Source organism: Bacillus sp. TH25, from assembly GCF_016650935.1.
Lineage (GTDB): Bacteria > Bacillota > Bacilli > Bacillales > Bacillaceae_G > Bacillus_A > Bacillus_A mycoides.
The window spans coordinates 612,501-662,500 of the sequence record NZ_JAEKEU010000036.1; the positions used below are offsets into that span (position 1 = coordinate 612,501).

The following is a 50,000-nucleotide window of genomic DNA, read 5'->3' on the forward strand; positions in this document are numbered from 1 at the left end:
GTAAGAGTCTTGGAGGTAGAGCACTGATTGAACTAGGGGTCCTCATCGGATTACCGAATTCAGTCAAACTCCGAATGCCAATGACTTATCCTTAGGAGTCAGACTGCGAGTGATAAGATCCGTAGTCAAGAGGGAAACAGCCCAGATCGCCAGCTAAGGTCCCAAAGTGTGTATTAAGTGGAAAAGGATGTGGAGTTGCTTAGACAACTAGGATGTTGGCTCAGAAGCAGCCACCATTTAAAGAGTGCGTAATAGCTCACTAGTCGAGTGACTCTGCGCCGAAAATGTACCGGGGCTAAATACACCACCGAAGCTGCGAATTGATACCAATGGTATCAGTGGTAGGGGAGCGTTCTAAGTGCAGTGAAGTCAGACCGGAAGGACTGGTGGAGCGCTTAGAAGTGAGAATGCCGGTATGAGTAGCGAAAGACGGGTGAGAATCCCGTCCACCGAATGCCTAAGGTTTCCTGAGGAAGGCTCGTCCGCTCAGGGTTAGTCAGGACCTAAGCCGAGGCCGACAGGCGTAGGCGATGGACAACAGGTTGATATTCCTGTACCACCTCTTTATCGTTTGAGCAATGGAGGGACGCAGAAGGATAGAAGAAGCGTGCGATTGGTTGTGCACGTCCAAGCAGTTAGGCTGATAAGTAGGCAAATCCGCTTATCGTGAAGGCTGAGCTGTGATGGGGAAGCTCCTTATGGAGCGAAGTCTTTGATTCCCCGCTGCCAAGAAAAGCTTCTAGCGAGATAAAAGGTGCCTGTACCGCAAACCGACACAGGTAGGCGAGGAGAGAATCCTAAGGTGTGCGAGAGAACTCTGGTTAAGGAACTCGGCAAAATGACCCCGTAACTTCGGGAGAAGGGGTGCTTTCTTAACGGAAAGCCGCAGTGAATAGGCCCAAGCGACTGTTTAGCAAAAACACAGGTCTCTGCGAAGCCGTAAGGCGAAGTATAGGGGCTGACACCTGCCCGGTGCTGGAAGGTTAAGGAGAGGGGTTAGCGTAAGCGAAGCTCTGAACTGAAGCCCCAGTAAACGGCGGCCGTAACTATAACGGTCCTAAGGTAGCGAAATTCCTTGTCGGGTAAGTTCCGACCCGCACGAAAGGTGTAACGATTTGGGCACTGTCTCAACCAGAGACTCGGTGAAATTATAGTACCTGTGAAGATGCAGGTTACCCGCGACAGGACGGAAAGACCCCGTGGAGCTTTACTGTAGCCTGATATTGAATTTTGGTACAGTTTGTACAGGATAGGCGGGAGCCATTGAAACCGGAGCGCTAGCTTCGGTGGAGGCGCTGGTGGGATACCGCCCTGACTGTATTGAAATTCTAACCTACGGGTCTTATCGACCCGGGAGACAGTGTCAGGTGGGCAGTTTGACTGGGGCGGTCGCCTCCTAAAGTGTAACGGAGGCGCCCAAAGGTTCCCTCAGAATGGTTGGAAATCATTCGTAGAGTGCAAAGGCATAAGGGAGCTTGACTGCGAGACCTACAAGTCGAGCAGGGACGAAAGTCGGGCTTAGTGATCCGGTGGTTCCGCATGGAAGGGCCATCGCTCAACGGATAAAAGCTACCCCGGGGATAACAGGCTTATCTCCCCCAAGAGTCCACATCGACGGGGAGGTTTGGCACCTCGATGTCGGCTCATCGCATCCTGGGGCTGTAGTCGGTCCCAAGGGTTGGGCTGTTCGCCCATTAAAGCGGTACGCGAGCTGGGTTCAGAACGTCGTGAGACAGTTCGGTCCCTATCCGTCGTGGGCGCAGGAAATTTGAGAGGAGCTGTCCTTAGTACGAGAGGACCGGGATGGACGCACCGCTGGTGTACCAGTTGTTCTGCCAAGGGCATAGCTGGGTAGCTATGTGCGGAAGGGATAAGTGCTGAAAGCATCTAAGCATGAAGCCCCCCTCAAGATGAGATTTCCCATAGCGTAAGCTAGTAAGATCCCTGAAAGATGATCAGGTTGATAGGTTCGAGGTGGAAGCATGGTGACATGTGGAGCTGACGAATACTAATAGATCGAGGACTTAACCATATAATATGAAGCAAATGTTATCTAGTTTTGAAGGAATATACCTTCATAGTTTGGTGATGATGGCAGAGAGGTCACACCCGTTCCCATACCGAACACGGAAGTTAAGCTCTCTAGCGCCGATGGTAGTTGGGACCTTGTCCCTGTGAGAGTAGGACGTCGCCAAGCAAGATAAAAACACAAGTCTTTTGACTTGTGTTTTTTTGTTTTTAAACGGTGCATGAAAGAAGTAAAGGGAATACATAAGTAATACAAACACGTTGCCCAAGAATAAATCATATTATATAAGAAATTGATGTATATTTTCCAGAGATTTGTTAAGGAATAGAGGTATATAATATGTTCATTTAAAAAGGGAGGAAAGATTATGAAATTACCAAGTGAAATTTGCATCGTTTGTGAGACAAAAAAAGGGGAAGGAATATATGTATATAATAATTTAATATGTTACGAGTGCGAAAGAAATCTGGTGAATACTGAGACAAATGACCCGAAGTATATACATTATTTAAAACAACTGCGAAAATTAGAAGTATCATATTTTTAAATAGGCATTATGCCTATTATTTTTTTTGCCCTAATATCTGTATAATAGATACACAATGAATAATAAGGAAGAGATATATATGAATCAAAATCGTATGCCTTTATATGAGGCGCTAATAGAATTTAAAGAAAGGCGACTACTATCTTTTCATGTTCCGGGTCATAAGAATGGTTTAAACTTCCCTCAGAAAGCTTCAGGGGGGTTTAAGGACATATTATCAATTGATGTAACAGAGTTAACAGGATTAGATGATTTACATAGCCCGTTTGAATGTATAGATGAAGCACAGCAATTATTAGCTGAAGTATATGGCGTGCACAAAAGTTATTTTTTAATTAATGGTTCAACAGTTGGAAATTTAGCAATGATTTTGTCTTGCTGCGGCGAACATGATATTGTCCTCGTACAAAGAAATTGTCATAAATCGATCATTAATGGTTTGAAATTAGCAGGGGCGAATCCGGTCTTTTTAAATCCATGGATTGATGAAGTACATAACGTACCAGTAGGTGTTCGTGATGAAGTTATTAAGGAGGCAATTACAAAGTATCCAAATGCAAAAGCACTTATTTTAACACATCCTAATTACTATGGTATGGGCATTGATTTAGAGGCAAGTATCGCTTACGCACATGCACATAAAATTCCTGTTCTAGTAGATGAAGCCCATGGGGCGCATTTTTGTATAGGGGACCCCTTCCCGAAGTCAGCATTAGTTTATGGTGCGGATATTGTGGTTCATTCCGCACATAAAACATTACCTGCGATGACAATGGGATCTTATTTACATATAAATAGCCGTTTGGTGAGCGAAGAAAAAGTTTCCTCCTATTTAAGTATGCTACAATCTAGTAGCCCATCGTATCCAATTATGGCTTCTCTTGATATAGCACGTTTTGCAATAGCAGTTATAAAGGAAGAGGGTCATGATGAAATCGTTGAGTTTTTACGCCGATTTAAAGAAGGATTGCGATCTATCCCACAAATAGCCATTTTACAATATCCATCGCAAGATGAATTAAAAGTTACGGTGCAAACTCGCTGTCAGTTATCGGGGTATGAATTACAGTCTGTATTTGAAAAAGTCGGTATATATACGGAAATGGCAGATCCATATAACGTCCTACTTATATTACCGTTACAAGTAAATGAGGGGTATATGAAAGCTATAGAGATCATTCGATTAGCTATGCAGCAATATAAGGTAAAAGACAAGACAGCATCAATTAGTTATACTTATAAAGGGGAGATTTCCCCTTTACCGTATACGTATAAACAATTAGAGAGATACGAAACGAAGTTAGTATCTATAGAAGAAGCCGTTGGTATGATAGCTGCAGAAATGGTGATTCCGTATCCACCTGGAATTCCATTGATCATGTATGGAGAGAGAATTACTCAAGAACATACAAAGCAAATTACTCATTTAGAGAAAACAGGGGCTCGTTTTCAAGGTAGTACGAAATATATGAACGTGTATGATATAGAAAGTAGGTTTTAGGATGAAGGGATTATTTGTAACAATTGAAGGGCCAGAAGGTTCGGGTAAAACAACATTAATTAAAAGTTTATTACCATATTTTGAGCAAAAGGAACAAAAGGTAATGGCGACCAGAGAACCGGGTGGTATTGCAATTTCTGAAGATATTAGAACAATTTTACATAAACAAGAGTATACGATGATGGAAGCACGTACAGAGGCGCTCTTATATGCTGCTGCACGTAGACAACATTTAGTGGAAAAAGTTATGCCAGCACTTGAGGAAAACTATCTTGTACTATGTGATCGTTTTATAGATAGCTCTTTAGCATATCAAGGATATGCAAGAGGATTAGGTATGGATAAAGTATTTGAAATTAATCGTTTCGCAACGGAAGATTGTATGCCTAGTTTAACAATCTATTTAGATATTGAGCCAGAGGTAGGTTTAGCACGAATTGGAAAAGATGTAGGACGTGAAGTAAATCGACTAGATATGGAAGATATCTCTTTCCATAAACGTGTGCGTGAAGGGTATTTACAAGTTGTAGAGCGTTTCTCTAATCGCATTGTATTAGTAAATGCTGATCAACCAATGAAAAAACTTATAGAAGAAGTTGTTCAGATTATAGAAGATAAATTGTTATAATAGAAGGAAAGAATGAAATAAGTGAGGTATGCAGTATGATAAATACGTGGGAGCAGCTTTCTGCTATACAGCCCATCGGTGTCAAAATGTTGATGAATAGCATTGCAAAAGAGCGTATATCCCACGCTTACTTGTTAGAGGGAGGGAAAGGGACTGGGAAGTTCGCCACAGCAATTCAAATGGCAAAAAGTTTTCTCTGTTCACAAAGAAATGGTGTAGAGCCTTGTCATGTATGTACGAATTGTCGCCGAATTGATTCAGGTAACTACCCAAACTTACATATTGTAAAACCAGATGGATTATCTATTAAAAAACAGCAAATTCATGATTTACAAGAAGAGTTTTCAAAAACAGGATTAGAAGCAAATAAAAAAGTATATATTATTGAGCATGCAGATCGTATGACAGCAAATGCAGCGAATACGCTCTTAAAGTTTTTAGAAGAACCAAGTAGTGATACAACAGCTATTTTACTTACTGAACAAAGTCATCAGATTTTAAATACAATCTTATCTCGTTGTCAAGTTGTTACGTTTAGGCCGTTGCCTACAGAATCTTTAATTAAGAGGTTAGAGGAAGAAGGTATTACAGTTTCTTTATCTACACTTGCTGCGCAGCTTACAAATAGTTTTGAAGAAGCTTTATTAATGTGTAATGATGAATGGTTTGCACAAGCGAGAGCTTTAGTGATAAAATTATGTGAAGCGCTCGAAAAAGATAAGGCCTCTATTTTTTTTGTACAAGAAAAATGGGGGAAGCACTTTGGAGAGAAAGAACAATTACAGCAAGGCTTAGATATGTTACTCCTTATTTATAAGGATTTATTATATGTTCAACTTGGAGAAGAAGATCGTCTTGTTTTTCATGAGCAGAAAGAGATGTTTGAATCCTTTTCTTATGCTCAGAAGCGCATTGTATCAGCTCTCTTTAATATATTAGAGGCAAAAAATAGAATCAACGCTAATGTAAATGCGCAGCTTGTGTTCGAACAGTTAGTGTTGCGGTTGCAGGAGGGATGACCGTTTTGTATGATGTAGTAGGTGTTCGCTTTAAGAAGGCCGGAAAGGTATATTACTTTGATCCAAATCAGTTCGATATCTCAGAAAATGAGTTTGTAATTGTAGAAACGGTAAGAGGTATTGAGTACGGAAAAGTAGTTATTACCAAAAAGCAAGTTGATGAAAATGACGTTGTATTACCGCTAAAAAAAGTTATTCGTATTGCAAATGAAAATGATCGTACCATTGTTGAAGAGAATAGGCATGCTGCGAAAGAAGCATATCAAGTTTGTCAACAAAAGGTAGGAGAACATAATCTTGATATGAAGCTTGTAGATGTAGAGTATACGTTCGATCGTAATAAGATTATTTTTTACTTTACTGCGGATGGCCGGATTGATTTCCGGGAACTAGTGAAAGACTTAGCTGCAATTTTTAGGACAAGAATTGAGCTGAGACAGATCGGCGTTCGTGACGAAGCAAAAATGCTTGGTGGTATTGGTCCATGTGGTCGTATGCTTTGTTGTTCTACTTTTTTAGGAGATTTTGAACCTGTATCCATTAAAATGGCAAAGGATCAAAATTTATCATTAAATCCTGCAAAAATCTCTGGTTTATGTGGTCGCTTAATGTGTTGCTTAAAATATGAGAATGATGAATATGAGGCAGCAAAGGAACAACTTCCTGATTTAGATCAACGTATACAAACACCGCACGGTACTGGCCGTGTTATCGGATTAAATATTTTAGAAAGATTAATTCAAGTGGAACTAGTAGACAAGGAACGGATAGTAGAATATACGTTAGATGAATTAATGAATAAAGGGGTCGTTTCGAGTCAAACCACAGATTAATGAGGTGGGTGCTTGTGGAGAAAAAGGATATTTTTGCATCGGTTTCTAGTATGGAAGAGCAAATTGGACATTTATACAAACAGTTGGGGGAATTAAAACAACATCTTGCAGAATTATTGGAAGAAAACCAACATATAAAAATGGAAAATGAAAATTTGCGACATCGTTTTGAAGAAGTGCAGAACAAGGAAAAACAAAAAACTCAAAAACGCAAAGAAATGAAGGCGAAGACAGATATTGGTGAAGGCTACGATAATCTAGCGAGACTATATCAAGAAGGTTTTCATATTTGCAATCTACATTATGGAAGTGTACGTAAAGAGGGAGATTGTTTATTCTGTCTGTCATTTTTAAATAAAAAGTGAGATTACCTTTCCAATATAATTGGAAAGGTAATTTTTTATACATGAGAGTAGAATGAAATTTATTTTTACATTAATAGAAGATGAAATAGGGTAGGTTAAGTGTAAGAAAGGGAGCAATATATGAATTTATATGAAGATGAGCGTTTAGATTACTTATTAGCGCAAGATATGAAGATTGTACAAAGTCCATCAGTATTTAATTTTTCTTTGGATGCTGTTTTACTTGCAGATTTTGCTTGGGTGCCAATTCAAAAAGGTAATTTACTTGATTTGTGTACAGGTAACGCAGTTATCCCTCTTTTATTAAGTACAAGGACAAAAGGGAAAATTACAGGTGTAGAAATTCAAGAGCGCTTATATGATATGGGAATAAGAAGCGTTCAATACAATAATTTAGAAGAAAGAATTCATTTAATCCATGGAGATTTGAAAGATATGCCGGAGAAACTTGGACGTCATCAATATGATGTTGTAACATGTAATCCTCCTTATTTTCAAACACCACAAACTTCTGAGAAGAATATGAATGAACATTTAGCGATAGCTCGTCATGAAATTATGTGCACACTAGAAGATGTTGTATACGCAAGTAGCCAGCTAGTGAAACAGGGTGGGAAAGTAGCATTTGTACATCGTCCAGGTCGTTTGCTCGACATCGTCACATTAATGCGTAAATACAAAATTGAACCGAAACGTGTGCGATTTGTTTATCCTAAGGCTGGTAAAGAAGCGAATACATTGTTAATTGAAGGAATTAAGGATGGGAATGCAGATTTAAAAATCTTACCACCTCTTTTTGTATATGAAGAAAACAATGAATATACAAGGGAGCTTCGTTCAATTTTATATGGAGAAGAATAAGCATTGTTTTTATGTGGTGGAGTGTTCTGATGGAAGTTATTATGCTGGATACACGAATCATATAGCAAAACGGATTCAGACTCATAATAGTGGAAAAGGTGCTAGATATACACGCGCTAGACTTCCAGTTGTTTTAAAATATGTAGAGGATCACGAGGATAAACGAACGGCTATGCAAGCTGAGTATCACTTTAAGCAGTTAACGAGGAAAAAAAAAGAAGAATATATGCAAAAAGGAGAACGCTATGTGGCAGCAAAAAAGCTTTCAGCAAAATGAAAAGGGAGTTTTATATTTAGTACCGACTCCAATCGGAAATTTAGAGGATATGACATTTCGTGCAATCCGAATTTTAAAAGAGGCAGACATTATTGCAGCGGAAGATACAAGGCAAACGAAGAAACTTTGTAATTACTTTGAAATTGAAACACCAGTTATGAGTTATCATGAGCATAATAAAGGAGTAAGTGGACGGAAAATTTTAGATAAGTTAGAAGAAGGTAAGACTGTAGCCATTGTGAGCGATGCTGGTATGCCATGTATTTCAGATCCTGGTTATGATATCGTTGTAGAGGCTGTAGCAGAACAATATCATGTTATCCCGCTTCCTGGGGCAAATGCAGCCCTTACAGCATTGATTGCATCAGGACTTGAGACAAAACATTTTTATTTCTATGGTTTCCTGCAAAGAAATAAAAAGGGACGTAAGCTTGAATTAGAAAAACTACGCTATATTCCAACTACAATGATGTTTTATGAGGCGCCACATCGTTTAGATGACACTTTAATCTCTATGCAAGAAGTATTAGGAAATAGGGAAATCGTATTATGTCGTGAGCTAACGAAAAAATTTGAAGAGTTTATTCGTGGAACAATTGAAGAGGCGATTGAGTGGACGAAGCAAAATGAAGTTCGTGGTGAGTTTTGTATTTTAGTAGCAGGTTCAACAGAAGAACCTACTCAAGAAGAACAATGGTGGGAAGTTATTTCAGTATATAATCATATTGAACATTATATAAATGAAAAAGGTATGAATTCAAAAGAAGCGATTAAAACAGTCGCTAAAGACCGAGATTTGTCGAAACGTGATGTATATCAAATCTATCATGTTGATAAAAAATAAGCTTCTCATAATTGAGAAGCTTACTTTGCTGTTTCGATATAATCTTGAAGTTCGTTTAAGACTTGTTCAGCGCCTTCTTTGCTTAAGATAATTTTACCTTCAGCTAAAGATAGGTTACCATCAGATACTTCACCAGTTACTTGGCAAGTCATGTTTGGTTTATATTTCTTTAAGATGATTTTTTCTTCATCAACGTAGATTTCAAGAGCGTCCTTTTCTGCAATACCTAAAGTGCGGCGTAATTCGATTGGAATTACTACACGACCTAATTCATCAACTTTACGAACGATACCAGTAGATTTCATAATTCTTTTCCTCCTAAATAAATAGTTTATAAGTTTCGAGTCTATTTTTTGATTCGTCATTTTTCGACAAAATACCCTATGGACATATGATACCAATCATTTACATTTCCGTCAATTCTTAAATTCTATATTTTTAAAAAAGATTTATAGATTTTTATACTTCTTATATATGATAGAATGTAAGTCATTTCTACAATTGTTTTGTATTATTTTTTGTAATGTTTATACTTTTCGGGAAATATATTGTATATTTTTTTGAATATGAGTAATAGATGATAAAGATATCGAGCATTAACTCGTTTTTATCCCGCTATTTGCGAGCAGTAAGACTCCCACTTCAAAATTTAGCCGGAGCAAAGAAGTTAAGTGGGAGTCGGGCTGCTCGTAAAAGCCCGATTGGTGTGGGCTGATAATCCATGGGGGATGAACCCTCCCCACGGATTAAAGTTTCACTTTATATATGAGTTTTTGATATACTGTTTATAAATACATATGAGGTTATTCGGGAGGTCCAAAACGATGAAAGAGGAAAATAAGTCCTTTTATATTACTACCCCAATTTATTATCCAAGTGGAAAGTTACACATTGGACATGCTTATACGACGGTAGCAGGAGATGCGATGGCACGATATAAGCGTATGCAAGGATACAATGTTCATTATTTAACAGGAACTGATGAGCATGGACAGAAGATCCAAAAGAAAGCAGAAGAACTAAATGTTACACCACAGGCATATGTGGATAACATTGTATCAGGGATTAAAGAACTTTGGGAGAAGATGGATATCTCTTATGATGATTTTATTCGTACAACTGAAGATCGTCATAAAGATGTTGTTGAGAAAATCTTCAAGCAGCTAGTAGATCAAGGCGATATTTATCTTGATGAATATGAAGGTTGGTATTCTGTACAAGATGAAACATTCTATACAGCGCATCAATTAGTAGATCCAATTATGGAAGGTGACAAAGTAGTTGGTGGAAAAAGCCCAGATAGTGGTCACGCTGTAGAACTTGTTCGCGAAGAGTCTTATTTCTTTAGAATGGGTAAATATGTAGACCGACTATTAAAGTTCTATGAAGATAACCCTCATTTCATTCAGCCGGAGTCCCGTAAAAATGAAATGATTAATAACTTCATTAAACCAGGATTAGAAGATTTAGCTGTTTCTCGTACTTCATTTGACTGGGGAGTTCGTGTTCCAGGTAACCCAAAACACGTTATTTACGTATGGGTAGATGCGTTGTCTAATTACATTACTGCATTAGGATATGGAACAGAAAATGAAGAGAAGTATAAAAAATTCTGGCCAGCAGATGTCCATTTAGTTGGGAAAGAAATCGTTCGTTTCCACACAATTTATTGGCCAATTATTTTAATGGCTTTAGATTTACCACTTCCGAAGAAAGTCTTTGCTCATGGCTGGATTTTAATGAAGGATGGAAAAATGAGTAAGTCAAAAGGAAACGTAGTAGATCCAGTTACACTAATTGATCGTTACGGATTAGATGCATTGCGTTACTACTTACTTCGCGAAGTTCCATTTGGATCTGATGGAGTATTCACACCAGAAGGATTTGTTGAACGAATCAACTTTGATTTAGCGAATGATTTAGGTAACTTATTAAATCGTACAGTAGCTATGATTGATAAATACTTTAACGGGGAAATCCCTGCATTTAAAGCAAATGTAACTGAGTTCGATGAAACGTTAGTGACATTTGCCAAAGATACATTGAAAAAAGTAGAAGAGGCAATGGAGAATATGGAATTCTCTGTAGCGCTAAGTTCCATTTGGCAATTAGTTAGCCGTACGAACAAATATATTGATGAAACGCAGCCGTGGGTATTAGCGAAGGATGAGAATGATCGCGAAAAACTTGCGTCTGTAATGGCCCACTTAGCTGAGGTACTTCGTCAAACAGGTATTATGCTTATGCCATTCCTAACAGTAGCACCAAGTAAGATGTTTGCTCAACTTGGACTTACTGAAGAGGCGCATAAATCTTGGGAAAGCCTATCTACAATTGGATGTATTCCAGCTGGAACAAAAGTAGAAAAAGGAAACCCAATCTTCCCTCGTTTGGAAATGGAAGTAGAAGTGGGGTATATTAAAGAACAAATGCAAGGTTCTGCTCCTAAAGTAGAAGAGAAAAAAGCAGAAGAACCAAAGGCAGAAGAAATTACAATTGATGATTTCTTTAAAGTAGAATTACGAGTAGCTGAAGTAATATCCGCTGAACCTGTGAAAAAAGCAGATAAGCTGTTAAAAATTCAGCTTGATTTAGGTACAGAGAAGCGCCAAGTGGTTTCTGGGATTGCTAAATTCTATTCCCCAGAAGAACTAAAAGGTAAAAAGGTTATTTGTGTAACGAATTTAAAACCTGTAAAATTACGTGGTGAATTATCACAAGGTATGATTTTAGCAGGTGAAGAGAATGGCGTATTGTCATTAGCATCAATTGACCAGAATTTACCAAATGGTACAAAAATCAAGTAATTGAGACAAGAAAAGAGATGTTTCACGTGTAACATTGGTGAAGCGTCTTTTTTCTTTTTATATTCCGTTTTTTGCATTAAAATTGAAGTATTGTTATCGTTAAGTTAGAAAGAGTGTAGTTTTTCTATGAGAGAATTGATTTCAATATAAAAGGAGTTATTTATTATGTTGTTTGATACACATTCACATTTAAATGCAGAGCAATTTGAAGAAGATTTACAAGAAGTTATCGCGAGAATGAAAGAAGCGGGAGTTACATATACAGTTGTTGTTGGATTTGATGAAGTAACGATAAAGAAAGCAATTGAATTAGCAGAGGCTTATGATTTTATTTACGCTGCAGTTGGATGGCATCCTGTTGATGCAATCGATATGAAAGAAGAACATTTAGCTTGGTTAGAAGAATTAGCGGCTCATCCTAAAGTAGTTGCAATTGGGGAAATGGGATTAGATTATCACTGGGATAAGTCTCCAAAAGAAATACAGAAGGAAGTATTCCGTAAACAAATTGCATTAGCGAAAAAGGTGAAATTACCGATTATTATACATAACCGCGATGCAACTCAAGATATTGTTGATATCCTAGAGGAAGAGAATGCAGCTGAAGTAGGGGGCATTATGCATTGCTTTAGCGGTAGTGTAGAAGTAGCCCAGCGATGTGTCGATATGAACTTTTTAATTTCATTAGGTGGGCCAGTAACATTTAAAAATGCCAAGAAACCGAAAGAAGTTGCTATGGAGATTCCGTTAGAAAAATTATTGATAGAGACAGATTGCCCGTATTTAACACCACATCCATTTCGAGGGAAACGAAATGAACCTAGTTATGTAAAACTGGTAGCAGAAGAAATTGCGAATTTAAAAGGAATTTCTTATGACGAAGTAGCACAAGTAACAACAAAGAATGCCAAAGCTTTATTTGGTGTTGAATAAAAAAGAATGGGGAGTCCCATTCTTTTTTTTGTTTTTTGAGAAGAGAGATAATAGAAGTGATAAGAACCCACTATTTACTCATAACATAAGTGTAGAAATACTGCGGATAAATTAAGATGGAGACAGAAGTGTTACAATAAGGATAGTGAACAAAGATTTTTCTCTTCTACTTTTTAAAATGTAAGATTGGGAAAATAATAATGGAAAAGTCGTCATTTTTTTGTTTTACTAAGTAGAGATGAAAAGAGTGTGGAGGCAAGCATGAAAATTAAAGAGATTATCGTTGTAGAAGGTAAAGATGATACAGTTGCGATTAAACGTGCTGTTGATGCGGATACAATCGAAACAAACGGTTCAGCAATCGGTGATCACGTTATTGAGCAAGTTAAATTAGCGCAGCAAAAACGAGGCGTTATTATTTTCACAGATCCAGATTATCCTGGAGAGCGTATTCGAAAAATTATTTCTGACAAGGTTCCCGGATGTAAGCATGCTTTTTTAACGAAGGAAGAAGCACTTGCTAAAAGGAAAAAAGGTGTTGGAATCGAACATGCTTCTAATGAGTCGATTCGCCGTGCTTTAGAGAATATACATGAAGAAATGGAAGCTTACACAAGTGAAATTAGTTGGAGTGATCTAGTCGATGCGGGCTTAGTGGGCGGAGAAATGGCAAAGAGTCGCAGAGAAAGAGTGGGTAAGCTATTAAAGATTGGTTATACAAACGCAAAACAGTTACATAAACGTTTACAAATGTTTCAGGTTTCAAAGGAATCATTTGCAGAAGCTTATAAGCAAGTAATACAGGAGGAAAAAAAATGAAGGATATCGCAACACCAAATCGTACGAAAGACATTGTTGAAAAGTATGGATTTTCATTCAAAAAAAGTTTAGGACAAAATTTTTTAATTGATACGAATGTATTAAATCGTATCGTTGATCACGCAGAAATCGGTTCAGAAAGTGGCGCAATTGAAATTGGACCAGGTATCGGTGCGTTAACAGAGCAATTGGCAAAGCGTGCTAAAAAAGTAGTGGCTTTTGAAATTGATCAGAGATTATTACCAATTTTAGACGAGACGTTAGCTCCATATAGCAACGTTACAGTTATAAATAAAGATGTACTAAAAGCAGATGTACATGAAGTGTTTAGTGAGCAATTTGAAGAAGGACAAGATGTAATGGTAGTAGCTAACTTACCATACTATATTACAACGCCAATTTTATTTAAATTGCTTGAAGAAAAATTACCGGTTCGTGGATTTGTTGTTATGATGCAAAAAGAAGTTGGGGATCGTTTAGCTGCTAAACCAGGAACGAAAGAGTATGGTTCTTTATCAATTGCCATTCAGTATTATACAGAGGTAGAAACAGTTATGACTGTACCGCGTACAGTGTTTGTGCCACAACCAAATGTTGATTCTGCGATTATCCGTCTTCTAAAGCGTCCTAAACCAGTTGTAGAAGTGACAGATGAAACTTTCTTCTTTGAAGTAGTACGAGCAAGTTTCGCACAGCGTCGTAAAACTTTAATGAATAATTTATCAAATAATTTAAATGGTTTCCCGAAAGATAAAGAGCTGTTGGATCGAATTTTGACAGAAGTAGGAATTGATCCGAAGCGAAGAGGCGAAACGTTATCTATCGAAGAGTTTGCAACATTAAGTAATGCATTAATTCTTCATAAATTGTCATAAGAATATGAAAGGGACAGTTCAACTTGAGCTGTCCCTTTTGTCACCTTTCCTTTCCTAAATTCATACTTTAAAAACAGGTAAGATGGCCTAACGAGTTTGGAGTTTGGAGGTAGGAGAATGGCTTTACATGTTGGAGAATTAGTTGAACGATATTCTCATAATAGGGATATTCTTTTTCGTATTATAGAAATAAAAGGCGATATGGCAATATTATTTGGAGAGGAAATTAGACTTGTGGCGGATGCACCACTTGCAGATTTAGTTAGTATAGATCAACGAGAACATAAAAATAGAGTGAAGCGTGAAAAAGAAACGATGGAGCGTACTTACCGGTTGTTTCAGCAAGATTACGTGTTGATGAAACAAAGACATGAACATAATTCAACTGGTGGATATACAAGTGAAGTGAATTATTTTCAAATGCCAGGACGTGTATTGCATATAGATGGAGATCCTTTATATTTGCGCAAGTGCTTAGATTTATATAATAAAATAGGCGTTCCTGTTCAAGGTATTCATTGTAAGGAAACGGAGATGCATGAAAAGGTAGTAGACTTAATAGATCATTTTCGCCCAGACATTTTAGTTATTACAGGACATGATGCATATACAAAGTCAAAAGGAGTTATGGGAGATTTAGCAGCATATAGACATTCTAGACATTTTGTACAGGCCGTTCGAGAAGTGCGGAAAAAGTATCCATCATTAGATCAACTCGTTATTTTTGCTGGGGCTTGTCAATCACACTTTGAGGCGTTGATTCGGGCAGGTGCTAATTTTGCTAGTTCACCGTCTAGAATTAATATTCATGCTCTAGATCCTGTATATGTAGTTGGCAAAATTAGTTTCACTTCATTTATGGAAAGAGTAAATGTATGGGACGTTGTGCGTAATACAATTACTGGCGAAAAGGGACTAGGCGGAATTGAAACAAGAGGGATTTTACGAACAGGATTGCCCTTTCAACATTATGACGAATGAGCAAGGTACATACGTATCTTGCTTTTTTATGTGGAAATGATTTAAATGAGTCTGGATAAAAAGCGGCAAGAACGTGCAGACTATACAATGATACTTTTAGAATATAGTATTTCTTCTATCTATTTGAACGCATGATGCTTTTATAATGATATTGTCTGTGAATTGCGGTTAATAATTGGGATAGATATATCGTGTTTTAAGTGTTCAATCTAAATTACAGCGAGGTGTAGCAAAGTATATGTCAAAACGTTTAGATGAAATTAAAAGCGAATTAGATCACCATCTTGGACAGCGACTTATGTTAAAGGCAAATAGTGGGAGAAGAAAAACTGTGGAGCAATCAGGTGTACTTGCAGAAACGTATCGTTCTGTGTTTGTTGTACAATTAGACCAGCAAGAAGATGCATTGCAACGTGTATCTTATAGTTATGCAGATGTTTTAACAGAGACAGTAGAGCTAACATTTTACGATGAATCTCAAAATGAAGTATTTTATAATTAATGTATTTTTTTGTTACATATATTCCCATAAATGAAAAGCTATATTATTTTGCATACTAATTATACCGTAGCAAAATAAGGAGGGACTCTGCATTGAGTAGACGAAGAGGAGTCATGTCAAATCAATTTAAAGAAGAGCTTGCAAAAGAGCTTGGCTTTTATGATGTTGTTCAGAAAGAAGGATGGGGCGGAATTCGTGCGAAAGATGCTGGTAATATGGTGAAACGTGCTATAGAAATTGCAGAACAGCAATTAATGAAACGAAACCAGTAGTTGTAAGATACTTTCTATGCTACGGTAGCCGAGGAGAGATTCCTCGGCTTTTTGCACGCTAAAAGGTGCCATCATTTGACATAAGTAGTTTCATTCTGAATGCTTTTCGATATAATTAGGGAAGTGTCATCGTCTTACTATAAATTTATGGTAAAATAAACGATAAAAGATTGAGTACATAGAGTGGGTGAATAGATTGAAGCTACTAGTGAAAGCACCAGCAAAGATTAATCTGTCGTTAGATGTACTGGGAAAAAGACAAGATGGATATCATGAAGTGAAAATGATTATGACAACAATCGACTTGGCAGATCGTTTAGAGCTAACGGAATTAGCAGAAGACCGTATTGAAATTTTGTCCCATAATCGGTATGTCCCAGACGACCAACGCAATTTAGCTTATCAAGCAGCGAAATTATTAAAAGTGAAGTTTAATGTAAAAAAAGGTGTGTCTATTACTATTGAAAAAACGATTCCAGTAGCCGCTGGATTAGCAGGTGGAAGTAGTGATGCAGCAGCGACATTACGTGGCCTTAATAAGTTATGGAATTTAGGGCTAACAATCGATGAATTAGCAAAGCTTGGCGCAGAAATTGGGTCAGATGTATCGTTCTGTGTATATGGTGGAACTGCTATTGCCACTGGAAGAGGAGAAGAAATTGAACATATAAAGACTCCGCCTTCTTGTTGGGTTATTTTAGCAAAGCCCCACATTGGTGTATCTACTGCTGACGTGTACGGAAATTTAAAATTAAATCGTGTTACCCATCCAAATGTAGATAAAATGGTTGAAGTCATTAACCATGGCGATTATAAAGGAATTTGTGATACTGTTGGTAACGTTTTAGAAGATGTGACGTTTGCGATGCATCCCGAGGTTGCACGTATTAAATCACAGATGAAACGCTTTGGGGCAGATGCCGTATTAATGAGTGGAAGTGGCCCAACTGTATTTGGTCTTGTACACCATGATTCGCGAATGCACCGCATATATAACGGGTTAAAAGGATTTTGCGAGCAAGTATATGCAGTGCGTTTATTAGGAGAGCGAGAAACGCTTGAATAAAGACGTATAATACGTTATGATTTGTTTAGAATATTCGTGATTTGAGGTGAGAGTATGAAAATTAGACGAAGTACAAGATTGGTCGATTTGACGTATTACTTGTTACAAAATCCTCGTCAGCTAGTTTCTCTCACTTTTTTTGCTGAAAGGTATCAATCGGCTAAATCTTCCATTAGTGAAGATTTAGTTATTATTAAGCAAACGTTTGAACAACAAGGTGTCGGCACATTGCAAACGGTACCAGGAGCAGCAGGAGGAGTGAAATATATTCCCTATATAAGTGAAGAAGAGGCAAATCTGATTATTAACGAGCTTTGTAGCTTATTTGAAAACCCAGACCGTATTTTGCCTGGCGGTTACTTATATATGACGGATCTTTTAAGTAATCCTCGCCAGATTAATGGCGCAGGTCGTTTATTTGCTTCTGTTTTTGCTAGGCAACCAATTGATGCGGTTATGACGGTAGCGACAAAAGGAATTCCGCTTGCCTATGCAGTAGCGAACTACTTAGATGTACCGGTAGTAATTGCGAGAAAAGATAATAAGGTAACAGAAGGCCCCACTGTTAGTATTAATTATGTATCAGGTTCCTCTAAGCGAATCCAAACGATGACTTTAGCAAAGCGTAGCCTTCCAGAAGGGTCCAATGTTTTAATTATTGATGACTTTATGAAAGCTGGCGGAACCATTCAAGGTATGATGAGCATGCTAGAAGAGTTTAAAGCTAATGTTGTCGGGATTGGCGTATTAGTAGAGTCTACGGATATTGAAGAAAGACTTATTAATAACTTTGTATCATTAATTCGTCTGTCAGAAGTTGATGTGAAAGAAAAAGCGATTCAAGTGGAAAAGGGGAATTATGCACTTGCACCATTTGATAAAGGGCTTGTAGAGGCTGAGTAAAAAGGTAAAGCAGATAGCTTTACCTTTTTTTATTCCTATTTATAAATTACAAAATAGATGGACAAACTGCCTTTGGTACACTATTTTTAAAGAGTAAAAATAAATAATAAAAGGGTGAAAAGTATGAAAGTTGTTCAAACAAGCAAAGCACCACAGGCAATTGGACCATATTCACAAGGGATTATTGTAAATAATATGTTCTATAGTTCAGGACAAATTCCATTAACGGCAAGTGGAGAACTTGTAACAGGAGATGTAACAGTACAAACAGAGCAAGTATTTGAAAATTTACAAGCGGTATTAGCAGAAGCAGGTGCTTCATTTGATACGGTGGTAAAAACAACAGTATTCTTGAAGGATATGGATGATTTTAATGCTGTTAATGAAGTATACGGTTCTTATTTCTCTACTCATAAACCAGCGCGTTCTTGTGTACAAGTAGCAAAATTACCGAAAGATGTTTCTGTTGAAATCGAAGTAATTGCCCTAGTTAAGTAACTCTTTGTAAGCGATAACCTCTACTAATCCTTATATTCAACTAAAATAAAAATTTTTATCTTAAAAATTTTTAAAAAATTAAAGGGAAAATAGAAAATTTGTGGAATTTATACAAATATATCGCTTATTTAGAAAAGGGTGGTGAACACAAGATGGAAGTGACTGACGTAAGATTACGCCGCGTAAACACAGAAGGCCGCATGAGAGCAATTGCCTCTATTACTCTAGACCATGAATTTGTTGTTCATGATATTCGTGTAATTGATGGTAATAATGGATTATTTGTAGCAATGCCAAGTAAACGTACTCCAGATGGAGAATTCCGTGACATTGCACATCCAATTAATTCTAATACACGCTCTAAAATTCAAGATGCGGTTTTAACAGAGTATCATCGTTTAGGCGAGTTAGAAGAGGTTGAGTTTGAAGAAGCAGGCGCTTCGTAAAATTCGAATGAAAAGGGCTTTTGAAAGAAAGTCTTATAATTTTGTAGCAAACTCCTGTAAGCATTTACAGGAGTTTGTTTTTTTTTTTGAATAATACACGTTTCTAATTATAAAAATTCATATTTTGAAAAAATAAAGATGAAAAACTTCTAATTTTTTCAAAATCATTTAAAATAGTATAGCTTATTCCTTAAAAAAGATACTAAAGAGTAAAACATCTTATAAGAATTATGGTAAAATTTAATAGTTATAATGTGTTTCTTGAAATATATGATGATTTAGGATAATATCGTTAATGGATAAATAGGTTGCGATGGAGGGTCTATATGTCAAACAGATTTGCAGTGATTCTAGCTGCAGGTAAAGGCACACGTATGAAGTCCAAGCTATACAAAGTGCTGCATCCTGTATGTGGAAAACCAATGGTACAACATGTAGTCAATGAAGTATCTCAATTAGGATTGCAGAAACTTGTAACAGTCGTTGGACATGGTGCTGAAAAGGTACAAGAACAGCTAGGAAACGTAAGCGAGTTTGCACTACAAGCAGAACAACTTGGTACAGCTCATGCTGTCGATCAAGCTGCAAGTGTACTTGCAAATGAAGAAGGAACAACTTTAGTTATTTGTGGTGATACACCTCTAATAACTGCTGAAACGATGGAAGCATTGCTTCAGCAACACGAAGAAGCGGGAGCAATGGCGACGGTACTAACAGCGTACATAGAAGAGCCTGCTGGATATGGCCGTATCGTTCGTAATGAGAATGGTCATGTCGAAAAGATTGTTGAGCATAAGGATGCAAATGAAAAAGAATTAGCTATTAAAGAAATCAATACAGGTACGTATTGCTTTGATAATAAAGCTTTATTTGCTTCACTTTCTAAAGTTTCAAATGATAATGTACAGGGCGAGTATTACCTTCCGGACGTTATTGAAATTTTAAAAAATGAAGGTCATATTGTATCAGCTTATCAAACAGAGCACTTCGATGAAACGTTAGGTGTTAACGACAGAGTCGCTCTATCGCAAGCGGAAATTATTATGAAAAATCGTATCAACCGAAAGAACATGGTAAATGGTGTTACAATTATTGATCCAAGTAACACATACATTTCTGCGGATGCAATTATTGGTAGTGATACAGTTCTTCACCCAGGAACGGTTATTGAGGGGAACACTGTAATTGGTTCTGATTGTGAAATTGGACCGCATACAGTAATTCGCGATAGTGAAATTGGAGACCGTACGGTAATTCGTCAATCTACTGTACATGACAGCAAACTTGGTACAGAAGTATCGGTTGGTCCATTTGCACATATTCGCCCAGATTCAGTTATTGGAGATGAAGTGCGCGTTGGAAACTTCGTAGAAATCAAAAAAACTGTTTTTGGTAATAGAAGTAAAGCTTCACACTTAAGTTATATCGGGGATGCACAAGTTGGAGAAGACGTGAATCTTGGTTGTGGTTCAATTACGGTGAACTACGACGGCAAGAATAAATTTAAAACTGTAATTGGTAACGGGGTATTTATTGGATGTAATTCAAACCTTGTTGCTCCTGTAACAGTTGAAGATGGTGCTTATGTGGCAGCAGGCTCTACAATAACAGAGAATGTTCCGTCAAAAGCATTATCGGTAGCACGTGCACGTCAAGTTAACAAAGAAGACTATGTTGATCAATTGCTGAATAAGAAAAAATCATAATGTGGAGGGTTAATCTAGATGTCGACTCAATATCTAAATTCTAATTTGAAAGTATTCTCTTTAAACTCTAATAAGGAACTTGCTGAGCAAATCGCAAAGCATATTGGAGTAGGACTAGGAAAATGTTCTGTTGATCGTTTTAGTGATGGAGAAGTTCAAATTAACATTGAAGAAAGTATCCGTGGTTGCGATGTATTCATTATTCAATCTACAAGCTTCCCAGTAAACGAACATATCATGGAATTACTTATTATGATTGATGCATTAAAACGTGCATCTGCAAAAACAATTAATATTGTTATTCCTTACTATGGTTATGCGCGTCAAGACCGTAAAGCGCGTTCTCGTGAACCAATTACATCGAAACTTGTAGCAAACTTGCTTGAAACAGCAGGTGCAACTCGTGTAATCACTCTAGATTTACATGCTCCGCAAATTCAAGGATTCTTTGATATCCCGATCGACCACTTAATGGGTGTACCGATTCTTTCAGACTACTTTGAAGCAAAAGGCCTTAAAGATATCGTAATCGTATCTCCTGATCACGGTGGTGTAACGCGTGCTAGAAAAATGGCGGATCGCCTAAAAGCGCCAATCGCTATTATTGATAAGCGTCGTCCTCGTCCGAATGTATCTGAGGTAATGAACATTATCGGTAACATCGAAGGCAAAACAGCAATTTTAATTGATGACATCATTGATACAGCTGGTACAATTACATTAGCGGCAAACGCTCTTGTTGAGAACGGTGCTTCTGAAGTATATGCTTGCTGTACACACCCAGTACTATCTGGTCCAGCAATTGAGCGTATTCAAAATTCGAATATTAAAGAGTTAGTTGTAACGAACTCTATCGTATTACCAGAAGAGAAGAAAATTGATAAAGTACATGAACTTTCAGTTGCTCCATTAATCGGAGAAGCAATCATTCGTGTATACGAAGAAGAATCTGTAAGTGTATTATTCAATTAATTGGATAGAATGAGACGTAACCAAGCTTGGTTACGTCTTTTCGTATCGAAAAAAGAAAGTAGTGGTACAAGAATGAAATTAATAGTAGGACTTGGGAACCCAGGTAGAGAATATGAATTAACAAGGCATAATATTGGATTTATGGCAATCGATGAACTTGCAAAACGTTGGAGTATTTCTTTGAATGAACAAAAGTTTAAAGGGGTATTTGGCGCAGGCTTTGTTAATGGGGAAAAAGTAATCTTACTAAAGCCACTTACATATATGAATTTATCTGGGGAAAGTATCCGTCCACTCATGGATTATTATAAAATTGATGTCGAGGACTTCATTGTTATGTACGATGATTTAGATATTCCTGTAGGTAAATTGCGCCTTCGCATGAAAGGTAGTGCGGGTGGACATAATGGTGTGAAATCAACAATTTCACATTTAGGAACACAAGAATTTCAACGTATCCGCATGGGAATCGATCGTCCGAAAAATGGGATAAAAGTAGTGGATTACGTATTAGGACGTTTTACATCTGAAGAAATATCTGGCGTTAATCAATCCATTGAAAATGCAGCAGATGCATGTGAGGAATGGTTAAATAAACCTTTTCTCCAAATCATGAATACTTTTAATAGTTAAGCGCACAATCTGGAATATTTTATTTTGTTTTATCCCATACTAGTAGCAATTGGATATTTAGGAGGCTAGTATGGAAGGTTATTATTACTGTAGACATTGTGGAAGTAATGTGGGCTCCATTATCGCAGAAAAAGTATATAGCGACGTTTTGTTTCAACTAACAGAGCAAGAAGTAGTGGATATGATTCATTTTCATGAGAATGGAAATATATATATAAAAACGATTTGTGAATCGTGTCAAGAAACGCTCGCATCTTATCCTGAGTATTATGAATATGAAAAATTTCTGCAATAAAATGTTGTCGCTTTGGCATGTCCAAAGCATTTTTCTGTTTTCTTTTTCCAAAATATTTGCATAAAATATAGTAACTTGCTCTTTATGTTGAGAGGAGTTTTGAAAATGATAGGTTTATTAGAGCAATTTTATAAAAATGAAGAAATACAATCGGTTATTAATGGGCTAGAAGATGGGTTGAAAGAACAACTTGTATCGGGTATGGCAACATCCTCTCGTTCATTATTAATGGCAGCTTTATATAAAAAGACAAAGCAATCACAACTTATCGTGACGCACAATTTATACCAAGCACAAAAAGTACATGAAGATTTAGTGGCGTTACTTGGTGAAAAAGATGTTTGGCTATATCCGGTAAATGAATTGATAGCATCGGAGGTTGGTGTTGCAAGTCCAGAATTGAAGGCACAGCGTATTGAAGTGTTAAATCGCTTAGCTGCAGGAGAGAATGGGATTATTGTAGCGCCAGTTGCAGGGCTGCGTAGGTTTTTACCAATAAAAGAATTATGGAAGCAAAGGCAAATTGAAATCAATCTAGGGCAAGAGATTGATTTAGATGCACTCTTGCATACTTTACATCATATTGGCTACGAGCGTAAGTCAATGGTAGAAGCTCCAGGAGAGTTCAGTTTACGCGGGGGAATATTAGATATTTACCCATTAACGGAAGAATTACCGTTTCGTATTGAATTCTTCGATACAGAAGTCGATTCTATTCGATTGTTTGATGTGGATGAACAGCGCTCTCAAGATAAAAAGGAAAGTGTTCGGTTTGGTCCGGCAACAGAGTTTTTATTTTCACAGGAAGAATTGAAATCGGGAATTAAGCATCTTGAAGAAGGTTTGACTAAGACGATGCAAAAGCTTTCCGATGATAAATTAAAGACTACTGTGCTTGAGACGGTTAGTCATGAAATTGAAATGTTGAAAAACGGGCAGAGTATAGAACAGATGTTTAAATATTTATCTATTTTCTATAAAGAACCTGCTAGTCTGATAGATTATTTACCAGAGAACGGTGTTGTAATTTTAGATGAGATTTCCCGTATTCAAGAAACAGCATCACATCTTGAGACAGAAGAAGCGGAATGGTATATCTCACTTCTTGGCGAAGGAACAATTATTCAGGATTTATCTTTCTCCCACTCGTTTGAGGAGTTTCTTCATAATAAAAAAAGAAGTTTTGTATATTTAACGTTATTCCTACGCCATATAGCACACACACATCCTCAAAATATTGTGAATGTGACATGTAAAACGATGCAAGATTTCCACGGACAGATGCATTTGTTAAAAACTGAAATTGATAGATGGAATGAAGGGAATTTTACGACCGTTGTACTTGGAACAGATGATGAACGTGTAAAAAAACTACAACATATTTTAAGTGATTATGATATCGATGCAGACATTGTAGAGGCCACAGATATCTTATTGCCTGGAAGGTTACAAATTGCTGTAGGTGATTTACATGCAGGCTTTGAAATGCCGATGCAAAAGTTTGTTGTCATTACTGAAAAGGAGCTTTTTCATAAGAAGGTTAAAAAATCACAACGTAAGCAAAAGTTATCTAACGCTGAACGTATTAAAAGTTATTCGGAATTAAAAGTTGGAGACCATGTAGTTCATGTAAATCATGGTATAGGTAAATTTTTAGGTATTGAGACATTAGAGATTAATGGTGTTCATAAAGATTATTTAAATATTAAATATCAAGGTAATGATAAGTTATACGTTCCAATTGAACAAATTGATCAAGTGCAAAAATACGTAGGGTCTGAAGGTAAGGAACCAAAAGTTTATAAATTAGGCGGAAATGATTGGAAGAAGGTCAAAACGAAAGTTGAAAAATCTGTACAAGACATTGCAGATGACCTAATTAAATTATATGCCGAGCGTGAAGCTTCGAAAGGTTATGCATATACACCAGATACGGCAGAGCAACAAGAGTTTGAATCTTTATTCCCATATCAAGAGACAGAGGATCAATTACGTTCTATTGAAGAGATTAAGAAAGATATGGAACGCGGACGTCCGATGGATAGGCTTCTTTGTGGTGACGTAGGATATGGAAAGACTGAAGTAGCTATTCGTGCGGCATTTAAAGCAATTATGGATGAAAAACAAGTTGCAATTTTAGTACCAACAACAATCCTTGCACAACAACACTATGAAACAATTCGAGAGCGTTTTCAAGATTATCCGATTAATATAGGGTTACTAAGTAGATTCCGCACACGAAAACAACAAAATGAAACGATTAAAGGTTTAAAAGATGGAACGGTGGATATTGTAATCGGAACGCATCGTATTTTATCTAAAGATGTTACTTATAAAGATTTAGGACTTCTTATTATTGATGAAGAACAAAGATTCGGCGTTACACATAAAGAAAAAATTAAACAATTGAAAGCAAATGTTGACGTGTTAACATTAACGGCAACTCCGATTCCACGTACACTTCATATGTCTATGCTTGGTGTGCGCGATTTATCTGTTATTGAGACACCACCAGAGAATCGTTTCCCAGTACAAACATATGTAGTAGAGTATAATCCGGCGTTAATGCGAGAAGCGATAGAGCGAGAGTTGGCAAGAGGCGGTCAAATTTACTTCCTATATAACCGTGTGGAGGATATTGAAAGAAAAGCAGATGAAATTTCGATGTTAGTTCCAGATGCTCGTGTAACATACGCACATGGGAAAATGAATGAAGGTGAATTAGAGTCTGTTATGCTATCGTTTTTAGAAGGGCAGCATGATGTTCTTGTAAGTACAACAATTATTGAGACGGGTGTAGATATTCCGAATGTAAATACATTAATTGTATTTGATGCAGATCGTATGGGATTATCGCAGTTGTATCAGCTTCGTGGTCGTGTTGGGCGTTCTAATCGCGTCGCGTATGCATACTTTGCATACAAACGTGATAAAGTGTTATCGGAAGTTGCAGAGAGGCGTCTGCAAGCAATTAAAGAGTTTACAGAGCTTGGATCTGGTTTCAAAATTGCGATGAGAGACTTATCAATTCGTGGTGCGGGTAATTTGTTAGGGGCAGAACAACATGGATTTATTGATTCTGTCGGATTTGATCTATATTCTCAAATGTTAAAAGATGCAATTGAGCAACGTAGAGGAACAGACGGAGTTGAAAATACCGTTAATGTTGAAATTGATTTAGAAGTAGATGCATATTTACCGGATGCGTACATTTCAGATAGTAAACAAAAAATTATGATGTATAAACAATTTAGAGGTATTTCTGCAATTGAAGATATTGAAGAGTTGCAGGAAGAGATGATCGACAGATTTGGTGATTATCCACAAGAAGTTGGTTATTTATTACAAATTGCAAACATTAAAGTGTTGGCAATGAAAGAACAAATTGAGTTAATTAAGCAAAATAAATTTGAAGTAACATTCCTGTTTTCTGAACAAGCGAGCCAAAATATAGATGGTGGAAAATTATTCATGCTAGGAAGTAGTTTTGGCCGTATGATCGGTCTTGGTATGGAGGGGTCACAATTGAAAATTGTGATGAAAACGAATGGATTAGAGACGTCGAAATGGTTAACAATTGCTGAAAATTTATTAAAAGGCTTGCCAGATGTAAAAAAAGAAGTAATAAATGCCTAATATAAGATAAAAAATACAATTCGACGTGCATAGAAGAACTAATGTGTAAAATACTATGTTTAATAGTTGGTGATTTTTACATGAACAGGTAAATTCACCACTTTGATCATCAGTAGAAAGTGAGGCAGCATTAGAATGAAAGCAACTGGAATTGTACGTCGAATTGATGATTTAGGCAGGGTAGTAATTCCGAAGGAAATTCGTAGAACTTTACGTATTCGTGAGGGAGATCCACTAGAAATATTTGTTGATCGCGATGGAGAAGTGATTTTGAAAAAATATTCTCCAATTAGTGAACTAGGTAATTTTGCAAAGGAATATACGGAAGCTTTATACGATAGCTTAGGACATAATGTGCTTGTATGCGATCGTGATTCTATTATCGCAGTAGCAGGCGCATCTAAAAAAGAATACTTAAATAAAAGTGTTGGCGATTTAATTGAGAAGACAATGGAAGAGCGTAAGTCTGTAATTATGACAGATGAAAGCGAAATTTCAATTATTGATGGAGTAACAGAAAAAGTGAGCTCTTATACAATTGGCTCGATTATTGCAAATGGAGATCCAATCGGAGCTGTCGTTATCTTCTCTAAAGAGGCTATTATAAGTGAAGTAGAGCATAAATCAGTAAATACAGCTGCAAGCTTTTTAGCGAAACAAATGGAGCAGTAGCGAAGTGTAATTTCTATAAGTAGCAATCTTTCCTAATTATGATATTTCTATTTGAGAAATTAACTATTTGGAGATATAAGTATATTGAACGAAGGTAGCGCTTTGCTACCTTTTTTCATTGAATATTTTTGCTGTTGAAAGAAGTCAGTGAATGTAAGGAATATGAAGGAGAGCCAGTTTTTCTTTGTGATATAATACGAGGGGTGAGAATAGAAAAAGGAGTTTTCTTGTATGGAAGCGAAGAAGTACCAAGCCTTTTGGCGTGGGGCTATTATATTAACAATCGCAAGTTTTGTTACGAAGGTATTAAGCGCCTTTTACCGTATTCCATATCAAAATATAGCGGGTGATGTTGGTTTTTATATTTACCAACAAATTTATCCGTTTTATGGATTTTGTTTGATTTTAGCTACTTATGGGTTTCCCATTATTATTTCAAAAATGGTCGCAGAAAGATTAGAACGAGGAAAACAAAAAGAAGCAGAAGAAATTATTTGTGTATCTTTTTGGTTTTTATTAGGAATTGGCTTTATAGGATTTTTCACATTATTCTTTGGGGCCAAAACAATTGCATCGGCTATGGGCGATATACATTTAGATAAATTATTACGCGTTATTTCGTTTTCATTCCTACTAATGCCATTTTTATCTGTAGCGAGAGGATATTTTCAAGGATTCAATAATATGATGCCGACGGCTGTTTCGCAAGTAATTGAACAAACGATTCGTGTTTCTATTATTGTATTTTTATCACTATTCCTTATTGCTCATGGATTTGATTTATATACAGTTGGTGCGGGTGCCATGTTAGGTTCAATTGCAGGCGGGCTTATTGGGATTATCATACTTTTACTTTATATGCGTCATGATTTCCATGCTATTTTCTTCAAAAGATGGAAGGAAATTAGAAATAAAAAAAGGATTGTTCGAATCCTTTTTTGGCAGGGATTAGCGATTTGTGTTAGTAATTTAGTCCTTATTTTTATACAAATGGCGGATTCTATTTCCTTGTATACTTTGCTTATTCGTGCGGGAGAGCAAGTTGAAAATGCAAAGGTACTAAAAGGTGTTTATGATAGAAGTATCCCGCTTATGCAATTAGGTACTGTTGTGACAACTTCTTTCTCATTGTCACTTATTCCTATTATTACAGCGGCGAAAGAAAGAGGAGATCTTTCATTTATTCAAGAAAAGGTAAAGTTAGCAATGAAAATAACATTTGTTATTGGATTTGCAGCTGCTATTGGATTAACTTGTATTATTCAACCTACAAATATTATGTTGTTTGAAAATAGTGATGGATCAGATGTGTTATCGATTTTATCTTTATCTATTTTATTTAGTTCATTGTCAATTACAACTGCTTCCATTTTGCAAGGAGTGGGACAAACATTAAAACCAGCAATATTCGTTGTATTTGGAGGTTGTTTGAAGTTAGTTTTAAACTATATATTAATGCCGTATTTTGGTGTAAAGGGAGCTGCAATTGCAACTTTAGTTGCGCTTATTGTAATTGCCTTGCTAAATAGTGTGTTACTTATGCGAGCTGTATCGGAGCCGCTTATTGATAGGCGGAATATGTTAGGTGTAGCTATTAGTGGTATCGGTATGGGGTTTGTATTAATAATCTTTATGCGTATGTTGCGAATGTCCGGATTAGTAATTGATACAGGACATAGAGGAATTGCGACGCTTGAAGCGCTGTTAGGTGTAGCTATCGGTGGATTAGCATATATGTTTTTAATTTTAAAATTACGTGTATTTACAAAAGAAGAATTAGGAACCGTTATGAAACAAGAGAAAAAAGAAGGTTCATTGAAGAAGAGTGGATAGAGGTGACTGTTTGTGAGTGGAATCATTACTATTTTAGGATTAGGTGCTGGTGAGTTAGATCAGTTAACGATGGGTGTATATCGAAAGATAAAAGAAGCAGACCATATGTTTGTTAGAACGAAGGAACACCCAGTTATAGAAGAATTGGAGAAAGAAGCTATAAAGTATACGGCCTTTGATAATGTATATGAGGCACATGATACATTTGAAATCGTATATGAAACAATTGCGAATACATTGCTAGAACAAGCTAAAGGCGCAGAAATTATTTATGCTGTTCCAGGTCATCCGCTTGTAGCAGAAAGAACAGTTCAGCTACTTTTGGAAAAAGGAGAAGCAGCAAATATTGAAGTGCGAATTGAAGGTGGACAAAGTTTCCTTGATCCGATGTTTGCAAGTCTAAAAATTGATCCGATTGAAGGGTTCCAATTAATTGATGCTACATCATTTGAAAGAGGGCAATTAGAATTACGTCAACATTTAATCTTTTGCCAAGTGTATGATGCATTCGTTGCTTCAGATGTGAAGCTAACGTTAATGGAGATTTTGCCAGATGATTACGAAGTGTATATCGTAACAGCTGCAGGGACTTCATTCGAGCAAGTGAAAAAGGTATCGTTATACATGTTAGATCACGAAACAGAATTAAATAATTTAACGAGTGTGTATGTACCGCCAGTTAAGGAACGTGCGTCCTTATATCAGCAGTTTGATGTACTTAGAGCAATTATTGCTGATCTTCGTGGACCGAATGGTTGCCCATGGGATAAAAAGCAAACTCATCAATCTTTAAAGAAATACTTAATTGAAGAAGCGTATGAAGTGCTAGAAGCAATTGATGAAGAGGATGATGATCATTTAGTAGAAGAACTAGGTGATATATTATTACAAGTTATGCTTCATGCCCAAATTGGAGAGGATGAAGGTTGGTTCTCTATAGATGACATTATTCGGACTTTAGCTGAGAAAATGGTTCGTCGTCATCCGCATGTGTTTGGGGATACGGATGTAAATAATGCTGATGAAGTGATTGCAAATTGGGAAGAAATTAAAAAACAAGAAAAGGGATTCGTGAAAGAATCTGTTTTAGCGGGTATTCCAAAAAGCTTGCCACAACTAATGCGTGCTTATGAAATTCAGAAGAAAGCTGGAAAGGTTGGATTTGATTGGGTTGATGTGCAGCCGATGATAGAGAAGGCCTTAGAAGAATGGCAAGAATTCCAACAAGAAGTTGTAAACATGGATGAGAAAAAGATGCTAGGTGAATTTGGTGATTTACTATTTGCATTTGTTAATATAGCTCGTCATTATAAATTAGATCCAGAAGAAGCGTTACGTTCAACTAATGAGAAATTTATGGCTCGCTTTTTATACATGGAAGCAAAAGTAGCTGAAATGAATAAGGAAATGCAAGATTTATCATTAGAACAGTTAGATATTTTATGGGAAGAGGCAAAACAAACAGAGCGTTAATAGGGGGATTTGATATGCGTCTAGATAAATTTTTAAAAGTATCACGTTTAATTAAAAGAAGAACATTAGCAAAAGAAGTGTCTGACCAAGGAAGAATTTCGATTAATGGCCAAGTGGCAAAAGCGAGTTCAGATGTGAAGGTAGAGGATGAATTAACAATTCGTTTCGGGCAAAAAATAGTAACTGTGAAAGTAAATGAATTGAAAGAAACAACTAAAAAAGAAGATGCAGCAAACATGTATAGTCTCGTTCGTGAGGAAAAAGTGAAAGCGGAAGAAGGCTTGTTCTAAAATAGGTTAGCCCTTCATACATTACTATTAGCTAGTATAAAGCTATGGGGGGATTTTCGTGAATAATGGTTACTCACCTATGTCTTCTAATCAACAAAATGTTTCTGTAGAGCATGATATTATCATGCGTGGCAGGCGTGTAATCGATATTACTGGTGTAAAGCAAGTAGAGAGTTTTGATAGCGAAGAGTTTTTACTCGAGACTGTAATGGGTTTTTTAACAATTCGTGGTCAAAATTTGCAAATGAAGAATTTAGATGTAGAAAAGGGTGTTGTATCAATTAAAGGGAAAGTTCATGAAATGCTGTATATTGATGAGAACCAAGGGGAGAAAACTAAAGGCTTCTTTAGTAAGCTGTTTAAATGAGCCTAACAATTCAGTTGTATACAATGCTTTCGATGATTGGAATGGGTGCTTGGATTGGTGCTTCTTTAGATACATACCAACGGTTTTTAAAACGCCAAGAGCGTAAACGTTGGCTTGTATTTATACATGATATACTATTTTGGATTGTCCAAGCATTATTCGTTTTTTATGTATTACTGCGTGTAAATGAAGCCGAACTACGTATATATGTATTTTTGGCGTTACTATGTGGTTTTGCAGCATATCAAAGCTTATTGAAAGCACTATACATGAAGATGTTAAATTTTCTCATCTATATTTTTGTACAAACAACACAATTTTTTGTTCGAATTATACAGCTACTCATGATAAAACCTGTTATTATTATAGCACAGCTATTTATTGCATTTATATTATTCTTATTTCGTATACTGCTTTCAATTGGACATGTGTTATGGAAAATGGTGATTTGGATATTACTTTTCATATGGAAAGTTTTTTTCTCGCCTGTTCGGTTTATTGCTTCGCTCATATGGAAACTTCTCCCTAATCGTGTTAAACTTTTTATAATGAAGCATGTAGGGTTCCTGCAATATGTAGCAAAATTGAAGGGACATATCTTCCAATTATGGGTGCGTATAAAAAAGAAGTTAGGGGGACCTCGGAAATGAGGGAACTGAGACAAAGAACAATCGAAAAACAGAGTCCAAATCCTGTTAAAGAACATATAATACAAACGGATGAGAACAGGAAGCGACTTTATCGCCGTTTAGCGGTTTTTCTTGTCTTTGCTTTTACAATTATTGCTAGTATTAGTGTGACGTTTTATCAACAAAACAGTTCCATTAAAGCAAAAGAAGCAAAAGTTAAGGACATGAAAAAAGAACTGGATTCATTAACGAAAAAAGAAAAGAATCTAAAAGATGAAGTTCAAAAGTTGAATGATGAAGAGTACGTTTTAAAGATTGCTAGAAGGGATTATTTCTTCTCCGGAAAAGGGGAGATAATTTTTCCTGTTTCTAAGTAGAGTATGTCTTATTGACACTACATTTTAGGATTATATATAATAAAGTAAAATTTGACTTTTTAACCACTAAGGAGGAGCATTTTTTTTATGTCAATCGAGGTAGGCAGCAAGTTACAGGGTAAAGTAACAGGTATTACAAATTTTGGGGCTTTTGTGGAGCTGCCAGAAGGCTTAACAGGTCTTGTTCATATTAGTGAAGTTGCTGATAATTATGTGAAAGATATTAACGATCACTTAAAAGTAGGCGACCAAGTAGAAGTAAAAGTTATCAATGTTGAAAAAGATGGCAAAATTGGCCTATCTATTAAGAAAGCGAAAGAACGTGAAAAAACAGAAGGAGATCGTCCACGTGGTGAATACCAACGTGGTGGTGATCAACAACGTTCTGGACGTCCACAACGTAATAATAATCGTTCTTCCAACAGAGATAACCGCGGTGGCGGTAACGAACGAGCTCCAAAAGAAACATTTGAGCAAAAGATGGCACGCTTTTTAAAAGATAGTGAAGATCGTTTAACTTCTTTAAAGCGTAACACAGAATCTAAACGTGGTGGCCGTGGCGCACGTCGCGGATAATAAGTCCGTTTAATTCTTAACATATAGAGAGGTACCCAGAGTAATTACTCGGGTACTTTTTTATGTGAGAGAATATATTTTTAAAAAAGTTTTTGAGATGTGTTGACTTTAAAACGTATCTGATGTAAGATACTAATTGTCCGTTAAATACGACGACATGGCGGTGTAGCTCAGCTGGCTAGAGCGTACGGTTCATACCCGTGAGGTCGGGGGTTCGATCCCCTCCGCCGCTATATTTAATTTAACGGCCCGTTGGTCAAGTGGTTAAGACACCGCCCTTTCACGGCGGTAACACGGGTTCGAATCCCGTACGGGTCATCTAAAAAGATCATGCAAATTTGCATGATCTTTTTTTGTTAAATATAAATTAAGACGTACAATACTTCTACAAAATCACCCTATATTTTCTGAACATTCTTTCAACTCGCTTTAAATAAATTAAATACTATGTATATATGTAGATTTATTTCGAATAAAAAGTCGAACGATTATAAAAGTCAAAACTGTTGTTTTGACAAAAAAACCAATAATCATCTTTTATAATAACAGTAATTAAACTATGCAGGTGGTGTTAAAAATATGCCTAAAGCAGGAAGGAATACTATGAATACAAGTGCATTGGCGATGAATGAAAGTCAGCTTGGAACAATAAAGTGGACGAGTAAGTTGCGAATGAAGTTTGAAAAAGTTTTCTTTAGATGGGGATTCATTATTGCTGTTATTGGTTTTCTTTTGGGACGAGCATATATATTAACAAACATTTTACCGTTTGCATTGCCATTTTTTGCTGCTGTTTATGTTATGAAGCGAGATAAAATGCCGCTCGCGTTCTTAGCCCTAATGGGGGGAGCACTTTCAGTTTCAATAGATAATTTATTTTTTACTTTTGCATCTATCTTTACCTTCTTTATTTATAATATCTTCTTTAGTCGGTTTACACGTAAAACTGTTGGACTTGTACCATTCCAAGTATTTATCTCCGCATTAACCGCACATTTAGTTGTTGTATATTTTGCACAGCAAACCGTCACCATGTATGACCTGCTCGTCAGTACGATCGAAGCGGGGCTTAGCTTCGTATTAACGATGATATTTTTACAAAGTGTTCCGCTTTTAGTGGAAAGGAAAGGGAAGCAACAAGCGTTAGAAACAGAAGAAATTGTTTGTTTAATTATATTACTAGCATCTGTTTTAACGGGCACAACGGATTGGTTTGTTTATGATGCTTCTATTCAACATATTTTCACTAGATATTTAGTATTAGTATTTGCCTTTATTGCAGGGGCAGCTACAGGGTCCACGGTAGGAGTTGTCACTGGGTTAATATTAAGTTTAGCGAATGTGGCGAGCTTGTCTCAACTTAGTCTCCTTGCCTTTTCAGGATTGCTTGGGGGATTGTTAAAAGAAGGGAAGCGTATAGGAGTTAGTTTAGGTTTATTAATTGGTACAAGCTTAATTACATTATATGTAGACAAGCAAACAAGTATTGTAACAACTTTAATTGAATCTGGTGTAGCGATTGTTTTCTTCTTATTAACACCGAAGCTTGTTATGGATCGTATTGCTAAATTTATGCCGGGTACACAGGAACATTCACAGGATCAACAACAATATTTAAGAAGAGTGCGCGATGTTACAGCAAACAAAATCAATCAATTTGCTAATGTATTTGCTGCTTTGTCTAATAGCTTTTCTGTATACGGGTATGTGGAGGAGGAAGATAAAGAAACAGAAGCTGATTTATTTTTAAGTACAATTACTGCAAAAACATGTCAAACATGCTTTAAGAAGGATCAATGTTGGGTAGTTAATTTTGATAAAACATACGATTATATGAAACAAATAATGAGTGAAACAGAAGAAGGAACGCTGCAGCATAATCGGAAGTTAGTTCGTGAATGGGACAAGCATTGTGTGAGAGGGAAGAAAGTAACGGATTTAGTAGCGGGTGAATTAGATCACTTCTATGAGGGGCAGAAATTAAGAAAACAAATGAAGGAAAATCGTAGAATTGTAGCGGAGCAATTACTAGGTGTATCAAAAGTGATGGAGGATTTCGCTAAGGAGATACAACGAGAAAGAGAGAACCATCAAGCGCAGGAGGAGCAAATTTTACAAGCGTTTCGTGATTTTGGTGTCGAAGTGGAGCATGTTGATATTTATTGTTTAGATAGAGGAAGTATTGATATTGAAATGTTGATTCCGGCTGCATCTAATGAACATGGGGAATGTGAGAAGTTGGTTGCTCCAATGCTTTCAGATATTTTAAAAGAGAATATCGTCGTTAAGCATGAAGAGAAATCCTCATATCCAAATGGGCACAGTTTAATATCATTTGGTTCAGCGAAGACGTATTCTCTTGATACAGGATTGGCCACAGCTGCAAAAGGTGGTGGGTTTATTTCAGGTGATTCCTACGCGATGATGGATTTGAGCGTTGGTAAATATGCACTTGCGATTAGTGATGGTATGGGAAATGGACAAAGGGCTCATATGGAGAGTAGGGAAACGGTAAAATTATTACAAAAGATACTTCAATCAGGTATTGATGAAGAAATAGCGATTAAGTCCATCAATTCGATTCTTTCTTTAAGGACGACAGAGGAGATGTATACAACGCTTGACTTGGCTATGGTAGATTTACGGGATGCGAGTGCGAAGTTTTTAAAGATTGGATCGACGCCGAGTTTTGTTAAACGCGGAAATAATATTTTGAAAATTGAGGCAAGTAATTTACCGATGGGAATCATTGAAGATGTTGAAGTTGATGTGGTTGGTGAGCAATTAAAAACGGGTGATCTTCTTATCATGATGAGTGACGGCATCTTTGAGGGAGCGCAACATGTGGAGAATCACGAATTATGGATAAAACGTAAAATTAAAGAACTACAAACAGAGGACCCACAGGAAATCGCTGATATTATTATGGAAGAAGTAATTCGCTCTGGTGATGGTTATATAAATGATGATATGACTATTGTGGTGGCGAAAGTAAAGAAAAATATGCCGAAGTGGGCTACGATTCCAATAGTAGGAATGCAGGCGCAATAAAATAATCAAAAAACCTAGGTAGATGCCTAGGTTTTTTTGATTAAAAAGGTAATGTGATTACTTTGTTAAATATACAGGAGGGATGTAAGATAAAAATATGGATTTTGTACATCTTTTTTTTGCACAATGTTTGTAAAAGTTGTACCATTATATACAAGGTAACTAATGTTGTTGTTCTTGTTTAATGAAAGGTGATTGCGAAGTTGAAAGATGCATTTGTTGAAAAAGTAGATGACTTTGTAAAGCAGCATGATGTATTAAAGAAACATTCAACAATTGTTGTAGGGGTTTCTGGTGGTCCTGACTCTTTGGCTCTTTTATATTATTTGTTAGAAAAAAGGGCAGAAAAACAGCTAGAAATTGTAGTAGCACATGTGGACCATATGTTTAGAGGTAATGAATCTTATGAGGATTTACAGTTTGTACAGGGTCTTTGCAAAGAGCTAGGAGTTATTTGTGAAACGCTAAGGATTAATGTGTCGCAATATCAACAGCAATATGGAATGAATGCACAAGTTGCAGCTAGAGAATGCAGATATGCATTTTTGGAAAGAATAATGAAGAAATATGATGCGAGATATGTAGCTCTTGGTCACCATGGAGATGATCAAGTAGAGACGATTTTAATGCGCCTTGTACGAGGGAGTACTCCGAAAGGATACGCAGGAATTGCAGTGAAGCGATCTTTTCATAATGGATATTTAATTAGGCCGTTACTTGGGGTAACTAAGGAAGAAATTGTTGATTACTGTAATAAATTAAAAGTTATTCCGCGTATAGATCCGAGTAATAAAAAAGAAGTATATACAAGGAATCGATTACGTAAATATGTCCTTCCTTATTTGAAAGAAGAAAATCCACAAATGCATGAGAAATTTCAAAAATTTAGCGTGCAGATGCAAGAGGATGAGGCTTATTTGCAGGAATTAGCTTTTGAGAAAATGAATAAAGTAATTACAAAAAAAAGCGATAAACAAATTAGCTTATCAATTCCTGCCTTTGAATCCATGTCTATGCCTTTACAAAGAAGAGGGATTCAACTAATATTAAACTATCTTTATGAATATAAGATTCCATCTTCGCTTTCTTCTATACATATTGACAAGGTGATTGAATTTTTTAAGCGGGCACAACCTTCAGGTTCACTAGATTTTCCAGGTGGTTTGAAAATTGTTCGCACATACGAAGAATGTGGTTTTGGATTTAAACAAGAAATTGTTTCTCCTTTTTCGCAAGATTTATCAGTACCTGGGACAATTATATTGCCGAATGGGGATAAACTTGTAACAGAGGTGAGCGAAGATATACCGAGTAACATGAATGAAACAGTATTTGTTGCTAAGTATAATGATATATCGTATCCACTTCGTATTCGGTCTAGGGAAAATGGAGATCGCATGTCAATGCAAGGTATGGATGGTACAAAAAAGATAAAAGCTGTTTTTATCGAAGCGAAAGTACCAAAAGAAAAAAGAGAAGAATGGCCGATCGTTTGTGACGCAAGTGGAAATATTATTTGGGTACCCTTGTTGAAACGATCTGCGTTTGCTACTTCGAAAGAGCTAGCAAAGAAGGGTAAATACATGATTATTCACTACAAAAGCAAGGAGTCTTCCGGGAGGATAATGAAATGATGAATCAAGATATCGAAAAAGTATTAATTTCTGAAGAACAAATACAAGAAAAGGTGCACGAACTAGGTGCAGTTATTGCAGAGGATTACAAAAATACAGTACCTCTTGCGATTGGTGTACTAAAGGGTGCAATGCCATTTATGGCAGATTTATTAAAGAGAACAGATACATATCTTGAAATGGATTTTATGGCTGTATCTAGCTACGGTCACTCTACAGTTTCGACAGGCGAAGTAAAAATCTTAAAAGATCTTGATACTTCGGTAGAAGGTCGCGATATTTTAATCGTTGAAGATATTATTGATAGCGGTCTTACACTAAGCTATTTAGTGGACCTGTTTAAATATCGTAAAGCGAAATCTGTAAAAATTGTTACTTTATTAGATAAGCCAACAGGCCGTAAGGTTGATCTGAAAGCAGATTATGTTGGATTTACTGTTCCTCATGAATTTGTTGTAGGATATGGATTAGATTATAAAGAGCAGTACCGTAATCTTCCTTATGTAGGAGTATTAAAACCAAGTGTTTACTCAAATTAATTAAATATAGGCGTTACAATTGTATAGGAAATTTTTTTTATGTTACGATTTACTATAGTGTTTATGCCGTGAGAGGAGGTTAGGAATGAATCGTATCTTCCGTAATACCATCTTTTATTTACTGATATTCTTAGTAGTAATTGGAATCGTGAGCTATTTTAATGGTTCGACGCAAAAAACGACATCAGTTAGCTACGATAAATTCATTACTCAACTTGAAAAAGGTGAAGTGCGTAATGTGCAGCTTCAACCGAAAAATGGTGTGTTTGAGGTAAAGGGACAATTCAAGACTTCTAGCCAAGGAGAACAATTTGTTACTTATGCACCAAATACTGAGGAATTACAAAAGAAAATTAATGATAAAGCGCAAGGGGCTGAAGTTAAGTATCAACCAGCAGAAGAAACAAGTGCTTGGGTAACGTTCTTTACTTCTATCATTCCGTTTGTCATTATCTTCATTTTATTCTTCTTCTTATTAAACCAAGCTCAGGGCGGCGGTAGCCGTGTTATGAACTTCGGGAAAAGTAAGGCGAAGCTATACAATGATGAAAAGAAAAAAATTCGTTTCAGAGATGTTGCTGGAGCGGATGAAGAGAAACAAGAACTTGTTGAGGTAGTTGAATTCTTGAAAGACCCTCGTAAGTTCGCTGAAGTTGGTGCCCGTATTCCGAAGGGTGTTCTATTAGTGGGACCTCCAGGTACAGGTAAAACTTTACTAGCACGTGCTGTTGCAGGTGAAGCAGGCGTTCCGTTCTTCTCTATTAGTGGTTCTGACTTCGTAGAGATGTTCGTCGGTGTCGGTGCATCCCGTGTACGTGATTTATTTGAAAATGCAAAGAAAAATGCTCCTTGTATCATTTTCATTGATGAAATTGATGCAGTAGGACGTCAACGTGGCGCGGGTCTTGGCGGTGGTCATGATGAGCGTGAACAAACGTTGAACCAATTGCTTGTTGAAATGGATGGATTCGGTGCAAACGAAGGTATTATTATCATCGCTGCGACAAACCGTCCTGATATTCTTGATCCAGCGTTATTACGTCCAGGTCGTTTTGACCGTCAAATTACAGTAGATCGTCCAGATGTAAATGGTCGTGAAGCTGTACTTAAGGTACACGCTCGTAATAAACCGCTTGATGAGAATGTCAACTTAAGAGCAATTGCAACTCGTACACCAGGATTCTCTGGTGCCGATCTTGAAAACTTATTAAACGAAGCTGCTTTAGTAGCTGCGCGTCAAGATAAGAAGAAAATTGATATGAGTGACATCGATGAAGCGACGGATCGTGTTATTGCAGGTCCAGCTAAGAAAAGTCGTGTTATCTCTGAAAAAGAACGTAATATCGTTGCATTCCATGAGGCTGGCCATACTGTAATTGGTGTTGTCCTTGATGAAGCAGATATCGTTCATAAAGTAACAATTGTCCCTCGTGGTCAAGCTGGTGGATATGCGGTAATGCTTCCGAAGGAAGATCGTTACTTCATGACAAAACCAGAGTTACTTGATAAAATCACTGGTTTACTTGGTGGTCGAGTAGCTGAGGAGATTGTATTTGGTGAAGCAAGTACAGGTGCTCACAACGACTTCCAACGTGCGACTGGTATTGCAAGACGTATGGTTACAGAATTCGGGATGAGTGATAAGCTTGGACCGATGCAATTTGGTAGCTCACAAGGTGGTCAGGTATTCTTAGGAAGAGACTTCCATTCAGAACAAAACTACAGTGATGCAATCGCGCATGAAATTGATGTGGAAATGCAAATAATTATTAAAGACTGTTATGCTCGTGCGAAACAAATTCTTACTGAAAAACGAGATAAGCTTGATATTATCGCGAAAACGTTACTTGAAGTAGAAACATTAGATGCAGAGCAAATTAATCATTTATATGATTATGGCAGATTACCTGAGCGTCCAACATCTTCAGATGATGTGAAAGTAAACATCAATATGAAGAAAGACGATGAAGATACAGAAGATAAGTAAGAAAAAAAGGAGTGACAATAGTCACTCCTTTTTTTGTGGAATGAATTTAAGTGGCAAAAAAAATTGAATGAAACTATTATTAAAAATTGAAATAGAGAGTAATCTTTTTGTACAATGATGAGTATAGAAAAACTGATTATATAAGTATGTGTGATATGATGTTTTTATAAGTTTTATACATACTGCGCAAATATAGATTAAATAAGATAAGTGGTGAGAATATGATTTTTGTATTGGATGTAGGGAACACAAATGCGGTACTAGGTGTGTTTGAAGAGGGGGAACTTCGTCAGCATTGGCGCATGGAAACAGATCGTCATAAAACAGAAGATGAGTATGGGATGCTTGTAAAGCAGTTACTTGAGCATGAAGGTCTTTCTTTTGAAGATGTGAAAGGTATTATTGTGTCTTCAGTCGTACCGCCAATTATGTTCGCTTTAGAGCGTATGTGTGAAAAGTATTTTAAAATTAAACCGCTTGTAGTGGGGCCTGGGATAAAAACTGGCTTGAATATTAAATATGAAAATCCACGTGAAGTAGGCGCGGACCGAATTGTAAATGCAGTAGCAGGAATCCACTTATATGGAAGTCCGCTTATTATTGTTGATTTTGGTACGGCTACTACATATTGTTATATTAACGAAGAGAAGCATTATATGGGTGGCGTCATTACGCCAGGAATTATGATTTCGGCAGAGGCTTTATATAGCAGGGCAGCAAAGCTTCCTCGTATTGAAATTACAAAACCGGGTAGTGTTATCGGGAAGAATACAGTAAGTGCAATGCAATCAGGTATTCTTTATGGATACGTTGGACAAGTGGAAGGTATTGTTAAGCGTATGAAGGAAGAAGCTAAGCAAGAACCGAAAGTTATTGCAACAGGTGGATTAGCAAAATTAATTTCAGAAGAATCAAATGTAATTGATATTGTAGATCCGTTTTTAACGTTAAAAGGTTTGTATATGTTATATGAGCGTAATGCAAATTTACAACATGAGAAGGGTGAATAAATAAGTATGAAAGATTATTTAGTAAAAGCGTTAGCGTTTAATGGGCAGGTTCGTGCTTATAGTGTACGTACAACAAATACAGTGAGTGAGGCGCAAAAGCGTCATGATACATGGAGAACAGCTTCAGCGGCACTTGGTCGTTCTTTAACTGCGGGTACAATGATGGGTGCTATGTTAAAAGGCGAGCAGAAGTTAACGATTAAAGTAGAGGGTAACGGCCCGATTGGTCCTATCTTAGTCGATGCTCATGCAAATGGGGATGTACGTGGTTATGTAACGAATCCGCATGTTGATTTTGAAGGAACGGAACAAGGGAAATTACGTGTATATCAAGCGGTAGGTACAGAAGGATTTGTAACGGTAATTAAAGATATCGGTATGCGTGAACCGTTTATTGGTCAATCTCCCATTGTTTCAGGAGAACTAGGGGAAGATTTCACATATTATTTCGCGGTTTCTGAGCAGACACCTTCTTCTGTAGGTGTTGGTGTTCTTGTAAATGGAGATGATAGCGTATTAGCGGCGGGTGGATTCATTCTTCAAATTATGCCAGGTGCGCAGGAAGAAACAATTTCATTTATTGAAGAGCGTCTTCAACAAATCCCGCCAGTATCACAATTAATCGAACAAGGTCTTTCTCCAGAAGAATTACTGTATGAAGTGCTTGGAGAAGATAAAGTGAAAGTGCTAGAAACAATGGATGTTCAATTTAATTGTACATGTTCACGTGAGCGTATTGAAAGTGTGCTAATTAGTTTAGGTAAAGCGGAGTTAGAACAAATTCGTGCAGAAGAAGAAGAGACGGAAGTTCACTGTCACTTCTGTAATGAACGACATAAATTCGCTAAAGAAGATATTACAAGTCTAATTGAGAACCTGTAATAAAGAAGTTTAGGTGGAGAATCAGCCGCCCAAATGGATTGACAAACAGGGAATTTTCTGACAAAATCTAAATATAGATAAAACCAATAAAAATACTCGGTGTTAGGAGTGACAGGAATGCGAGTGGCACAATCAGTTTCAGAATTAATCGGGAAAACGCCGATCGTTAAGTTGAACCGCATCGTAGAATCAGACAGCGCAGATGTATACTTAAAATTAGAATTTATGAATCCGGGGAGCAGTGTTAAAGATCGTATCGCGTTAGCTATGATTGAAGATGCTGAAAATAAAGGGTTATTAAAAGAGGGCGATACAATCATTGAGCCGACAAGTGGTAACACAGGTATTGGCTTAGCGATGGTAGCAGCTGCTAAAGGATATAAGGCAATTTTAGTAATGCCAGAAACAATGAGTATTGAGCGTCGTAATTTATTACGCGCTTACGGTGCTGAATTAGTATTGACTCCAGGACCTGAAGGAATGGGTGGAGCAATTCGAAAGGCAACTGAATTAGCAGAAGAACATGGGTACTTTATACCGCAACAGTTCCAAAATCAAGCGAATCCAGAAATCCATCGTATAACAACAGGTCCAGAAATTGTTGAACAGATGGGGGATCAATTAGATGCGTTTATCGCAGGTATTGGTACAGGTGGAACAATTACAGGTGCCGGTGAAGTGCTGAAAGAAGCTTATAAAGATATCAAAATTTACGCGGTAGAACCTGCGGATTCACCAGTATTATCTGGTGGAAAGCCAGGACCACATAAGATCCAAGGAATTGGAGCGGGGTTTGTTCCGGAGACATTGGATGTAGAGGTATATGATGAAATTATTCAAGTGAAAACGGAGCAAGCGTTCGAATATGCGAGAAGAGTGGCTAAAGAAGAAGGTATTTTAGTTGGTATCTCTTCGGGAGCAGTCGTTTATGCAGCGACAGAAGTTGCGAAGAAATTGGGTAAAGGGAAAAAGGTACTTGTTATTATCCCAAGTAACGGTGAACGTTATTTAAGTACACCACTTTATCAATTTGAGTCATAAGTGAATGTGATTTGAAAAGCATCCTTAAAAAAGGATGCTTTTTCTTTTTTGATTGGAAAAAGGAAAAGAGTGAATGACTAGAAAACTTCATGTAAAATAAGAAGTAGTATAATTAATTTATTTTCACTAGCCCTCAAGTATAATCATTCTCTATATAAATAATTTTATGTGGTTTGAGTTGATTGGCTTAAGAGGGTGGGATAACAGAAGACGGGGTGTTGATATGCAACGAAGAAAATCTTTAGCGCTTTCTATTCCATATCAGTTAGATTTCTTTAAGCAATATAAATTTCTTTCTCAGGATAAGCCGCAACATATTTTGTTAGAAAGTGGACGTGGTGGTCGTTATAATATTGTTGGGCTGGATCCAGTAGCGGTAATTCAGGGTAAGAATGAGACGTTACATATAAGTGAAAGTGGTAAGGAAACAATAAAGCGAGGGAATCCATTAGATTTAATGCAAGCGTATATGGAGAAATGGACAACGGATTATAATCCGGAGTACCCACCTTTTCAGGGTGGGGCAATTGGATACTTTAGTTATGATTGTATCCGTTATATTGAAAAACTTTCTTCTCTTGCGAAGGATGATATTAATATACCTGACATATTCTTTTTGTTATTTGATGACGTGTTTGTGTATGATCAACAGGAGAGAGTATTATGGATTATTACGCATTATGTAGATGAGTGTGAAGAGGCAGAGGAACGATTAAATGAATGGAAGGGTCTTTGGATGAAAGAAGCTCCCGAAGTGACTATGCCGTTTGAATCTCCTGAAAAGAAAAATGAAGCAGTCGCTTTTACGGAAGAGGGCTTTATGAAGGCCGTTGAACGTATTCAAGAATATATTGGAGCGGGTGATGTGTTTCAAGTAAACTTGTCGACAAGACAAGAAAGAACATTACAAACACATCCACTAGAAATATATACAAGTCTGCGTGAAATTAATCCATCTCCATATATGGGTTACTTGGAGTTTGGAGATTTTCAAATTGTTAGTGCTTCGCCTGAATTGCTAATTAAAAAGCAAGGAAAAGAAGTGAGTACAAGACCGATTGCTGGTACGCGCTCTCGAGGAGCAAGTGAGCAAGAGGATGAAGAATTAGCGAAAGAATTAATTGAAAATGAAAAGGAAAGAGCAGAGCATGTAATGCTTGTGGATTTAGAACGAAATGACTTGGGCCGGGTTTGTAAATATGGCACTGTTGAAGTAGATGAATTTATGGTAATTGAAAAATACTCACACGTTATGCATATTGTTTCTAATGTGCGTGGTGAGGTGGAAGCAGACAAAGATGCTTTCGATTTGGTGAAGGCTGTATTTCCTGGTGGGACAATTACCGGTGCCCCGAAAATACGTACGATGGAAATTATTGAAGAATTAGAACCTGTTCGCCGAGGAATTTATACAGGTTCAATTGGTTGGATTGGTTATTCTGGAGATACGGAATTGAATATTGTAATCCGAACACTACTTGCTAAAGATGGACAAGCGCATGTGCAAGCTGGAGCGGGTATTGTAATTGATTCAAATCCAAAAAATGAATATAAAGAGTCGTTAAAAAAAGCAATCGCTTTATGGCGTGCAAAAGAAAGTAGCGAAGAAACGGTTAGGTGAGAGAAATGATATTAATGATTGATAATTATGATTCTTTTACATTTAATTTAGTGCAGTTTCTTGGAGAACTTGGACAAGAGCTTGTTGTTAGGCGTAATGATGAAGTGACTATTTCGGATATTGAGAATATGAAACCGGATTTTTTAATGATTTCGCCAGGTCCATGTAGTCCTAATGAGGCGGGAATCAGTATGGATGTTATTAAATATTTTGCAGGTAAGCTTCCGATTTTTGGGGTCTGTCTTGGACATCAATCAATTGCACAAGTATTTGGAGGGGATGTTGTCAGGGCAGAGCGTTTGATGCATGGAAAAACATCTTTAATGCATCATGATGGGCAGACGATTTTTTCTGATATCCCAAATCCATTTACCGCGACACGTTATCACTCTCTTATCGTTAAAAAAGAGACGTTACCGAATTGTTTAGAGATAACATCTTGGACTGAAGAAGGTGAAATTATGGCGCTTCGTCATAAAACGTTGCCGATTGAAGGGGTGCAATTCCATCCGGAATCTATTATGACTTCTCACGGGAAAGAATTGCTACAGAATTTCATTCGCAAATATAGCCCAAGTGTGACATCGTGTTAATTTACGTAAATGGCGCGTATGTAGAAGCGAGTGAAGCGAAAATTTCTCCTTATGACCACGGTTACCTATATGGACTTGGGGTTTTTGAGACATTTCGTATTTATAATGGTCATCCCTTTTTATTGGATGATCATTATGAACGCTTAATGGATGCGCTCGATATATTGCAAATCAAATGGACAATGACAAAAGATGAAGTGATGCTTATTTTAAAGAATCTACTTGTTAAGAATGGGTTAAAGCATGCATATGTGCGCTTAAATGTATCGGCGGGTATAGATGAAATAGGATTACAAACGGAAGTATATGAAAAACCATCTGTTATTGTTTTTATAAAACCTTTAGCAACTCCAGGGAATGTAGTGGAAAAAGAAGGAGTTATTTTAAAGCAAGTGAGAAATACACCAGAGGGTGCATTTCGCTTGAAGTCCCATCATTATTTAAATAATATTTTAGGGAAACGCGAAATTGGAAATGTTGTGAATAAGGAAGGTATTTTTCTTACCGAAACAGGTTATGTTGCAGAGGGTATTGTTTCGAATCTCTTTTTTGTTAAAGGAGATATTTTATATACTCCTTCATTAGAAACAGGGATTTTAAACGGAATCACTCGTGCGTTTATTATAAAGGCTGCTGAAGAGCTAGATATAGAAGTAAAGGAAGGTTTTTTTACAAAAGATGAATTGCTTTCAGCGGATGAAGTGTTCGTAACGAACTCTATTCAAGAGATTGTCCCCCTTTATCGTATAGAGGAGAAAGATTTCCCGGGTAAAGTGGGAGTGGTTACAAAAAGACTTATGGATCTTTATGGAGTGCAGAGAGAGAAATTGTGGAGCAGAAATGAATTGCGAAGAGGAGATGTGTAGTTTGAAGTGGGATTATGATTTGCGCTGCGGCGAATATACATTGAACTTAAATGAAAAGACATTAATTATGGGGATTTTAAATGTAACGCCAGATTCATTTTCTGATGGTGGGAGTTACAACGAAGTAGATGCTGCGGTGCGACATGCGAAAGAAATGAAAAGTGAAGGTGCTCATATTATTGATATTGGCGGCGAATCTACCCGCCCGGGTTTCGCTAAAGTTTCAGTAGAAGAGGAAATAAAGCGAGTTGTTCCAATGATTCAGGCAGTGTCAAAAGAAGTAAAGCTACCCATTTCTATTGATACGTATAAAGCTGAGGTTGCGAAACAAGCGATTGAAGCTGGTGCTCATATTATTAATGATATTTGGGGAGCGAAGGCGGAACCGAGGATTGCTGAAGTTGCAGCCTATTATGATGTGCCCATTATCTTAATGCATAACCGAGATAATATGAATTACCGCAATTTAATGGCCGATATGATTGCTGATTTGTATGAAAGTATTAAAATTGCTAAAGATGCTGGTGTGCGAGATGAGAATATTATTTTAGACCCAGGTATCGGTTTTGCGAAAACACCTGAGCAAAATTTAGAAGCGATGCGCAATTTAGAACAGTTAAATGTACTGGGTTACCCAGTGCTCTTAGGTACTTCAAGAAAGTCCTTTATTGGCCATGTGTTAGATTTACCAGTGGAGGAACGTCTTGAAGGAACGGGAGCTACCGTTTGTCTTGGTATTGAAAAGGGCTGTGAGTTTATCCGTGTTCATGATGTGAAAGAAATGGCGCGTATGGCTAAGATGATGGACGCGATGATTGGTAAGGGGGCAAAGTAATTGGATAAAATTTATATCCATGATATGGAGTTTTACGGTTATCATGGTGTATTCCCAGAAGAAAATAAATTGGGTCAGAGATTTAAAGTGGATTTAACGGTGGAGTTGGATTTAAAACGTGCAGGAGAAAGTGACGACTTAGGGTATTCTGTCAATTACGGGGAGCTTTTCGAACTATGTAGAAAAGTGGTTGAAGATAGAACGTATAAGCTTGTAGAGAGTATCGCTGAAAATATCGCTACAGATATATTGAAACAATATGAGAGTATTTCACAGTGTACAATTAAGGTAATTAAACCGGATCCGCCGATACCGGGACATTATCGTGCTGTAGCGGTAGAAATTACGAGAGAACGTCCATGAATAATATAGCGTACATTGCATTAGGTTCCAATATTGGGGAGCGTTATACTTATTTAACTGAAGCAATTCAGTTTTTAAATAAAAACCAGCATATCCAAGTTGATGATGCTTCGTCTGTATATGAAACTGATCCGGTTGGCTATACTGACCAAAATTGCTTTTTAAATTTAGTTATAAAAATTTCTACCAATTTATCACCGCAGGAATTATTGAAAGTAACACAAAAGGTAGAGAATGACCTAGGAAGAAAAAGGGAAATTAGATGGGGCCCGAGGACCATCGACCTTGACATTTTACTATATAATCAAGAAAATATTGAAGCAGAGAATCTGATTGTTCCGCATCCGCGGATGTTCGAAAGAGCTTTTGTTATCGTTCCGTTGTTAGAGATTAATCAAGATATAAAACAAAACATTTCACGTTCACAAGTAGAAGAAATGAAAAGGCGAGAGGGAGTAACGGTATGGAAGCAGAAAAATGGGGAAGACGCATTCGTGCTTTTCGAAAGCTAAAAGGCTATACGCAAGAAGGTTTTGCGAAAGAATTAGGGGTATCTGTATCGGTTTTAGGTGAAGTTGAGAGGGGCAATAGATCACCTTCCCAAGATTTTGTAGTAGAAGTCGCTAAAACATTAAACGTTTCAATAGACGAATTGATGCCAAAGTGACCGTAAAGGAAGGAGTAAGTCGGGTGTTAAAGATTGCAAATATTGAGATGAAAAATCCAGTTGTACTAGCACCGATGGCGGGAGTGTGTAACTCTGCATTCCGTTTGACGGTAAAAGAATTTGGTGCAGGTTTAGTTTGTGCTGAAATGGTAAGTGATAAGGCAATATTACTTAATAACAAAAGAACATTAGATATGTTATATATCGATGAGAGAGAAAAGCCATTAAGTTTACAAATTTTTGGTGGAGAGAAAGAAACTCTTGTAGATGCTGCGAAATACGTAGATAAATATACGACAGCAGACATTATTGATATTAATATGGGTTGCCCAGTACCGAAAATCACTAAGTGTGATGCGGGAGCAAAGTGGCTTTTAGATCCAAATAAAATATATGAGATGGTAGCGGCAGTTGTAGATGCTGTTGAAAAACCAGTTACAGTTAAAATGCGTATTGGTTGGGATGAAGATCATATTTTCGCAGTTGAAAACGCTAGAGCTGTTGAGCGTGCTGGTGGGCAAGCAGTAGCAGTTCATGGACGTACACGAGTGCAAATGTATGAAGGGAAAGCGGATTGGGATATTATTAAACAAGTAAAGCAATCTGTGAATATTCCGGTTATCGGAAATGGTGATGTGGAAACACCGCAAGATGCAAAGCGTATGCTTGATGAAGTTGGTGTAGATGGAGTTATGATTGGCCGCGCTGCTCTTGGAGATCCGTGGATGATTTATCGTACGGTAAAGTATTTAGAGACAGGTGAGTTAATGCCGGAACCAACAGTGCGTGAGAAAATTGATGTATGTATGTTGCATCTAGATCGTCTTATCGATTTAAAGAACGAAAATGTTGCCGTAAGAGAGATGAGAAAGCATGCAGCTTGGTATTTAAAAGGTGTTCGTGGTAATGCGAGTGTGCGTAATGGTATCAATACTTGCGACACACGTGAAGACCTTGCGAATGTATTAGGTGCATTTGTAGAAGAAGTAGAAGTGAAACAACAAACAATTTATGTTGGTTAATAAGGGGGTATAGGAGATTGACATTCTTCTATACACTTCCTATAATTACGTGAAAGAAAGAAGAACTGCCAGTTAGTTGCTGGCAGTTTTTCTAGTTGAGTAGAAAATGCTATACTGTATATATTGTAAAAATTAATAGAGCTGGAGTGATATTAATATCATGGATAACATGAACCACGAAGAATTAAACGACCAATTGCTTGTTCGTCGTGAAAAGCTACATAATTTACGTGAGCAAGGAATCGATCCGTTCGGTAAACGATTTGAACGCACAAATTCAACAACTGACTTAGTAAGTCTATATGGAGAATTCTCTAAAGAAGAATTAGAAGAGAAAGAAATCACTGTTTCTATCGCTGGTCGTATTATGACAAAACGCGGTAAAGGAAAAGCGGGATTTGCGCATATTCAAGATTTACAGGGGCAAGTTCAAATTTATGTTCGTAAAGATACTGTTGGAGATGAAGAGTACGAGTTATTTACGACAGCAGATTTAGGTGACTTAGTAGGTATTGAAGGTAAAGTGTTCAAAACAAACGTTGGAGAACTTTCAGTAAAAGCAATAGGATTTACACTTTTAACGAAATCCCTTCGTCCATTACCGGATAAATACCATGGATTAAAAGATGTTGAACAACGCTATCGTCAACGTTACTTGGACTTAATTACAAGTATGGAAAGCCGTGAAACGTTCGTTACCCGTAGTAAAATCATTCGTGAAATGAGAAGATATTTAGATGACAACGGTTATCTTGAAGTAGAAACGCCTATGATGCACGCGATTGCAGGTGGAGCGTCTGCTCGTCCTTTCACTACACACCATAATGCGTTAGATATGGAATTATATATGCGTATCGCAATTGAACTTCATTTAAAACGTCTTATTGTGGGTGGATTAGAAAAGGTTTATGAGATCGGCCGTGTATTCCGTAATGAGGGTGTATCAACTCGTCATAACCCTGAGTTTACGATGATTGAATTATATGAAGCGTACGCTGATTATAATGATATTATGAAACTAACAGAAAATATGGTTGCTCATATCGCGAAAAAAGTATTGGGTACAACAACAATCCAATATGGTGATTATGAAATTAATCTAGAGCCAGAATGGACACGTCTTCATATGGTAGATGCAATTAAGCAACACTCGGGAGCAGATTTCTGGAATCCAATGAGTGTAGAAGAAGCGCGTGAACTTGCAAAAGAACATAATGTGGAAATTAAGAATACAATGGAAGTTGGTCATATTATTAATGAGTTCTTCGAACAAAAAGTAGAAGATAAATTAATCCAACCAACATTTATTTACGGTCATCCGGTAGAAATTTCGCCACTTGCGAAAAAGAATGACGAAGATCCACGATTCACAGATCGTTTCGAGTTATTTATCGTTGCACGTGAACATGCAAATGCATTCACTG

The 50,000-nt window shown here is 37.0% G+C and carries 50 protein-coding genes, 2 tRNA genes and 2 rRNA genes (2 of these 54 cut by a window edge); 53 read left to right on the top strand and 1 reads right to left on the bottom strand.

The genetic code is table 11. The features are described 5' to 3' along the window. The 11 genes from JFT89_RS18750 to rsmI all read left to right on the top strand — a co-directional run. Positions 1 to 2,032 (top strand): 23S ribosomal RNA (locus JFT89_RS18750) (it extends 890 nt beyond the left edge of the window). A 49-nt stretch (positions 2,033 to 2,081) separates the two neighbouring features. After that, positions 2,082 to 2,197 (top strand): 5S ribosomal RNA (gene rrf / locus JFT89_RS18755). A gap of 199 nt (positions 2,198 to 2,396) precedes the next feature. Continuing rightward, a complete protein-coding gene (locus JFT89_RS18760; RefSeq protein WP_002063365.1) occupies positions 2,397 to 2,576 on the top strand; it encodes a sigma factor G inhibitor Gin in 180 nt (59 codons plus the stop codon). Between the two features lie 79 nt (positions 2,577 to 2,655). Next, positions 2,656 to 4,077 (top strand): aminotransferase class I/II-fold pyridoxal phosphate-dependent enzyme, encoded by a 1,422-nt coding sequence (locus tag JFT89_RS18765; RefSeq protein ID WP_201040448.1) that lies wholly within the window; start codon positions 2,656 to 2,658, stop codon positions 4,075 to 4,077. Position 4,078: 1 nt separating this feature from the next. Beyond that, entirely contained in the window at positions 4,079 to 4,705 is a 627-nt protein-coding gene (gene tmk / locus JFT89_RS18770; protein WP_002063368.1) for a dTMP kinase, read from the top strand. A 35-nt stretch (positions 4,706 to 4,740) separates the two neighbouring features. Next, positions 4,741 to 5,724 carry a DNA polymerase III subunit delta' gene (gene holB / locus JFT89_RS18775; RefSeq protein WP_002009636.1) on the top strand — a complete coding sequence of 328 codons (984 nt, stop codon included), beginning with the start codon at positions 4,741 to 4,743 and terminating at the stop codon, positions 5,722 to 5,724. Positions 5,725 to 5,729: 5 nt separating this feature from the next. Then, complete coding sequence (locus tag JFT89_RS18780) at positions 5,730 to 6,557, top strand: PSP1 domain-containing protein (RefSeq protein WP_002009637.1); 828 nt, start codon at positions 5,730 to 5,732, stop codon at positions 6,555 to 6,557. Between the two features lie 14 nt (positions 6,558 to 6,571). Next, positions 6,572 to 6,922 (top strand): DNA replication initiation control protein YabA, encoded by a 351-nt coding sequence (gene yabA, locus JFT89_RS18785; protein ID WP_002009639.1) that lies wholly within the window; start codon positions 6,572 to 6,574, stop codon positions 6,920 to 6,922. Positions 6,923 to 7,042: 120 nt separating this feature from the next. Continuing rightward, on the top strand, positions 7,043 to 7,783 hold the full coding sequence (locus tag JFT89_RS18790; protein ID WP_002063370.1) for a tRNA1(Val) (adenine(37)-N6)-methyltransferase: 741 nt from the start codon (positions 7,043 to 7,045) through the stop codon (positions 7,781 to 7,783). After that, complete coding sequence (locus JFT89_RS18795; RefSeq protein ID WP_042889529.1) at positions 7,770 to 8,060, top strand: GIY-YIG nuclease family protein; 291 nt, start codon at positions 7,770 to 7,772, stop codon at positions 8,058 to 8,060. The genes JFT89_RS18790 and JFT89_RS18795 overlap by 14 nt, the downstream gene beginning before the upstream one ends. Next, positions 8,029 to 8,904 carry a 16S rRNA (cytidine(1402)-2'-O)-methyltransferase gene (rsmI, locus tag JFT89_RS18800; protein WP_002138891.1) on the top strand — a complete coding sequence of 292 codons (876 nt, stop codon included), beginning with the start codon at positions 8,029 to 8,031 and terminating at the stop codon, positions 8,902 to 8,904. Before JFT89_RS18795 ends, rsmI begins: the two co-directional genes overlap by 32 nt. Before the next feature lie 20 nt (positions 8,905 to 8,924). On the opposite strand, the gene JFT89_RS18805 is transcribed toward rsmI, so the two are convergent. Further along, complete coding sequence (locus JFT89_RS18805; protein ID WP_002063374.1) at positions 8,925 to 9,209, bottom strand: transition state genes transcriptional regulator AbrB; 285 nt, start codon at positions 9,207 to 9,209, stop codon at positions 8,925 to 8,927. A 519-nt stretch (positions 9,210 to 9,728) separates the two neighbouring features. On the opposite strand from JFT89_RS18805, the gene metG reads away from it, so the two are divergent. From metG to lysS, 42 genes are all read left to right on the top strand, one after another. Then, on the top strand, positions 9,729 to 11,711 hold the full coding sequence (metG, locus tag JFT89_RS18810) for a methionine--tRNA ligase (RefSeq protein ID WP_002029324.1): 1,983 nt from the start codon (positions 9,729 to 9,731) through the stop codon (positions 11,709 to 11,711). 165 nt (positions 11,712 to 11,876) lie between these two features. Then, positions 11,877 to 12,644 carry a TatD family hydrolase gene (locus JFT89_RS18815; protein ID WP_002091591.1) on the top strand — a complete coding sequence of 256 codons (768 nt, stop codon included), beginning with the start codon at positions 11,877 to 11,879 and terminating at the stop codon, positions 12,642 to 12,644. Positions 12,645 to 12,905: 261 nt separating this feature from the next. Next, positions 12,906 to 13,463: a ribonuclease M5 gene (gene rnmV, locus JFT89_RS18820; RefSeq protein ID WP_002029323.1), complete on the top strand. Its 558-nt coding sequence runs from the start codon at positions 12,906 to 12,908 to the stop codon at positions 13,461 to 13,463. Next, positions 13,460 to 14,338: a 16S rRNA (adenine(1518)-N(6)/adenine(1519)-N(6))-dimethyltransferase RsmA gene (gene rsmA, locus JFT89_RS18825; protein ID WP_002091590.1), complete on the top strand. Its 879-nt coding sequence runs from the start codon at positions 13,460 to 13,462 to the stop codon at positions 14,336 to 14,338. Before rnmV ends, rsmA begins: the two co-directional genes overlap by 4 nt. Before the next feature lie 117 nt (positions 14,339 to 14,455). Then, positions 14,456 to 15,319: a sporulation peptidase YabG gene (gene yabG, locus JFT89_RS18830; RefSeq protein ID WP_002063378.1), complete on the top strand. Its 864-nt coding sequence runs from the start codon at positions 14,456 to 14,458 to the stop codon at positions 15,317 to 15,319. 238 nt (positions 15,320 to 15,557) lie between these two features. Continuing rightward, positions 15,558 to 15,821, top strand: coding sequence for a biofilm formation stimulator Veg (veg, locus tag JFT89_RS18835; RefSeq protein ID WP_002009653.1), 264 nt, complete (start codon positions 15,558 to 15,560; stop codon positions 15,819 to 15,821). Between the two features lie 92 nt (positions 15,822 to 15,913). Continuing rightward, the gene (gene sspF, locus JFT89_RS18840; RefSeq protein WP_002094215.1) at positions 15,914 to 16,093 is read left to right on the top strand and encodes an acid-soluble spore protein SspF; all 180 of its coding nucleotides are present in this window, start codon (positions 15,914 to 15,916) and stop codon (positions 16,091 to 16,093) included. A 196-nt stretch (positions 16,094 to 16,289) separates the two neighbouring features. Then, positions 16,290 to 17,159: a 4-(cytidine 5'-diphospho)-2-C-methyl-D-erythritol kinase gene (ispE, locus tag JFT89_RS18845; protein ID WP_154214037.1), complete on the top strand. Its 870-nt coding sequence runs from the start codon at positions 16,290 to 16,292 to the stop codon at positions 17,157 to 17,159. A 54-nt stretch (positions 17,160 to 17,213) separates the two neighbouring features. Then, on the top strand, positions 17,214 to 18,062 hold the full coding sequence (gene purR / locus JFT89_RS18850; protein ID WP_002091587.1) for a pur operon repressor: 849 nt from the start codon (positions 17,214 to 17,216) through the stop codon (positions 18,060 to 18,062). Between the two features lie 123 nt (positions 18,063 to 18,185). Continuing rightward, complete coding sequence (locus JFT89_RS18855) at positions 18,186 to 18,560, top strand: RidA family protein (RefSeq protein WP_000869819.1); 375 nt, start codon at positions 18,186 to 18,188, stop codon at positions 18,558 to 18,560. A gap of 152 nt (positions 18,561 to 18,712) precedes the next feature. Next, complete coding sequence (spoVG, locus tag JFT89_RS18860; protein WP_000454042.1) at positions 18,713 to 19,006, top strand: septation regulator SpoVG; 294 nt, start codon at positions 18,713 to 18,715, stop codon at positions 19,004 to 19,006. Positions 19,007 to 19,332: 326 nt separating this feature from the next. Then, a complete protein-coding gene (glmU, locus tag JFT89_RS18865; protein WP_002091584.1) occupies positions 19,333 to 20,712 on the top strand; it encodes a bifunctional UDP-N-acetylglucosamine diphosphorylase/glucosamine-1-phosphate N-acetyltransferase GlmU in 1,380 nt (459 codons plus the stop codon). An 18-nt stretch (positions 20,713 to 20,730) separates the two neighbouring features. Continuing rightward, the gene (locus tag JFT89_RS18870; protein WP_002091580.1) at positions 20,731 to 21,684 is read left to right on the top strand and encodes a ribose-phosphate diphosphokinase; all 954 of its coding nucleotides are present in this window, start codon (positions 20,731 to 20,733) and stop codon (positions 21,682 to 21,684) included. Between the two features lie 72 nt (positions 21,685 to 21,756). Next, the gene (pth, locus tag JFT89_RS18875; protein WP_087943057.1) at positions 21,757 to 22,317 is read left to right on the top strand and encodes an aminoacyl-tRNA hydrolase; all 561 of its coding nucleotides are present in this window, start codon (positions 21,757 to 21,759) and stop codon (positions 22,315 to 22,317) included. A 70-nt stretch (positions 22,318 to 22,387) separates the two neighbouring features. After that, positions 22,388 to 22,612 carry an anti-sigma-F factor Fin family protein gene (locus JFT89_RS18880; RefSeq protein WP_002091576.1) on the top strand — a complete coding sequence of 75 codons (225 nt, stop codon included), beginning with the start codon at positions 22,388 to 22,390 and terminating at the stop codon, positions 22,610 to 22,612. 105 nt (positions 22,613 to 22,717) lie between these two features. Then, a complete protein-coding gene (gene mfd / locus JFT89_RS18885; RefSeq protein ID WP_002063390.1) occupies positions 22,718 to 26,248 on the top strand; it encodes a transcription-repair coupling factor in 3,531 nt (1,176 codons plus the stop codon). 135 nt (positions 26,249 to 26,383) lie between these two features. Further along, on the top strand, positions 26,384 to 26,920 hold the full coding sequence (spoVT, locus tag JFT89_RS18890; protein WP_002009670.1) for a stage V sporulation protein T: 537 nt from the start codon (positions 26,384 to 26,386) through the stop codon (positions 26,918 to 26,920). Between the two features lie 231 nt (positions 26,921 to 27,151). Next, on the top strand, positions 27,152 to 28,753 hold the full coding sequence (locus JFT89_RS18895; protein WP_002063391.1) for a putative polysaccharide biosynthesis protein: 1,602 nt from the start codon (positions 27,152 to 27,154) through the stop codon (positions 28,751 to 28,753). 12 nt (positions 28,754 to 28,765) lie between these two features. After that, positions 28,766 to 30,226: a bifunctional methyltransferase/pyrophosphohydrolase YabN gene (gene yabN / locus JFT89_RS18900; RefSeq protein ID WP_002063393.1), complete on the top strand. Its 1,461-nt coding sequence runs from the start codon at positions 28,766 to 28,768 to the stop codon at positions 30,224 to 30,226. A 14-nt stretch (positions 30,227 to 30,240) separates the two neighbouring features. Further along, positions 30,241 to 30,516, top strand: coding sequence for an RNA-binding S4 domain-containing protein (locus JFT89_RS18905; protein WP_002009677.1), 276 nt, complete (start codon positions 30,241 to 30,243; stop codon positions 30,514 to 30,516). Positions 30,517 to 30,574: 58 nt separating this feature from the next. Continuing rightward, positions 30,575 to 30,883 carry a sporulation protein YabP gene (gene yabP / locus JFT89_RS18910; RefSeq protein WP_001059101.1) on the top strand — a complete coding sequence of 103 codons (309 nt, stop codon included), beginning with the start codon at positions 30,575 to 30,577 and terminating at the stop codon, positions 30,881 to 30,883. Further along, a complete protein-coding gene (gene yabQ / locus JFT89_RS18915) occupies positions 30,880 to 31,533 on the top strand; it encodes a spore cortex biosynthesis protein YabQ (protein WP_002091573.1) in 654 nt (217 codons plus the stop codon). Before yabP ends, yabQ begins: the two co-directional genes overlap by 4 nt. Beyond that, the gene (gene divIC, locus JFT89_RS18920) at positions 31,530 to 31,889 is read left to right on the top strand and encodes a cell division protein DivIC (protein WP_002124547.1); all 360 of its coding nucleotides are present in this window, start codon (positions 31,530 to 31,532) and stop codon (positions 31,887 to 31,889) included. Before yabQ ends, divIC begins: the two co-directional genes overlap by 4 nt. Positions 31,890 to 31,976: 87 nt before the next feature. Further along, the gene (locus JFT89_RS18925) at positions 31,977 to 32,465 is read left to right on the top strand and encodes a S1 domain-containing RNA-binding protein (RefSeq protein ID WP_002063394.1); all 489 of its coding nucleotides are present in this window, start codon (positions 31,977 to 31,979) and stop codon (positions 32,463 to 32,465) included. Between the two features lie 159 nt (positions 32,466 to 32,624). Continuing rightward, positions 32,625 to 32,698 (top strand) — tRNA-Met (locus tag JFT89_RS18930). A 13-nt stretch (positions 32,699 to 32,711) separates the two neighbouring features. Further along, positions 32,712 to 32,783 (top strand) — tRNA-Glu (locus JFT89_RS18935). Between the two features lie 261 nt (positions 32,784 to 33,044). Further along, positions 33,045 to 35,516 (top strand): stage II sporulation protein E, encoded by a 2,472-nt coding sequence (gene spoIIE, locus JFT89_RS18940; RefSeq protein WP_002091571.1) that lies wholly within the window; start codon positions 33,045 to 33,047, stop codon positions 35,514 to 35,516. A gap of 203 nt (positions 35,517 to 35,719) precedes the next feature. Beyond that, positions 35,720 to 37,150 carry a tRNA lysidine(34) synthetase TilS gene (gene tilS, locus JFT89_RS18945; protein ID WP_002107305.1) on the top strand — a complete coding sequence of 477 codons (1,431 nt, stop codon included), beginning with the start codon at positions 35,720 to 35,722 and terminating at the stop codon, positions 37,148 to 37,150. Next, positions 37,147 to 37,689 carry a hypoxanthine phosphoribosyltransferase gene (gene hpt, locus JFT89_RS18950; protein WP_002124550.1) on the top strand — a complete coding sequence of 181 codons (543 nt, stop codon included), beginning with the start codon at positions 37,147 to 37,149 and terminating at the stop codon, positions 37,687 to 37,689. Before tilS ends, hpt begins: the two co-directional genes overlap by 4 nt. A gap of 85 nt (positions 37,690 to 37,774) precedes the next feature. After that, on the top strand, positions 37,775 to 39,676 hold the full coding sequence (ftsH, locus tag JFT89_RS18955; RefSeq protein WP_002091565.1) for an ATP-dependent zinc metalloprotease FtsH: 1,902 nt from the start codon (positions 37,775 to 37,777) through the stop codon (positions 39,674 to 39,676). Between the two features lie 221 nt (positions 39,677 to 39,897). Continuing rightward, the gene (locus JFT89_RS18960) at positions 39,898 to 40,686 is read left to right on the top strand and encodes a type III pantothenate kinase (protein WP_002009692.1); all 789 of its coding nucleotides are present in this window, start codon (positions 39,898 to 39,900) and stop codon (positions 40,684 to 40,686) included. 6 nt (positions 40,687 to 40,692) lie between these two features. Next, entirely contained in the window at positions 40,693 to 41,568 is an 876-nt protein-coding gene (gene hslO, locus JFT89_RS18965) for a redox-regulated molecular chaperone HslO (RefSeq protein WP_002063395.1), read from the top strand. 117 nt (positions 41,569 to 41,685) lie between these two features. Next, the gene (cysK, locus tag JFT89_RS18970; protein WP_002130221.1) at positions 41,686 to 42,609 is read left to right on the top strand and encodes a cysteine synthase A; all 924 of its coding nucleotides are present in this window, start codon (positions 41,686 to 41,688) and stop codon (positions 42,607 to 42,609) included. A 223-nt stretch (positions 42,610 to 42,832) separates the two neighbouring features. Beyond that, positions 42,833 to 44,230, top strand: coding sequence for an anthranilate synthase component I (trpE, locus tag JFT89_RS18975; protein ID WP_016095197.1), 1,398 nt, complete (start codon positions 42,833 to 42,835; stop codon positions 44,228 to 44,230). A gap of 5 nt (positions 44,231 to 44,235) precedes the next feature. Continuing rightward, positions 44,236 to 44,823 (top strand): aminodeoxychorismate/anthranilate synthase component II, encoded by a 588-nt coding sequence (gene pabA / locus JFT89_RS18980; RefSeq protein WP_002029312.1) that lies wholly within the window; start codon positions 44,236 to 44,238, stop codon positions 44,821 to 44,823. Next, positions 44,817 to 45,689, top strand: coding sequence for an aminodeoxychorismate lyase (gene pabC / locus JFT89_RS18985; RefSeq protein ID WP_016095196.1), 873 nt, complete (start codon positions 44,817 to 44,819; stop codon positions 45,687 to 45,689). The genes pabA and pabC overlap by 7 nt, the downstream gene beginning before the upstream one ends. Further along, positions 45,664 to 46,524: a dihydropteroate synthase gene (folP, locus tag JFT89_RS18990; protein WP_002167275.1), complete on the top strand. Its 861-nt coding sequence runs from the start codon at positions 45,664 to 45,666 to the stop codon at positions 46,522 to 46,524. The genes pabC and folP overlap by 26 nt, the downstream gene beginning before the upstream one ends. Then, a complete protein-coding gene (folB, locus tag JFT89_RS18995; RefSeq protein WP_016095194.1) occupies positions 46,525 to 46,887 on the top strand; it encodes a dihydroneopterin aldolase in 363 nt (120 codons plus the stop codon). Continuing rightward, positions 46,884 to 47,399, top strand: coding sequence for a 2-amino-4-hydroxy-6-hydroxymethyldihydropteridine diphosphokinase (folK, locus tag JFT89_RS19000; RefSeq protein ID WP_016095193.1), 516 nt, complete (start codon positions 46,884 to 46,886; stop codon positions 47,397 to 47,399). The genes folB and folK overlap by 4 nt, the downstream gene beginning before the upstream one ends. After that, positions 47,351 to 47,554, top strand: a complete 204-nt coding sequence (locus JFT89_RS19005; RefSeq protein WP_002009706.1) for a helix-turn-helix domain-containing protein — start codon at positions 47,351 to 47,353, stop codon at positions 47,552 to 47,554. Before folK ends, JFT89_RS19005 begins: the two co-directional genes overlap by 49 nt. A 23-nt stretch (positions 47,555 to 47,577) precedes the next feature. Then, positions 47,578 to 48,576: a tRNA dihydrouridine synthase DusB gene (dusB, locus tag JFT89_RS19010; protein WP_002063401.1), complete on the top strand. Its 999-nt coding sequence runs from the start codon at positions 47,578 to 47,580 to the stop codon at positions 48,574 to 48,576. A 160-nt stretch (positions 48,577 to 48,736) separates the two neighbouring features. After that, positions 48,737 to 50,000: the 5' portion of a lysine--tRNA ligase gene (gene lysS / locus JFT89_RS19015; RefSeq protein WP_002009709.1), read on the top strand. Its footprint extends 236 nt past the window's final position; only the first 1,264 of its 1,500 coding nucleotides appear in the window; its start codon is at positions 48,737 to 48,739; its stop codon lies off the right edge, out of view.

Coding starts and splice junctions, on each gene's coding strand:
- JFT89_RS18760 (WP_002063365.1), top strand. CDS start 2,397: ATGAAATTACCAAGTGAAATTTGCATCGTTTGTGAGACAAAAAAAGGG.
- JFT89_RS18765 (WP_201040448.1), top strand. CDS start 2,656: ATGAATCAAAATCGTATGCCTTTATATGAGGCGCTAATAGAATTTAAA.
- tmk (WP_002063368.1), top strand. CDS start 4,079: ATGAAGGGATTATTTGTAACAATTGAAGGGCCAGAAGGTTCGGGTAAA.
- holB (WP_002009636.1), top strand. CDS start 4,741: ATGATAAATACGTGGGAGCAGCTTTCTGCTATACAGCCCATCGGTGTC.
- JFT89_RS18790 (WP_002063370.1), top strand. CDS start 7,043: ATGAATTTATATGAAGATGAGCGTTTAGATTACTTATTAGCGCAAGAT.
- JFT89_RS18795 (WP_042889529.1), top strand. CDS start 7,770: ATGGAGAAGAATAAGCATTGTTTTTATGTGGTGGAGTGTTCTGATGGA.
- rsmI (WP_002138891.1), top strand. CDS start 8,029: ATGTGGCAGCAAAAAAGCTTTCAGCAAAATGAAAAGGGAGTTTTATAT.
- JFT89_RS18805 (WP_002063374.1), bottom strand. CDS start 9,209: ATGAAATCTACTGGTATCGTTCGTAAAGTTGATGAATTAGGTCGTGTA.
- metG (WP_002029324.1), top strand. CDS start 9,729: ATGAAAGAGGAAAATAAGTCCTTTTATATTACTACCCCAATTTATTAT.
- JFT89_RS18815 (WP_002091591.1), top strand. CDS start 11,877: ATGTTGTTTGATACACATTCACATTTAAATGCAGAGCAATTTGAAGAA.
- rnmV (WP_002029323.1), top strand. CDS start 12,906: ATGAAAATTAAAGAGATTATCGTTGTAGAAGGTAAAGATGATACAGTT.
- rsmA (WP_002091590.1), top strand. CDS start 13,460: ATGAAGGATATCGCAACACCAAATCGTACGAAAGACATTGTTGAAAAG.
- yabG (WP_002063378.1), top strand. CDS start 14,456: ATGGCTTTACATGTTGGAGAATTAGTTGAACGATATTCTCATAATAGG.
- veg (WP_002009653.1), top strand. CDS start 15,558: ATGTCAAAACGTTTAGATGAAATTAAAAGCGAATTAGATCACCATCTT.
- purR (WP_002091587.1), top strand. CDS start 17,214: ATGAAAATTAGACGAAGTACAAGATTGGTCGATTTGACGTATTACTTG.
- JFT89_RS18855 (WP_000869819.1), top strand. CDS start 18,186: ATGAAAGTTGTTCAAACAAGCAAAGCACCACAGGCAATTGGACCATAT.
- spoVG (WP_000454042.1), top strand. CDS start 18,713: ATGGAAGTGACTGACGTAAGATTACGCCGCGTAAACACAGAAGGCCGC.
- glmU (WP_002091584.1), top strand. CDS start 19,333: ATGTCAAACAGATTTGCAGTGATTCTAGCTGCAGGTAAAGGCACACGT.
- JFT89_RS18870 (WP_002091580.1), top strand. CDS start 20,731: ATGTCGACTCAATATCTAAATTCTAATTTGAAAGTATTCTCTTTAAAC.
- pth (WP_087943057.1), top strand. CDS start 21,757: ATGAAATTAATAGTAGGACTTGGGAACCCAGGTAGAGAATATGAATTA.
- JFT89_RS18880 (WP_002091576.1), top strand. CDS start 22,388: ATGGAAGGTTATTATTACTGTAGACATTGTGGAAGTAATGTGGGCTCC.
- mfd (WP_002063390.1), top strand. CDS start 22,718: ATGATAGGTTTATTAGAGCAATTTTATAAAAATGAAGAAATACAATCG.
- spoVT (WP_002009670.1), top strand. CDS start 26,384: ATGAAAGCAACTGGAATTGTACGTCGAATTGATGATTTAGGCAGGGTA.
- JFT89_RS18895 (WP_002063391.1), top strand. CDS start 27,152: ATGGAAGCGAAGAAGTACCAAGCCTTTTGGCGTGGGGCTATTATATTA.
- JFT89_RS18905 (WP_002009677.1), top strand. CDS start 30,241: ATGCGTCTAGATAAATTTTTAAAAGTATCACGTTTAATTAAAAGAAGA.
- yabQ (WP_002091573.1), top strand. CDS start 30,880: ATGAGCCTAACAATTCAGTTGTATACAATGCTTTCGATGATTGGAATG.
- divIC (WP_002124547.1), top strand. CDS start 31,530: ATGAGGGAACTGAGACAAAGAACAATCGAAAAACAGAGTCCAAATCCT.
- JFT89_RS18925 (WP_002063394.1), top strand. CDS start 31,977: ATGTCAATCGAGGTAGGCAGCAAGTTACAGGGTAAAGTAACAGGTATT.
- spoIIE (WP_002091571.1), top strand. CDS start 33,045: ATGCCTAAAGCAGGAAGGAATACTATGAATACAAGTGCATTGGCGATG.
- hpt (WP_002124550.1), top strand. CDS start 37,147: ATGATGAATCAAGATATCGAAAAAGTATTAATTTCTGAAGAACAAATA.
- ftsH (WP_002091565.1), top strand. CDS start 37,775: ATGAATCGTATCTTCCGTAATACCATCTTTTATTTACTGATATTCTTA.
- JFT89_RS18960 (WP_002009692.1), top strand. CDS start 39,898: ATGATTTTTGTATTGGATGTAGGGAACACAAATGCGGTACTAGGTGTG.
- hslO (WP_002063395.1), top strand. CDS start 40,693: ATGAAAGATTATTTAGTAAAAGCGTTAGCGTTTAATGGGCAGGTTCGT.
- cysK (WP_002130221.1), top strand. CDS start 41,686: ATGCGAGTGGCACAATCAGTTTCAGAATTAATCGGGAAAACGCCGATC.
- trpE (WP_016095197.1), top strand. CDS start 42,833: ATGCAACGAAGAAAATCTTTAGCGCTTTCTATTCCATATCAGTTAGAT.
- pabA (WP_002029312.1), top strand. CDS start 44,236: ATGATATTAATGATTGATAATTATGATTCTTTTACATTTAATTTAGTG.
- folP (WP_002167275.1), top strand. CDS start 45,664: ATGAATTGCGAAGAGGAGATGTGTAGTTTGAAGTGGGATTATGATTTG.
- folK (WP_016095193.1), top strand. CDS start 46,884: ATGAATAATATAGCGTACATTGCATTAGGTTCCAATATTGGGGAGCGT.
- JFT89_RS19005 (WP_002009706.1), top strand. CDS start 47,351: ATGGAAGCAGAAAAATGGGGAAGACGCATTCGTGCTTTTCGAAAGCTA.